General features: G+C 38.6%; 47 protein-coding genes, 1 riboswitch and 1 other annotated feature (1 of these 49 cut by a window edge). Of the genes, 19 read left to right on the plus strand and 28 right to left on the minus strand.

All coding sequences use genetic code 11. From position 1 onward, the window contains the following. Positions 1 to 58, plus strand: partial view of a DeoR family transcriptional regulator gene (locus MF646_RS12080; protein WP_250096752.1) — the end only. Its footprint begins 161 nt before the window's first position; only the last 58 of its 219 coding nucleotides appear in the window; its start codon lies off the left edge, out of view; the stop codon is at positions 56 to 58. A gap of 84 nt (positions 59 to 142) precedes the next feature. Here MF646_RS12080 and MF646_RS12085 read toward each other — a convergent pair whose 3' ends face one another. The 5 genes from MF646_RS12085 to MF646_RS12105 form a co-directional block, all read right to left on the minus strand. Further along, positions 143 to 853, minus strand: a complete 711-nt coding sequence (locus MF646_RS12085; RefSeq protein WP_250096753.1) for a pseudouridine synthase — start codon at positions 851 to 853, stop codon at positions 143 to 145. Then, positions 840 to 1529 (minus strand): NAD(P)-binding domain-containing protein, encoded by a 690-nt coding sequence (locus tag MF646_RS12090; RefSeq protein ID WP_250096754.1) that lies wholly within the window; start codon positions 1527 to 1529, stop codon positions 840 to 842. Before MF646_RS12090 ends, MF646_RS12085 begins: the two co-directional genes overlap by 14 nt. Before the next feature lie 75 nt (positions 1530 to 1604). Next, complete coding sequence (gene rodA / locus MF646_RS12095; RefSeq protein WP_250096755.1) at positions 1605 to 2789, minus strand: rod shape-determining protein RodA; 1185 nt, start codon at positions 2787 to 2789, stop codon at positions 1605 to 1607. Between the two features lie 39 nt (positions 2790 to 2828). Continuing rightward, positions 2829 to 3983 carry a putative lipid II flippase FtsW gene (gene ftsW / locus MF646_RS12100; protein ID WP_250096756.1) on the minus strand — a complete coding sequence of 385 codons (1155 nt, stop codon included), beginning with the start codon at positions 3981 to 3983 and terminating at the stop codon, positions 2829 to 2831. Between the two features lie 966 nt (positions 3984 to 4949). Then, on the minus strand, positions 4950 to 6590 hold the full coding sequence (locus tag MF646_RS12105) for a putative polysaccharide biosynthesis protein (protein WP_250096757.1): 1641 nt from the start codon (positions 6588 to 6590) through the stop codon (positions 4950 to 4952). Positions 6591 to 6898: 308 nt separating this feature from the next. Here MF646_RS12105 and MF646_RS12110 point away from each other — a divergent pair, with 308 nt between their 5' ends. Together MF646_RS12110 and MF646_RS12115 are read left to right on the plus strand one after the other, a co-directional pair. After that, positions 6899 to 8170 carry a BaiN/RdsA family NAD(P)/FAD-dependent oxidoreductase gene (locus MF646_RS12110; RefSeq protein WP_250096758.1) on the plus strand — a complete coding sequence of 424 codons (1272 nt, stop codon included), beginning with the start codon at positions 6899 to 6901 and terminating at the stop codon, positions 8168 to 8170. A 302-nt stretch (positions 8171 to 8472) separates the two neighbouring features. After that, a complete protein-coding gene (locus tag MF646_RS12115) occupies positions 8473 to 8652 on the plus strand; it encodes an H-type small acid-soluble spore protein (protein ID WP_250096759.1) in 180 nt (59 codons plus the stop codon). 444 nt (positions 8653 to 9096) lie between these two features. Here the strand turns inward: MF646_RS12115 and MF646_RS12120 are convergent, their stop codons facing one another. From MF646_RS12120 to MF646_RS12130, 3 genes are all read right to left on the minus strand, one after another. After that, positions 9097 to 9561: a hypothetical protein gene (locus MF646_RS12120; protein ID WP_250096760.1), complete on the minus strand. Its 465-nt coding sequence runs from the start codon at positions 9559 to 9561 to the stop codon at positions 9097 to 9099. Between the two features lie 159 nt (positions 9562 to 9720). Further along, the gene (gene leuS, locus MF646_RS12125) at positions 9721 to 12144 is read right to left on the minus strand and encodes a leucine--tRNA ligase (protein ID WP_250096761.1); all 2424 of its coding nucleotides are present in this window, start codon (positions 12142 to 12144) and stop codon (positions 9721 to 9723) included. Positions 12145 to 12268: 124 nt separating this feature from the next. Next, positions 12269 to 12493: a binding site (T-box leader), on the minus strand. 57 nt (positions 12494 to 12550) lie between these two features. Beyond that, positions 12551 to 13756: an MDR family MFS transporter gene (locus tag MF646_RS12130; protein WP_250096762.1), complete on the minus strand. Its 1206-nt coding sequence runs from the start codon at positions 13754 to 13756 to the stop codon at positions 12551 to 12553. Positions 13757 to 13923: 167 nt separating this feature from the next. Between MF646_RS12130 and mnmL the strand changes: the two genes are divergently transcribed. The 3 genes from mnmL to MF646_RS12145 all read left to right on the plus strand — a co-directional run bounded on the left by mnmL (position 13924) and on the right by MF646_RS12145 (position 16104). Further along, positions 13924 to 14874 carry a tRNA modification radical SAM protein MnmL/YtqA gene (mnmL, locus tag MF646_RS12135; RefSeq protein WP_250096763.1) on the plus strand — a complete coding sequence of 317 codons (951 nt, stop codon included), beginning with the start codon at positions 13924 to 13926 and terminating at the stop codon, positions 14872 to 14874. Then, positions 14871 to 15443 carry a tRNA 5-(aminomethyl)-2-thiouridylate-methyltransferase MnmM gene (gene mnmM, locus MF646_RS12140; protein WP_250096764.1) on the plus strand — a complete coding sequence of 191 codons (573 nt, stop codon included), beginning with the start codon at positions 14871 to 14873 and terminating at the stop codon, positions 15441 to 15443. The genes mnmL and mnmM overlap by 4 nt, the downstream gene beginning before the upstream one ends. A gap of 64 nt (positions 15444 to 15507) precedes the next feature. Further along, positions 15508 to 16104: a beta-class carbonic anhydrase gene (locus MF646_RS12145; RefSeq protein ID WP_250096765.1), complete on the plus strand. Its 597-nt coding sequence runs from the start codon at positions 15508 to 15510 to the stop codon at positions 16102 to 16104. A gap of 34 nt (positions 16105 to 16138) precedes the next feature. Here the strand turns inward: MF646_RS12145 and MF646_RS12150 are convergent, their stop codons facing one another. After that, positions 16139 to 17194: a tetraprenyl-beta-curcumene synthase family protein gene (locus MF646_RS12150; protein WP_250096766.1), complete on the minus strand. Its 1056-nt coding sequence runs from the start codon at positions 17192 to 17194 to the stop codon at positions 16139 to 16141. Positions 17195 to 17273: 79 nt separating this feature from the next. Next, the gene (locus tag MF646_RS12155) at positions 17274 to 18056 is read right to left on the minus strand and encodes an alpha/beta hydrolase (protein ID WP_250096767.1); all 783 of its coding nucleotides are present in this window, start codon (positions 18054 to 18056) and stop codon (positions 17274 to 17276) included. Between the two features lie 156 nt (positions 18057 to 18212). On the opposite strand from MF646_RS12155, the gene MF646_RS12160 reads away from it, so the two are divergent. Then, entirely contained in the window at positions 18213 to 18740 is a 528-nt protein-coding gene (locus MF646_RS12160) for a gamma carbonic anhydrase (RefSeq protein ID WP_250096768.1), read from the plus strand. 92 nt (positions 18741 to 18832) lie between these two features. On the opposite strand, the gene MF646_RS12165 is transcribed toward MF646_RS12160, so the two are convergent. The 3 genes from MF646_RS12165 to MF646_RS12175 form a co-directional block, all read right to left on the minus strand. Continuing rightward, positions 18833 to 18988, minus strand: a complete 156-nt coding sequence (locus MF646_RS12165; RefSeq protein ID WP_250096769.1) for a DUF1540 domain-containing protein — start codon at positions 18986 to 18988, stop codon at positions 18833 to 18835. 618 nt (positions 18989 to 19606) lie between these two features. Further along, complete coding sequence (gene metK / locus MF646_RS12170) at positions 19607 to 20812, minus strand: methionine adenosyltransferase (RefSeq protein WP_250096770.1); 1206 nt, start codon at positions 20810 to 20812, stop codon at positions 19607 to 19609. Positions 20813 to 20975: 163 nt separating this feature from the next. After that, a riboswitch (SAM riboswitch) is annotated at positions 20976 to 21087 on the minus strand. Positions 21088 to 21338: 251 nt separating this feature from the next. Continuing rightward, positions 21339 to 21713, minus strand: a complete 375-nt coding sequence (locus tag MF646_RS12175; protein ID WP_250096771.1) for a hypothetical protein — start codon at positions 21711 to 21713, stop codon at positions 21339 to 21341. Between the two features lie 256 nt (positions 21714 to 21969). Between MF646_RS12175 and pckA the strand changes: the two genes are divergently transcribed. Next, positions 21970 to 23550, plus strand: a complete 1581-nt coding sequence (pckA, locus tag MF646_RS12180) for a phosphoenolpyruvate carboxykinase (ATP) (protein ID WP_250096772.1) — start codon at positions 21970 to 21972, stop codon at positions 23548 to 23550. 85 nt (positions 23551 to 23635) lie between these two features. On the opposite strand, the gene MF646_RS12185 is transcribed toward pckA, so the two are convergent. After that, complete coding sequence (locus tag MF646_RS12185) at positions 23636 to 25612, minus strand: electron transport protein (protein ID WP_250096773.1); 1977 nt, start codon at positions 25610 to 25612, stop codon at positions 23636 to 23638. A gap of 111 nt (positions 25613 to 25723) precedes the next feature. After that, complete coding sequence (locus MF646_RS12190; RefSeq protein WP_275980298.1) at positions 25724 to 26875, minus strand: glycosyltransferase family 4 protein; 1152 nt, start codon at positions 26873 to 26875, stop codon at positions 25724 to 25726. A 192-nt stretch (positions 26876 to 27067) separates the two neighbouring features. Between MF646_RS12190 and MF646_RS12195 the strand changes: the two genes are divergently transcribed. Next, positions 27068 to 27598 carry a phosphatase PAP2 family protein gene (locus MF646_RS12195; RefSeq protein ID WP_250096774.1) on the plus strand — a complete coding sequence of 177 codons (531 nt, stop codon included), beginning with the start codon at positions 27068 to 27070 and terminating at the stop codon, positions 27596 to 27598. A gap of 35 nt (positions 27599 to 27633) precedes the next feature. On the opposite strand, the gene MF646_RS12200 is transcribed toward MF646_RS12195, so the two are convergent. Further along, positions 27634 to 28449 (minus strand): alpha/beta fold hydrolase, encoded by an 816-nt coding sequence (locus MF646_RS12200; protein WP_250096775.1) that lies wholly within the window; start codon positions 28447 to 28449, stop codon positions 27634 to 27636. Between the two features lie 73 nt (positions 28450 to 28522). Continuing rightward, positions 28523 to 29305: an alpha/beta hydrolase family protein gene (locus MF646_RS12205; protein WP_250096776.1), complete on the minus strand. Its 783-nt coding sequence runs from the start codon at positions 29303 to 29305 to the stop codon at positions 28523 to 28525. 168 nt (positions 29306 to 29473) lie between these two features. Between MF646_RS12205 and MF646_RS12210 the strand changes: the two genes are divergently transcribed. Genes MF646_RS12210 through MF646_RS12220 form a run of 3 tightly spaced genes read left to right on the plus strand, consistent with a single transcriptional unit; the run spans position 29474 to position 32036 of the window. Continuing rightward, positions 29474 to 30469, plus strand: a complete 996-nt coding sequence (locus MF646_RS12210) for an ABC transporter substrate-binding protein (RefSeq protein ID WP_250096777.1) — start codon at positions 29474 to 29476, stop codon at positions 30467 to 30469. Positions 30470 to 30481: 12 nt separating this feature from the next. After that, positions 30482 to 31252: an ABC transporter ATP-binding protein gene (locus MF646_RS12215; protein WP_250096778.1), complete on the plus strand. Its 771-nt coding sequence runs from the start codon at positions 30482 to 30484 to the stop codon at positions 31250 to 31252. Then, positions 31236 to 32036: an ABC transporter permease gene (locus MF646_RS12220; RefSeq protein ID WP_250096779.1), complete on the plus strand. Its 801-nt coding sequence runs from the start codon at positions 31236 to 31238 to the stop codon at positions 32034 to 32036. The genes MF646_RS12215 and MF646_RS12220 overlap by 17 nt, the downstream gene beginning before the upstream one ends. A 474-nt stretch (positions 32037 to 32510) precedes the next feature. Here MF646_RS12220 and ytkD read toward each other — a convergent pair whose 3' ends face one another. The 5 genes from ytkD to MF646_RS12245 form a co-directional block, all read right to left on the minus strand. Further along, on the minus strand, positions 32511 to 32984 hold the full coding sequence (gene ytkD / locus MF646_RS12225; protein WP_250096780.1) for an RNA deprotection pyrophosphohydrolase: 474 nt from the start codon (positions 32982 to 32984) through the stop codon (positions 32511 to 32513). A gap of 163 nt (positions 32985 to 33147) precedes the next feature. After that, positions 33148 to 34359, minus strand: coding sequence for a bacillibactin exporter BcbE (locus MF646_RS12230; protein WP_250096781.1), 1212 nt, complete (start codon positions 34357 to 34359; stop codon positions 33148 to 33150). A 155-nt stretch (positions 34360 to 34514) separates the two neighbouring features. After that, the gene (locus tag MF646_RS12235) at positions 34515 to 35006 is read right to left on the minus strand and encodes a YwpF-like family protein (RefSeq protein ID WP_250096782.1); all 492 of its coding nucleotides are present in this window, start codon (positions 35004 to 35006) and stop codon (positions 34515 to 34517) included. A gap of 396 nt (positions 35007 to 35402) precedes the next feature. Beyond that, positions 35403 to 35555 carry a sporulation histidine kinase inhibitor Sda gene (gene sda, locus MF646_RS12240; RefSeq protein WP_250096783.1) on the minus strand — a complete coding sequence of 51 codons (153 nt, stop codon included), beginning with the start codon at positions 35553 to 35555 and terminating at the stop codon, positions 35403 to 35405. 31 nt (positions 35556 to 35586) lie between these two features. After that, the gene (locus MF646_RS12245) at positions 35587 to 36765 is read right to left on the minus strand and encodes a MalY/PatB family protein (protein WP_250096784.1); all 1179 of its coding nucleotides are present in this window, start codon (positions 36763 to 36765) and stop codon (positions 35587 to 35589) included. A gap of 283 nt (positions 36766 to 37048) precedes the next feature. Between MF646_RS12245 and MF646_RS12250 the strand changes: the two genes are divergently transcribed. Both MF646_RS12250 and MF646_RS12255 read left to right on the plus strand, forming a co-directional pair. Then, entirely contained in the window at positions 37049 to 38602 is a 1554-nt protein-coding gene (locus MF646_RS12250; protein ID WP_250096785.1) for an ABC-F family ATP-binding cassette domain-containing protein, read from the plus strand. Between the two features lie 290 nt (positions 38603 to 38892). Next, complete coding sequence (locus MF646_RS12255) at positions 38893 to 39555, plus strand: deoxynucleoside kinase (protein WP_250096786.1); 663 nt, start codon at positions 38893 to 38895, stop codon at positions 39553 to 39555. A gap of 26 nt (positions 39556 to 39581) precedes the next feature. On the opposite strand, the gene MF646_RS12260 is transcribed toward MF646_RS12255, so the two are convergent. Then, positions 39582 to 39725 carry a hypothetical protein gene (locus tag MF646_RS12260; RefSeq protein WP_250096787.1) on the minus strand — a complete coding sequence of 48 codons (144 nt, stop codon included), beginning with the start codon at positions 39723 to 39725 and terminating at the stop codon, positions 39582 to 39584. A 54-nt stretch (positions 39726 to 39779) separates the two neighbouring features. After that, positions 39780 to 40433 carry a restriction endonuclease gene (locus MF646_RS12265; RefSeq protein WP_250096788.1) on the minus strand — a complete coding sequence of 218 codons (654 nt, stop codon included), beginning with the start codon at positions 40431 to 40433 and terminating at the stop codon, positions 39780 to 39782. A 284-nt stretch (positions 40434 to 40717) separates the two neighbouring features. Between MF646_RS12265 and MF646_RS12270 the strand changes: the two genes are divergently transcribed. Genes MF646_RS12270 through MF646_RS12280 form a run of 3 tightly spaced genes read left to right on the plus strand, consistent with a single transcriptional unit; the run spans position 40718 to position 42815 of the window. Next, on the plus strand, positions 40718 to 41446 hold the full coding sequence (locus MF646_RS12270) for an SDR family NAD(P)-dependent oxidoreductase (protein WP_250096789.1): 729 nt from the start codon (positions 40718 to 40720) through the stop codon (positions 41444 to 41446). Between the two features lie 2 nt (positions 41447 to 41448). Continuing rightward, a complete protein-coding gene (locus tag MF646_RS12275; protein ID WP_250096790.1) occupies positions 41449 to 42468 on the plus strand; it encodes an S-adenosylmethionine:tRNA ribosyltransferase-isomerase in 1020 nt (339 codons plus the stop codon). A 2-nt stretch (positions 42469 to 42470) separates the two neighbouring features. Beyond that, positions 42471 to 42815, plus strand: a complete 345-nt coding sequence (locus tag MF646_RS12280) for a VOC family protein (RefSeq protein WP_250096791.1) — start codon at positions 42471 to 42473, stop codon at positions 42813 to 42815. A gap of 20 nt (positions 42816 to 42835) precedes the next feature. On the opposite strand, the gene MF646_RS12285 is transcribed toward MF646_RS12280, so the two are convergent. Together MF646_RS12285 and MF646_RS12290 are read right to left on the minus strand one after the other, a co-directional pair. Beyond that, a complete protein-coding gene (locus MF646_RS12285; RefSeq protein ID WP_250096792.1) occupies positions 42836 to 43480 on the minus strand; it encodes a response regulator in 645 nt (214 codons plus the stop codon). Between the two features lie 12 nt (positions 43481 to 43492). After that, on the minus strand, positions 43493 to 44950 hold the full coding sequence (locus MF646_RS12290) for a GAF domain-containing sensor histidine kinase (RefSeq protein ID WP_250096793.1): 1458 nt from the start codon (positions 44948 to 44950) through the stop codon (positions 43493 to 43495). A gap of 138 nt (positions 44951 to 45088) precedes the next feature. On the opposite strand from MF646_RS12290, the gene MF646_RS12295 reads away from it, so the two are divergent. Continuing rightward, a complete protein-coding gene (locus MF646_RS12295) occupies positions 45089 to 45718 on the plus strand; it encodes a restriction endonuclease (protein WP_250096794.1) in 630 nt (209 codons plus the stop codon). Positions 45719 to 45881: 163 nt separating this feature from the next. On the opposite strand, the gene MF646_RS12300 is transcribed toward MF646_RS12295, so the two are convergent. Continuing rightward, positions 45882 to 46718 carry a tyrosine-type recombinase/integrase gene (locus MF646_RS12300; RefSeq protein WP_250096795.1) on the minus strand — a complete coding sequence of 279 codons (837 nt, stop codon included), beginning with the start codon at positions 46716 to 46718 and terminating at the stop codon, positions 45882 to 45884. Positions 46719 to 46895: 177 nt separating this feature from the next. On the opposite strand from MF646_RS12300, the gene MF646_RS12305 reads away from it, so the two are divergent. Beyond that, positions 46896 to 47945 carry a lactonase family protein gene (locus MF646_RS12305; RefSeq protein WP_250096802.1) on the plus strand — a complete coding sequence of 350 codons (1050 nt, stop codon included), beginning with the start codon at positions 46896 to 46898 and terminating at the stop codon, positions 47943 to 47945. A 146-nt stretch (positions 47946 to 48091) separates the two neighbouring features. Here the strand turns inward: MF646_RS12305 and MF646_RS12310 are convergent, their stop codons facing one another. Continuing rightward, on the minus strand, positions 48092 to 48724 hold the full coding sequence (locus tag MF646_RS12310; protein WP_338035496.1) for a YitT family protein: 633 nt from the start codon (positions 48722 to 48724) through the stop codon (positions 48092 to 48094). Positions 48725 to 49071: the final 347 nt, after the last annotated feature.

A 49071-nucleotide genomic window follows, 5' to 3' on the forward strand; every position in this document is an offset into this window, starting at 1 on the left:
TGAAAGTCCTACGCGTGGTAAGTGGAGTGCAACCAAAAAGAAGACTCAAGTTTCGTAATAGATATGGTGTAAAGCCATATGCAATAGGTAAGCTAAAAGAAGGTGTCTCTATGGTTTTTAGAAAACCATAGAGACACCTTCTTTATTTTGTCAAAAGCAACTCAATTTCAGATTCTGTTAGTTCTCTATATGTACCTAGTTCTAGATTATGATCAAGCTCAAGTTCTCCAATTTTCAACCGCTTAAGTGAAAGAACTTTTTTCCCTACAGCCTCAAACATTCGTTTCACTTGATGATATTTTCCTTCCGTAATGGTTAGTTTAATTACTGAGGTAGCCCCCTGCTCTAAAATGATTAGTTCTGCCGGTTTCGTTACATAGCCATCTTCTAATGTTACACCATGTTTAAAAAGTGTGATATCTTCGTCCGTCACCTCGCCCCGGACTGCTGCTGTATATGTTTTTGGAACATGCTTTCTAGGTGACATTAGCGCATGTGAAAATTGACCATCATTTGTAATTAAGAGTAACCCTTCCGTATCTTTATCTAACCGCCCAACCGGAAATGGTTCATACATTGCATGTTCATATAGCAATAGATCAATGACCGTTTCATGCTCTTGATCCTCAGTAGCAGAAATAACTCCTTGAGGCTTGTTAAGCATGAGATAAATATACGGTTTATATTTCACCTCTTCCCCAAAAACCGTTACTAAATCCAAATCTGGATTTACATGTATTTTGCCTTCCTTTACTACTTCTCCATTTACATGGACACTGCCTGATTTCATTAGCTTTTTCACATCTTTTCTCGTTCCAAAGCCCATATTGGCAAGTAATTTATCCATTCTCATTTTCTTGTTCTCCTTTCAGCTGCAATCTATCGGCAATTTTTCTAGCAAAACCTCCCAAATCATTGGATTGATAAGCATCAACCACACCATGGACGGTTTGATCAAACGTTTGTTTAATAATTGCCTCAGGGATGTCGTTCGCCTTTAACGAGTTCCCAAGTTCTACACTCATTTTTATCGCTGCCTCTGTCCCTAATTGATTAGCTAGAAGTACCTCTTCCTCTTCGGCAATTTCAATTTGCATCGTAGGAAACCAAGATACAAGCCTCCCCTGTTCCTTCTGATGGTGTGCAGGCAATGCCAATAATCCTTTTTTTTCTTTTTTAGCAACTATCGCATGTCCTGCCAACTTTAGAGGGACCACTTTTTTCTCAACACAAAGTTGCTTTACCTCATCTTCCGTTACCGCAGTAGCCATATGATAGACCGTTACTTCCTTTTGAAGAAAATGATCATATTTCTCAAAAAAATCTTTGTAACCATTTTTTGGCAAACAAAGAAAAATCGCTTTTGCCTCTCTTAAATTAGCTTCACTAGCTTTTTTTACAAAAGGAAATTGCTCAACCAAGTTATCAACAGTTTGCTCATTCCGACCGAACACATACGTAGTTCCTTCTTTCTTCAAAACAGTTAAAAGCATACTAGCTAGACGGCCCGATCCAATAATAACTTTCATCGACTCTACCCCCTATTTGCATTACATCGTTCTTTCTAAAAAAGAAAGAGCTGAAATCAAAATGATTATCAACTCTTACATACTTGACTCTTCTGTTTCAAACATATAATGCCGTGTTCGTATATTCACATTAAGGATAATCCCCATTGCCAGCATATTGGTTAAGAGTGCACTTCCTCCGTAACTGATAAAAGGAAGAGCCAAACCTGTAATAGGCATTAGTCCAATCGTCATTGCAATATTTTGAAACACTTGGAAAACAAGCAATCCAATAACGCCTGAAACCAAATAGGTTCCAAATAAATTATTACATGTTAATGCAATGATGATCATTCGATAAAACAATAGAAAATACGTGACGATTAAAATCGTTGCACCAATAAAACCAAACTCTTCACCAATTACGGTAAAAATAAAATCTGTATGAATCTCAGGGATTCGATCACTTTGCGTCTGAACTCCCTGCATGAATCCACTTCCATGTAATTGACCTGATCCTATCCCTCTCATCGCATTGACAAGTTGATAACCAAATGAACCTTGATGTTCATATGGGTCCAACCAACCATAAATACGATCGAGCTGATGTGATGCAATAATTTTTGAAAACAACTCAAAATTATGATTATGCAACCAAACCAGTGATGTGATTCCTGCTACTACCGACAATCCTAAAAACAAAAGAATTCTCCAGGCAACCCCTGACATTAAAAGCATTGTTCCCATAATGCTTGCAATAACAAGCGCCGTTCCTAGATCTGGTTGTCTTAGTATTAAGAAAAATGGAGGAAGCCCAATTGCAACAACCTGCCCAACGATAATTAAATCTGATTTGAGATCTTTTGTTACTCTATTAGCCGTCACCCGATACAACATATGAGCGAGCGCAATAATTAAGAATATCTTCATAAACTCTGATGGCTGTATTTCAGCAGGCCCTAAATCAAGCCATCGCTGAGAACCATTACGAAATACACCAAGAGGAGAATATGCAACAAGTAACAAAAGAGTAATCCCAATCCCATAAAGGGGAATCGAGAAGTTTTTAAACAAATCATAGTCGATTAACATAACGCCTACCATAACGACGATCCCGACGACAAACCAAATCACTTGGCGCTTCACATAGTAAGTCGGGTCATTACTGAAGTATTGACCAGATCCACTATAAATAGCTAACAAGCTAATACACATGAGCACAAACAACAGAAATAACAATGTGTAATCAATCTGCTGAAAGCCCGTTTTCCTTTCTTCCATTGTAGCCTCCATCTATAAGAAACAGCTCTCTGACTTTATTTAAGAAGCAGAAAGCTGTGTTTCTTCCTTGTTTTCTTTGAGTCTAATTTGACGTATGTTATTACGCGAAATATTCGCTAAGATAGCCAAAGAGACGAGTGTAAAGAACAGTGAGGATCCTCCATTACTTATTAATGGCAGTGGGATTCCTGTAATTGGGAGCATTCCAGTAACCGCCCCTATATTAAAGATAATTTGTACTGCGATTTGAAAAACGATACCAAATGCTAACAAGCTTCCAAAGGGACTTTTGCACTTTGCTCCTATCATAACACCTCGGATTAAAATAAGTGCATGCAATCCTAATACGATTAATACACCTAATAATCCTAATTCTTCAGCGACGATCGCAAGAATAAAATCTGTATGCGCCTCTGGTAAATAATAGAGCTTTTGAACACTTTGACCTAAGCCTGTCCCACTAAGACCGCCGTGTGCCATCGCTATATATGATTGAATCACTTGATGTCCATCACCCATTGGATCAGCAAATGGATCTTGATATGACGTAAGACGCCTCACTCGATAAGGGGCAGACATAGCAAATACTATAAATAGCGTAGCTCCAACTACCCCTAGCCCTATTAAATGCCGCCACTTAGCTCCAGAGAAAAAAACTAGAAAGAAGGTAACAAGAAGAATCGACGTTGCCGTTCCAAGATCCGGCTGCATCATAATTAACCCAAACACAAATCCGACTACAACTAATGGCGGCATGACGCCTTTTACAAATTGGTCAATATACGCTTGTTTCTGTGAATAAACTTGAGCTAAATAAATGATCATACCGATCTTTACAAATTCGGAAGGTTGTATCCTTAATGGGCCTAATTGGATCCAACGCTGAGCCCCTCCAATCGTTACGCCAAACCACGGGAGCAAGACAAGAAATAATGCAAAAATGGAAATCAGTATGATGATTGGAGACATCTTCCGATAAAACCGATAAGGAAAATGCATGACAACTAAAAAAGCTAATACAGCTAATACAAACCAAAGCAACTGTCGTTGTATAAAAGAATACGGATTGGGGACCGTCTGTCCTAACCCTAAAGGATAACTTGCACTAAATACCATCACCAAGCCGAACCCAGCCAAAAGGAACGTAGTGATGATTAACAGCCAATCATTATCTTTTCGAAATGAATACTTCATCGCGCCCCCCTGCTCTAGCAAAATTTCGTTCACCATGAACGCCAGTCCAAAAAGCGGAAAGGAAGACATAACTAACATTCCAGCTTTTCTAGAAGCTAACATGCCTGCAGACTCGGACTTTTAGAACATTCTTTATTATATCAAACCACCCATACAAGCAAAAGAGGCTTTCATTGCCAAACAATGTCGAAATTGTTAGAAGAACTCGGCTTCGGCCAGATACCACCCGGAAAGAAGCATACTTCCTACCTATTTCTCACACTTGACCAAAGCCGGCAATCTCCGGCCGAAGCCTTAGTTCTTCTTACCAACCAAACTCCACCCTCTCTCACCCGGAATAACTGAAAGGAAGAAGACGAACTTACTTCTTCCTTTCAGCTATGGAGGGAAGTTATGCTCCAACCCTCACTTAACATCTTTCCCTCACACCCGGCCGAAGCCTTAGTTCTTACTACCAACCAAACTCCTTCTTCTTACCCGATAAACTGAAAAAGAGAAGATGATGACGAAGTTACTTCTTCCTTTCATAAAAAGGGAGGCTGTAAGCTTCCTCTACACACTCTCTCCACTCTACCAAATTCAGCAACTTCCACCAAAGCCTTAGTTCTTCTTACCAACCAAACTCCACCCTCTCTCACCCGGAATAACTGAAAGGAAGAAGACGAACTTACTTCTTCCTTTCAGCTATGGAGGGAAGTTATGCTCCAACCCTCACTTAACATCTTTCCCTCACACCCGGCCGAAGCCTTAGTTCTTACTACCAACCAAACTCCTTCTTCTTACCCGATAAACTGAAAAAGAGAAGATGATGACGAAGTTACTTCTTCCTTTCATAAAAAGGGAGGCTGTAAGCTTCCTCTACACACTCTCTCCACTCTATCAAATTCAGCAACTTCCACCAAAGCCTGAGTTCTTCTTACCAATCAAACTCCGACTTCTAACCCAGAAGGGAAATTTCCACATATATTACCCCTCTTGCCTTTCTTTCAGTTTCTTCCTATTCAAAAATCGGAACCTTGCTCCAAGTACTTGTCCAGCTAAATTGGAACGATAACTTAAAAATAAATAAATAGCTGCACCAACTAAGACACCGACAATCAAACTAGGAAATGCTCGTAGCTGCGATGTAACTGGAAGCAATTGTTGCATTCCGACATTGACAACCATGACACCTCCTGCCATAACAACCGTAAAAACAATAATTAATATGGCTCGTTTGGCGATTAATTTGTAACTGAATTCAGCATATTTCCCAATAGCCCAGACTGTTATGACAAGCGAGGCTGTATACCCTACATACGTAGCTAATACTCCTCCAAGCGGTCCGAACATAGTTAGAAACCAACTATTTGCTGCCAGTTTTAAGGCAAGACCAACACATAAAGCGATGACCGCTATTTTCTGTTTGTTTATACCTTGAAGAATCGCAGCAGTTACAGCAAACAATGAAAAGAACAATGTAATCGGGGCATAATATTGTAAGATATATCCTCCAATTTCATAATCAGCAAGTCCATAAAGCGCACCAAACGCTGGATATGCTAACACTGACATACCTACTGCAGCAGGTATCGTCAAAAATAAAATCACTTGATAGGTTTGAGTGATTTGCTTCTGCAACAAATCAGTATCATTTATTGTAAAAGATTTTGTAATAGTTGGAATTAATGTAATCGATAGTGCTGTTGCTAGTGCCATTGGAATGAGAATGATTTTATGGGCCGTATTTGAAAACACAGCAAACGCAACTTCTGACTCATCCTGTGTTAAATGTGTACCAATCAATGTATTATTAAACGTAAATAAGTCTATTAGTTGATAAAGCGGAATCGCTAATCCTACAAACGAAAGTGGCAATGCATAGGTAATTAACTCTTTATACATGGACCCGAGCGACAGTTGATGATCCATCGTGCTTTTTTCAATCTGTTCATGGATATATTTTTTTCTTTTAAACCAGTATGTTAACAGGACAGTTAAACCACCAAGCGCCCCTACAAAAGCGCCAAATGTTGCGAACCCAACTGCTAGGCCCGTACTACCTTCCATAATGTTCACAATTGAAAACGTAATGGCTAATATAAAGACGATCCGAACGATTTGTTCAATCACTTGTGATACAGCCGTAGGCCCCATTGATTGGAACCCTTGAAAGTATCCTCGAATAATAGACATAATTGGAACAACAAGTAAAGCAACACTTACCATCCTAATGGTAAAGACAATCTCATCAAATGTATTTCCTTGCTCTGTTGGATTTTCAATAATCCAAGGCACGATGTAAGGTGCTGTGAAAAATAAAACGAGAAAAGCTATTAAGCCGGTTATGAACATAAATAGTAATCCTGATTTAAACAATCTGTGTCCAGTTCTGTAATCACCTAATGAATTATATCTTGAGACGAATTTAGAAACGGCTATTGGTACACCTAATGTGGCTAGACTTAATAAAACGGTATATGGTAAATAGCCATATGAGTATAGGGCTATTCCTGTTTGGCCCACAATAGCAGTAAAAGGGAAAATATAAATAAGACCTAATATTTTAGAAGCAAACGTAGCGGCTGTTAATACCATCGTACCGCGCATTAATTTTGAATCCGACATCATTGATTCCTACTTTCCTAAATCCCTAAATTTAAGATGATCATTTTACTCCTTTTGCATTTTACCACAGTCTTCTATGAGTTGCTCGAGTTAACATTGAATTCCTTTTTTTTATAAATAGTGATACTGTATGAGTCTGTAAAAAAAACAGCAATAGCTCCACACGCTACACACCTCTATGTGAACCCCACTCCTAGAGGGTCAAAACCTTGTAGCGGTTCCGCTCATTGCCTAGAGTCTGTTCAAAAAGGGATAAACCACCCCTTTTTGAGCAGACTCTGTAATCAAAGAAATTGAGGTGAAGAAACATGAAAAAATATGATGTCATTGTTATAGGCGGTGGTCCTTCGGGTTTGATGGCATCCATAGCAGCTTCTGAACATGGCGCAAGTGTACTTCTTTTAGATAAAGGGAATAAACTCGGCCGTAAGCTTGCTATTTCAGGAGGTGGGCGCTGCAATGTAACAAATCGCATGGAAATTCAAGATCTTATTGCGCACATTCCAGGAAATGGTCGTTTTATGCACAGTCCATTCTCTGTCTTTAATAACGAAAGCATTATTGCCTTTTTTGAAGGACTAGGCATTCAATTAAAAGAAGAAGATCGCGGAAGGATGTTTCCAGTTAATGACAAAGCAACAACTGTAGTTGAAACACTTTTAAACCGGGTTCGTGAGTTAGGAGTGGATATTCGTACGAACACAACTGTCAAAACGATTAACTATTCAGATGAATCCGTCTCTGAAGTGGTTTTACAAAATGGTGAGCATATCTCTACCCCTACAGTCATAGTGGCAACTGGTGGGAAATCAGTTCCCCACACAGGCAGTACTGGAGACGGCTACCCTTGGGCTGAGAAAGCAGGACATACCATTACCGACTTATATCCAACAGAAGTACCTATTACTTCAAGCGAAGAGTTTATACGCAAAAAATCTCTGCAAGGTTTGTCATTAAGAGATATTGAGTTAACTGTGTTTAACCCTAAAGGAAAAAAAATTAAAACTCACGATGGTGACATGATCTTTACCCACTTTGGTATTTCTGGCCCTGCTGCACTACGCTGTAGTCAATATGTTGTGAAAGCATTAAAGAAGTTTGAAACAAAAACAATTAAAATGGAAATTGATCTATTTCCTTCTTTATCCGAAGAGGCTTTGTTTCAACAATTATTGGCTAAGGTAAAGGCCGAACCGAAAAAATCAATGAAGAACTTATTAAAAGGCTTTGCACCTGAGCGATTTTTGTTATTCGTTTATGATAAACTTTCTTTTGATACGCAAGCACAAGCATCTACAATTCAACATGAATGCTTTCGATCTCTCGTAACAGTTTGTAAGCATTTTGAACTGGAAGTAAACGGTACACTATCGATAGAAAAAGCATTTGTTACCGGAGGTGGAATTTCCATTAAAGAAATCGAACCGAAAACGATGCACTCTAAAAAGAAAAAAGGCTTATACTTTTGCGGTGAAGTTCTCGATATTCATGGCTATACAGGTGGCTATAATATTACTGTTGCCTTTTCCACAGGCTATACAGCTGGGAAATCCGCAGCAGAACAAGTTGTTCACAAATAATATCCACATTATCCACAGGTCGAATGATTATTCTGACTATTTCTTTCATATTCCGACAAATTCTTTATTTACCCAATATATTCACTTGTGTATATATTGGGTTATCCACATTTTTATTCACATTATATACAAGTAACAAAGGCCTGTATTTGTTAGTTTTTCTGCTGCAGAAGTCCCAATATTCTATCAATTCACACTCCAATTTGTACAGTTTTTAAATAACCCTTCATTTTCCTTCCTTGCCGAATAATCTCATCTTTTTCCACACAATATAAAACGAATCTAAAAGAGGAGTGAATGAAATGGATGTAAAACGAGTCAAACAAATATTGTCTTCTTCCGCTGATATTAATGTTACCTATAACGGGACTTCTGTTTGGATTGACCAATTGCATGAAGATGGTAAGACAGCAACTGTTCATTTACGCGGACCGTTAGAAGAACGTTCTGATGTAGATATTTCAGAATTAGAAGAAGTTTAATAAGAAAAGCCGCGCATGCGGCTTTTCTAGAAGCAATGCGCGAAGCCGTCGCCTCATTTTTAGCCTTTTCTGAGTGATTTTCTCAGAAATGGCGTGCGACGTGCGAAGCCATTGCTCTTCTTAGCGTTCGCTTTCAGAGTCTTTGAAAAGAAAAGCCGCGCATGCGGCTTTTCTTAGAAGCAATGCGCGAAGCCGTCGCCTCATTTTTAGCCTTTTCTGAGTGATTTTCTCAGAAATGGCGTGCGACGTGCGAAGCCATTGCTCTTCTTAGCTTTCGCTTTCAGAGTCTTTGAAAAGAAAAGCCGCGCATGCGGCTTTTCTTAGAAGCAATAGGCGAAGCCGTCGCCTCACTTTTAGCCTTTTCTGAATGGGTTTCTCAGAAAAGGCGTGCGACGTGCGAAGCCATTGCTCTTCTTAGTGTTCACGATAACCCCTTCAAACTTTTTACTGAAGGTTATTCTGTTGCTGCATTGCATCAAATACTTGTTGTTGGGCTTGTTGAACTTGTTGCTTCTCTTGCTGAACATGTTGCTTTTCTTGTTCAACTTGCCCTTGAAGTGTTTGTAGATACTGTTGACCTTGCTCTACTTGTTGATGCAAATTTTGTAAATTGATCTTCTGTTGCTGTACTTCCTGCTGGGCTTGTTGTAGCTTTTGTTGAGCATCTTGAAACTGTTGGTTTTCCATTTGCAAATTTTGCTGTGCTTGTTGCAATGGATCAAGTTGTGGTGATGGTTGTTGTGGCGGTTGCGTTTCCTGCTGAATTTCAAGCTCAGCACTTACGAGTTGTTCGCTTCCCGTTTCGAGATCCTGCTTAGCCTGTTCAAGAAATGCCTTTGTTTCAGTTAGATCTATATTTTGTACGCTCCCTTGTCCAGCCGGCAGTAACAATTGCTTTTTTTCTCCCATATTATAGACCTCCGCTCCTCATAATCAGGTACATAGATACCCAGTAAATATCGTGCTCATTATCGCTGTTTCTATGCTTAGTGAAAGCTTTGAGAAAAAGGCAGAAAAGCCCTAATAGCAACAGCTATTAGGGCTTTTCTTATGGCTAAATTTTGATCATTATCCAACAACAATATTAACTAATTTGCCTGGTACAGCAATAATTTTTCGCACGCTTTTCTCACCAATGGCTGCTTGAACTTTTTCATCATCCTTTGCAATCTCTTCCATTTGCTCTCGAGTTGCATCTGCTGGAATTAGAAGCTTTGCTTTGACTTTCCCATTAATTTGAACGACAACTTCTACTTCGTTCTCAACAAGTAATGACTCGTCGAATGTCGGCCACTGTTCATAACTAATCGTGCTAGTATGTCCTAACTTCTCCCAAAGCTCTTCCGCTAAATGTGGTGCAATTGGAGACAGCATTTTCACAAAGCCTTCCATTAGTTCACGTGGAAGTACTTCTTGTTTATATCCCTCATTGATAAATACCATCATTTGCGAGATCGCTACGTTAAAACGTAACTCCGTCATATCTTCTGTAATCTTCTTAACTGATTGATGATACACTCGTGTAAAATTCTCTGTTGCTGTTGCATCTTGAATCGTACTATTTAATTCACCTGTTGCTTCATCAACAAAGAGACGCCATACACGATCTAAGAAACGACGAGCTCCATCTAGCCCATTTGTTGACCATGCAATCGAACCATCAAGTGGTCCCATGAACATTTCATATAAGCGTAATGTATCAGCACCATGGCTTTCAACAACATCATCTGGATTCACGACGTTGCCTTTTGACTTACTCATTTTTTCATTGTTCTCCCCAAGAATCATCCCTTGATTATAGAGCTTTTGGAAAGGCTCCTTCGTTTGCACGACACCGATATCATAAAGGACTTTATGCCAAAAACGCGCATATAGCAAGTGAAGAACGGCGTGCTCTGCACCACCAATATAGATATCTACCGGAAGCCATCTCTTTAATTTTTCAGGGTCAGCCAAAGCCTCTTTATTGTCTGGATCAATGTAACGAAGATAGTACCAGCAGCTACCAGCCCATTGCGGCATCGTATTTGTTTCACGACGACCTTTCTTTCCTGTTATAGGATCAACAACCTCAAGCCAGTCCTTCGCATTTGCAAGTGGAGATTCTCCCGTTCCAGAAGGTCTGATTTCTTTCATTTTTGGTAACTCAAGCGGCAGTTCATTTTCAGGAACTGTCGTCATCGTTCCATCCTCCCAGTGAATAACTGGAATTGGCTCACCCCAATAACGTTGACGACTAAATAACCAATCACGAAGACGATACGTTACTTGCTTTTTACCAAACTGATTTGCTTCTAGCCACTCAATCATATTGCGGATCGCTGTTTCTTTGTCTAAACCATTTAAGAAGTCAGAGTTTACGTGCTCACCATCACCTGTATAGGCTTCTTCTTCAACGTTTCCTCCAGCAACAACTTCACGAATCGTTAAATCAAATGTCTTTGCAAACTCATAGTCACGTTCATCATGAGCTGGTACCGCCATGATTGCACCTGTTCCATAACTTACAAGCACATAATCAGCGATCCAAATTGGAATGCGCTCACCATTTACAGGGTTAACAGCAAAAGCACCGGTGAATACTCCTGATTTTTCCTTTGAAAGCTCAGTACGCTCTAAATCACTTTTAGCAGCTACTTTTGCTTTATATGTGTCAACTTGCTCTTGTTGCTCAGCTGTTGTAATAACATCAACAAGCTTATGCTCAGGAGCTAATACCATATACGTTGCACCAAATAACGTATCAGGGCGTGTCGTAAAAACTTTTACATCTTCTCCTTCATGTCCATCCACTTTAAACGTGACTTCAGCCCCTTCAGATCGACCAATCCAGTTGCGCTGCATATCCTTAATGCTTTCAGGCCAGTCAAGTTCTTCTAAGTCCTCAAGTAAGCGATCCGCATAAGCAGTTATTTTTAACATCCACTGCTTCATAGGTCGGCGTTCAACGGGGTGGTCACCTCGCTCACTTTTCCCATCAATAACTTCCTCATTCGCAAGGACTGTGCCAAGGGCCGGACACCAGTTAACTGCGACTTCATCAATATACGCTAACCCTTTTTCGTGCAGCTTCGTGAAGATCCATTGTGTCCATTTGTAATAGTTTGGATCAGTTGTGTTGATTTCACGATCCCAATCATAGGAGAAACCTAATGATTTAATTTGTCGGCGAAATGTATTAATATTTTGTTCCGTAAAGATTGCTGGATCATTTCCAGTATCTAATGCATACTGTTCTGCAGGAAGACCAAATGCATCCCAACCCATAGGATGAAGAACATTATACCCTTGCATTCTCTTCATACGAGATAAAATATCAGTCGCTGTATATCCTTCAGGATGCCCAACATGCAGTCCTGCACCAGAAGGATAAGGGAACATATCTAAAGCATAGAATTTTGGCTTATCTGTTTCCTCTGTTGTTTTAAACGTTTTATTTTTTTCCCAATATTGCTGCCACTTCTTTTCAATCTGATCATGTGAAAACGACATCTTTTACTCCTCCTAATTGTATGTTGTTCAAATGGCGATATGGCTCGAGCTATCATGTATGTTAAGGTAATTCATAATGGAATTTCACCGTACATATAGAAAAAACCCCCACCCCTAACTTCTTGTTAGGGACGAGAGTTATTTATACTTCCCGCGGTACCACCCACATTAATGAATATCCAATCCTTCATTCGCTCTTCACAAGTAACGGTCGTGACCCGTCGAAAGCTACTTCATTCACTTTCAAAACTCAAAGGCGAGTTCACCATACTTGTTCGACTGACTTGCACCACCCGTCAGCTCTCTAAAAATCCCAACTATGATTACTACTCCTTTTCTACGTCAACATATGAACTTATTTGTATTGTATGAATTCATACGACTCATGTCAAGCAACCGTTTTGGTTCAACTTGGAATTTGGGCTTCTTGTTGTTTGCCCTCCAATACTCGCTTTAACGGCAAATCGTAAATAAATAAGATCAAAATGGCAAAGACAAACAAAATCAAAAGCACAATGATGAGCATCGACATCGAAAAGAAGTCGACCATTACTCCACCTAAAAGAGGTCCAATCATTCTGCCTCCAGTTGCAACACTATTAATAATCCCTTGATAAAATCCTTCTTTATTTTTCGGAGCTAATTTGCTCGCAATCGTAGGAACAGCTGGCCATACAAACATCTCTCCAATTGTTAATATAATCATTGCAATAAGAAACATAGAAAAGACGCTTGCTTGCAAAAGAACGGTATATGACAAAATAAAGATTAGGACACCAACAATCATTTGTTGCTTTAACGTGTGGACCCATTTTTTAATCAACCACGAAACGATAGGTTGAAAAAAGACAATCATTAAGCCATTTATGGTCCATAAAAAGCTGTAATGCTGTAGACTTATGCCTAGTGATTGCGTGTGGACAGACACGTTTGCTTGCCACTGCGTATACGCAACCCAACAAATAAAAAAAGCAACTGATAACAAAGCAAGCGACTGCATTCTATAGTTGCTACGTAAAGACGTCTTTTGTTCAAATACATTGGACGTACTCGCATGTTGTGCCTTTGCTCCAATGCTTTTAAAACAAATAGCAACAAAAACCGTTAGCAAAGTATACATAAGTGCATTGGCAGAAAAAACAGCTGTCAATTCTACTGTTGCTACAACACCTACTAATGCCGTCCCCAGAGCAACTCCAACATTTTGAGCAATATACATCGCATTAAATGGTTTTCGACCTCCTTCTGGCCACAAGCTTCCTGCTAAAGCATACATGGCAGGAAAGATAACACCAGAACCAAAACCTAAACCAATAAGTAAGAACATATAAAAATAATAACTATGGTAAAATACTAATACCACCGCACTAACCGTTGTGACAATTAGTCCGAATATCATCGTTTGATAAGCACCAATCTTATCAAATAACCGACCACCTATTAAACTCCCCAAAACACCCGCACCAGCGTTCAACATAAGAACAAACCCTGCTGCGGTTAATGACCGACCTAACTCTTGATGAATAATAATTGCATTTAACGGCCATAAAAAAGAGGCACCAGTTACATTAATAGCCATAGCGACTATTAATAACCAAAGTGATTTCGGCATAATAATAGCCCCTCCTTCCTCTTTATCCCTTAGCCATCTTAGGTGATCTCTTTGGGAATTGCAATCTTTTTTATCTACCATTTGCTGTTAGAACAATTTTAAAGCTACAATAGTAAGATACACGAACCTGATAAGTTCTTTCTTGCAAAAAAAAGAAAGGTGATATAATGACATTTCAAAATTACGGAGAAAAGCGATATTATTCATGGAATTACTATTTAAGAAACCAATTTGGTGAAAAAGTGTTTAAAATCCCTCTTGATGCTGGTTTTGACTGTCCGAATCGAGACGGCAATGTCGCACATGGAGGATGCACGTTTTGCAGCGAACGTGGTTCAGGGGATTTTGCAGGTGATCGTAAAGATGACTTAGTCACTCAATTTAACACAATTAAACATAAAATGCATAAAAAATGGAAAAGCGGAAAATACATTGGCTACTTTCAAGCCTACACAAACACCTATGCACCAGTTGAAACATTACGAGAATACTTTGAGGAAATTCTAAAGCAAGAAGGAGTTGTAGGTCTTTCCATTGCAACGAGACCTGATTGCTTACCAGATGATGTTGTTGATTATCTAGCAGAATTAAACGAACGAACGTTTTTATGGGTTGAACTCGGCTTACAAACGGTTCATGAGAAAACGGCATTATTAATAAATCGAGCCCATGATTATGAATGCTACATCAAAGGAGTAGAGAAATTACGAAAGCACGGAATCAATGTTTGTGCGCATATCATTAATGGGCTCCCACAGGAAGACCGCAACATGATGATGGAGACAGCTCAAGAAGTAGCAAAGCTTGATGTACAAGGAATCAAAATTCATCTTCTTCATTTATTGAAAAAAACCCCGATGGTAAAGCAATATGAAAAAGGCTTGCTTCAATTTATGAGTCAAGACGATTATATTAACCTTGTTGTAGATCAACTAGAAATTCTTCCTCCTTCCATGGTCATTCATCGCTTAACAGGAGATGGTCCTGGTGACATTATGATTGGACCTATGTGGAGTATGAATAAATGGAGTGTTCTTAATGGAATTGAAGCAGAGCTTGTGCGGCGAAATAGTTGGCAAGGTAAATTTTATCAAGCAGAGAGGGTGTCATTAGAATGAACGTACTTGGAGTGTTACCTTTTGCACGATTTTTGTTAGAAAATGCTTTATCGCCTGGGGATATCGCTGTTGACTGTACAGTTGGCAATGGGCATGATACCGTCTTTCTAGCTAATCTCGTTGGGGAAAACGGGCATGTGTACGGATTTGATATCCAAGCAGAGGCGATCGCTTCCACTACGGAAAAATTAACAGAGCATCAATTACTTGAGAGAGTTACATTGAATCAGCAAGGACATGAAGAGGTACGGTCTGTCATACCTGAAAACAAACAAATGAAACTAAAAGGGGCTATCTTTAACCTCGGTTATCTCCCAGGTGGTGATAAGTCAATTATTACCCAACCGACATCGACCATTGCTGCACTTAGTGCATTGCTCGATATGATGCCAAAAGGAGGTATGATCGTTCTAGTGATCTATCATGGCCACGAAGGAGGAAAAACAGAAAAAGACTCACTCCTTTCTTTTCTTGAGCAATACGATCAACGCCTAGCTCATGTCCTGAAATATGAATTTATTAATCAATCAAACAATCCACCATTTGTTGTTGCCGTGGAAAAGAGGTAGTAGTTGACAATTTGTAGCAATAGTTTGAAAATATAAATAAACAGAATTTTGAGGAGAGTCGTTTATGACACTACTAGACTCAGTGTTAGATCATAACAAACAGTTTGTTATGGAAAAGCAGTATGAGAGGTTCCAAACAACAAAATTCCCTGATAAGAAGATCGTAATCTTAACCTGCATGGATACACGTCTATTGGAACTTCTGCCTTTTGCTATGAATATAAAAAATGGGGATGCAAAACTTATAAGAAATGCTGGGGCAGTTATCTCTCATCCGTTTGGGAGTATTATGAGAAGCATTTTAGTCGCTATTTACGAATTAGGTGCAAATGAAGTCATGGTTGTAGGACATCACGGCTGCGGGATGACTGGATTACAACCATCTAGTATTCTTCAGAAGTCTCAAGAAAGAGGAGTCAGCTTGGAAACAATAGATATGTTAGAGTTTTCAGGTGTAGATGTGAAAGGCTTTTTAACCGGCTTTGAAAAGGTTGAAGAAAATGTTGAAAACAGTGTGCAAATGATTAAACGTCACCCTCTGCTTCCAAAAGATGTTTCCGTCCACGGTCTTGTCATTTGCCCCGAAACAGGTCAACTGGATTTAATAATTAACGGATACGAAGATACGAATATGAGTATGATTCAAAATCAAAAGGTCTGATCCTACTATTAAGGAATCAGACCTTTTTCATGTATTAGCGGTCTCTACGATAAATCCAGCTATTTAATAAAAATAACATCGCTGGGAGTCCACCCATTTGAACCATCTTTTTTGATTTCTTTTTTAACTCTTTGTCTTTTTGGACTTTTTCATCAGCTATATAAATAGCGATAACCCCTCGAATAATCATTCGATGGAATTTTGGATCAGGCAATTTCGACATAAACTGTTCTGCCTTTTCTACAAAAAAACGAAAACGTTCAATCATCTCTTCTTCATTTTTATAATAAAATAAGAAGTTCAATTCATCGTCGGCAATGTCTTCTTCTTGATCAATAAAATAATCAAGAAGTAAGTGAACACCTTGCATCCATGGATAATACCCCTCTTTTATTACTTCTGCTGTTTCTGTTGTTAAGTCAGCTTTTGTAGCATAAGTAGCCAGTGTATAAATTCCTAATGTCGAGCCAGCACAAGCTGAAAACTCAAACCAGGTCATTGTAGGAACTTTGTGGCTGTGCTCTGCAAACCATTTTTCTAAACGTGGAATGCGTTCTTCTTTAACAACATGTTTATGTACTTGTAAATCGCCGTAATAACCACTTAACTCCAACATGGCGGCTTGCACTTTATCAAAAGAAGGAAACGTTGAAAGAATATTTTGGCATGTTTTTACTATTTCATGTAAATAGCCCCCATCCTCTTGTTCCTTACGGTATTGATAATAATTTTTTAAGCTTGCCCCTGGTGTTAATGCATCGAGCAAAGCTTGATGCAGCGATCGGAAATCGTTTGGGTCAAAGGATGGACTTTGATCACATAGATTATCCAAATAATCACAAGCAATTTGATAGGCAATGATAAACTGAAGCAAATCATCAAAACGGTCCTTCGCTACGAGGCCATAAACCCCGCCCCCTTCACAATGGAATTTTTTCTTTTTAAGGGCGTCAAGTGCTTGGGCACGAAGCTCAGGATCTGGTATTAATGAAGCCTTCTCTATCCATGGGTCAAAGTATTTATGGACCGTTGGAATGACTTCTTTATAAATGTTCATAAGTAACGGGATAGGTCTTGTTGGTGCGCTCAACCGAATTCCTCCTAGTTATTTTCCATACTTAGAACCTTAGCATATTCTAAGTATACATACAATTAAGTTGTACGGACTTTTAAGGAGTAAGTAAATTAACAAAGCCAATAGCATAACGAAAAACATCTTCTCGTTCTGGCTCATTAAACACTTCATGATAGAAGCCTTCCCATTCCTTATAATGTTTCTCTTGTAATGAAAGGTGATTAAACCATTCTCTAACTTCATATTTATTCACAATGTAATCTTCTCCTGATTGGAGGACAAGTAGAGGAAGATTCGGGAATTTTTCTGGGTAACGATGTGCTAAGCGCATTGCCTTTGCCAATTCCTGATACCATCGAGCGGAAACCTTTGTAACTCGAAGTTCATCTTTTAAATAGGCTTCTCTTACCTCTTCATTACGTGTCGTTAACTCAGTACGGATCCCTGAATTTTGACTAAATGAAGGTGCAACTCGGTGAAGAATTTTTGTCGCAAATTCCTTTGTTTTTGGAGGAGGTTCACTTAGACCTAAACAAGGCGATGACAATATAGCTGCGCTTATCATGGCTGTACTTCGCTCCATTAACGTGCGAATTACAACAAGTCCTCCCATGCTATGCCCAAATAAAAAGACCGGTAATCCTTTCGATCTTGCTTCAGTTAACCATTCTTCCACTGAATCAATATATTGATTAAACGATTGAATATGGCCTCTTTTTCCTCTTGTTTTTCCTTGGCCTGGAAGATCGCCCATTACCACATCAAATCCATGATCATTCCACTTTTTCGCTAGCCACAAATACCGGCCATGATGCTCTCCTGCACCATGAACCATGACGACCACTCCTCTTGGGTCAGCCACTTCCCATTTCCACATAATGTATTCCCCCTAACGATATAATTTGAAAAAGACCATGGCGTTATGAAAAGTTATGTAAATGACAATTCTATCCTTTTTCAGTAACCCTGGCATTACGTTTTACGTTAAAATAAGTATAGCGATTTTTTCACTAAACGAAAAGGATGTGGACGAATGATTTATCGTTATCAAGACAAATTTCCGACAATTTCAGACAGTGCCTTTATTGCAGATGGAGTGACAATTACTGGAGATGTTACAATTGGGGATGAATCAAGTATTTGGTTTCAAACTGTTATTAGAGGTGATGTATCTCCTACAAGAATAGGGAACAGAGTCAATATTCAGGATCAGTCAATGCTGCATCAAAGTCCAAAATATCCATTAATCATTGAAGATGATGTTACTGTAGGTCATCAAGTCATGCTACATAGTTGCACAATTCGTAAAAATGCATTAATTGGCATGGGCTCCATTGTATTAGATGGTGCTGAGATTGGTGAAGGGACCTTTATCGGTGCTGGGAGCCTCGTCCCTCCTGGAAGGAAAATCCCAGCTAATTGTATGGCATTTGGCAGACCTGCAAAAGTCATTCGGGATCTAACTAAAGAAGATACGGTTGATATGGCTCGCATCCGTCGTGAATATGTAGAAAAAGGGCAGCATTATAAACAAGTTATTCAAAAAGATAAAAACAAATAACAGGATTTTCTTTTTTAATGAATAAGATTGATTATTATTATCAATAATATAGAAAGAAAAGAGCGATGGCCTTCGCTCTTTTCAAGCCAAAATTAATGTTGTGGTTCAAACGTTTTACAATCTGTTTCTTCTTGCTTCTCTGCTTCTTTTCCTGTATGACTTACTACATAAATTCTGTCAGCCTCACATTGGTTTCCATGAGCCCAGTATACACAGTTGTTTACTTCACATAAAACATCTTGTGCCATTTCACTCACCCCCTCTTAGTTTCATTTTGACCAATAAAGCCGGGAACCATACGGACAGGCTTAATAATTATCGGATCTGTATTGGGATCAGAAGGGGGGTTCCTTTTTGAAATAAGGGATGGTTTCCTTGTTTTCAAAAACTTTCCGGTCTTTCTCTCTCTTATGAAGGACTTTTCCCTCTAATTTCTTCTGCGTTTCGGCTTTTATCTCTCTAATGAATGACTTTTCCCTCCAATTTCTTCTGCGTTACGGTCTTCATCTCTCTTATGAAGGATTTTCCCCTCCTATCTCACATGCATTTCGGTCTTCATCTCTCTTATGAAGGATTTTCCCCTCCTATCTCACATGCATTTCGGTCTTCATCTCTCTTATGAAGGATTTTCCCCTCCTATCTCACATGCGTTTCGGTCTTCATCTCTCTTATGAAGGACTGTTCTTCCTCCTAATCTCACATGCGTTTCGGTCTTTCTCTCTCTTATGAAGGACTGTTCTTCCTCCTAATCTCACATGCGTTTCGGTCTTCATCTCTCACCTTCTATCCTTATAAATCGGCAATAAAAAATGCACACGATTCTTTTAGAAAAATCGTGTGCATTAGTACGTCTCTATTTAATTTTTTTATAGTCCAGCTTGCTCCTTTAAAGCAGACGCTTTATTTGTTTGTTCCCATGGTAATTCGACATCTGTACGCCCAAAGTGTCCGTATGCTGCTGTTTGCTTGTAAATTGGACGACGTAAGTCAAGCATTTTAATAATACCTGCAGGACGTAGGTCAAAGTTTTCACGCACAAGCGCTACTAGTGACTCTTCGGATACTTTTCCAGTACCAAATGTATCAATCGAGATCGAGACAGGCTGTGCAACACCAATGGCATAAGCTAACTGGACTTCACATTTATCAGCAAGGCCAGCCGCAACAATATTTTTCGCTACGTAACGAGCTGCATATGCTCCTGAGCGGTCAACTTTCGTCGCATCTTTACCAGAGAATGCCCCACCACCATGACGTGCATATCCACCGTATGTATCAACGATGATCTTACGCCCTGTTAAACCAGCATCTCCTTGAGGTCCCCCAATAACGAAACGGCCTGTTGGATTAATGAAGTATTTCGTTTTCTCATCAATTAATTCTTGTGGGACAACTGGATTAATGACATATTCTTTTAAATTACGTTGAATTTGCTCTAAAGTTACTTCTGGATGATGTTGAGTTGAAATAACGATCGTATCAATACGAACAGGTTTTCCATCCTCATCATATTCTACAGTTACTTGTGTTTTCCCATCCGGACGAAGATAAGGAAGAATCTCCTCTTTCCGTACCTCAGTTAAGCGTCTAGCAATTTTATGACTTAGTGAAATTGGAAGAGGCATTAACTCTTTTGTCTCGTTGTTAGCATAACCAAACATAAGTCCTTGGTCACCAGCACCAATTGCTTCAATTTCTTCATCCGTCATTTGACCTTCACGAGCTTCTAGTGCCTTGTCAACACCTTGAGCAATATCTGCTGACTGCTCATCAATTGATGTAAGGACTGCACACGTTTCATAGTCAAAACCATATTTTGCACGAGTATAACCAATTCCTTTAATTGTTTCACGAACGATCTTTGGAATGTCAACATACGTACTTGTCGTAATCTCTCCCGCAACTAATACTAAGCCCGTTGTAACAGATGTTTCGCAAGCTACACGAGCATTCGGGTCATTGGTTAAAATCGCATCCAGAATTGCGTCTGAAATTTGATCACAAATTTTATCAGGATGCCCTTCTGTTACTGATTCCGACGTAAACAAACGTCTGCTTTTCAATTCTGTCATTATCAAATTCCTCCTTTAAACACTGCTACTACGCCATTAGCTTGTGTTTTTCTTTGAGACGGCACTCATGCCCCACCGAATGGGAAATACCTACCTGTCAGACCGTATAAACGATAAAAACCCTTCTCCTATAGAGGAAAAGGGTTGAATGTTTACCTTTAGCCTCTTATCGTCCAAGGCATAGCCTTGCAGGTTAGCACCTTTTCACTCATGGCTTTAAAGTGTTGGTTGCTGGGCTTCTTCGGGCCTGTCCCTCCGCCTACTCAGGATAAGAGTATCCGTTCGACGCATATCATATCGCACATGTTGATTAGTGTCAACATATCCGACTCCTATCAAAGATATAATCAATTTTTCATTCAGATTTATTCTTATTGTGCACGATTCATTTAAAACTATGCTATAACGAGTAATCATAATAATTCTTGCTAATAACGATATAAGATTTGATAGCAGTCAAAGAGGCACTGAAAGGTGAAACCAACATCTTTTCAGTGCCTTCAAGAAAAACCCCGCCTTTTAATTTTTAGTATGGTGTATCATCTCGCCTCTCTTGATGGTTTGCGTTTTGTCTTTCCCTTTGTTGTTGCTTTTGCTCCCTTTCCTTCTCCAATTCTTGTTCTTTTCGAAGTTCTTCTCGAAGTTGCATTTTCATTAATTCATTTGCATTATCCCGAGGTTTCACTTGGCTATAAACCCCACTAGCTGTTAAGCCGATTATCAGTGCCATCAGTACTTGTTCTCCCCACTCTCTAGGGATAAACCAAAGTATACCAGCTATTCCGATCGCTAATAGAGCACGATATTGCTTTTCAATACCAAAGGCATTTCCTATTACCGTTACAAGCGCCGCTACTACGGCGGAAACAGTAGCTAGATCCAACATGGAAACTTGCTGCAAATAGAACGCCTCCTTCATTTCTCTTTATCACATTCTATGCATGAAACAAAAATTTAGGAACAATTGAAGCATTTTGTTCCAATGCTGACCATAGAAGCAAAAAAAACTCCTGCGGAAACACATTTTCTATTAAATATAGCACAAATGAAAAAATGAATTAATAGTATAGACTATTAGACTCAATATGTTATACTAATTAACAAGATTTAGTATTTTATGCTAATAATCAAAAAATTAAAGAAAGGGTTTTGCGACAATGAATACAATCAGCCTTCATTCCGAATTAATTAATTTAGTGAACTCAGATATAGTTCACCTTAATCTTCCTATCTCCTCATTAATTGAAAAGTCGTTAATGCGCGGTGAAGGGAAGCTCACATCTACAGGTGCACTTAGTGTTGAAACTGGCGCTTACACTGGTCGTTCCCCTAAAGACAAATTCATTGTCAACGAACCAAGTGTAGAACACAGCATTGAATGGGGAACGGTTAATCAGCCAATTGACAAAGATACGTTTACCTCCCTATATTTTAAAGTAATTGAACATTTAAAAAGCAAAGATGAAATTTTTGTTTCTGATGGCTATGCAGGTGCTGACAACCGGTATCAAATTCCATTAAAAGTCATTAACGAATTTGCATGGCACCAAGTTTTTGCACGTCAATTATTTATTCGCCCTACTATAGATCAACAGGAACCTTCGCAAAAAGAGTTCACAATAATATCAGCTCCCTCTTTTAAAGCCGATCCTATAACTGATGGAACAAACTCAGAAGCATTTGTCATCATTTCTTTTGAAGAGCGTGTTGTTTTAATTGGCGGAACGGAATATGCAGGTGAAATGAAAAAATCCATCTTCTCCGTTATGAATTTCATACTTCCTGAGCAAGATGTACTTTCGATGCATTGCTCTGCAAATACAGGCAGAGAGGGAGACGTCGCCTTATTCTTCGGTCTTTCCGGAACAGGCAAGACAACGTTATCAGCTGATCCACTTCGTTCATTAATAGGAGATGATGAGCATGGCTGGTCAAGTAATGGCGTATTTAATATCGAGGGGGGTTGTTACGCTAAATGTGTAAACCTTTCTAAAGAAAAGGAGCCACAAATCTGGAACGCTATTCGATTTGGAACAGTTCTTGAAAACGTAGCTGTTGATGATGAAACAGGCAATGCAAACTACGATGATACATCGTTAACCGAAAATACCCGAGCGGCATATCCGATTGATGCAATACCTAATGCTTTAGTTCCAAGTGTTGCAGGACATCCAAAAACAATCATTTTCCTAACAGCAGATGCTTTTGGTGTTTTGCCTCCAATTAGTAAGTTAACAAAGGAACAGGCAATGTATCATTTCTTATCTGGATACACTAGTAAACTTGCTGGAACAGAACGTGGTGTAACTTCTCCAGAAGCTACTTTTTCCACTTGCTTTGGGGCACCTTTTCTTCCATTGCCAGCGGTTCGTTACGCTGAAATGTTAGGAGAAAAGATTGACCTGCATGATGTTAATGTCTACCTTGTTAATACTGGCTGGTCCGGTGGAGAATACGGAATCGGAAAACGGATGAATCTTAAATATACTCGCGCCATGGTTCAGGCTGCCTTATCTGGCGAATTACGTTCTGCAGAGACAATTACAGATTCTATTTTTGGATTACACATTCCTATTCATTGTCCTGGAGTACCTGACTCGGTTCTCAAACCTCGTGATACATGGGAAGATAAAGAAGCCTACGATCAGAAGGCAAAAGAATTAGCCACTAATTTCAAGAAGAACTTTGAAAAGTTCAATTCTATTAGCAGCAGAATTAAGAAAGCTGGTCCTAAATAGGATAAGAAACCAGGGGTGTCTCAAAAGGTCAAACATAGACCTTCTGAGACACCCCCTTGTCCAATTTTCCTTCTGTAAAAAAGCCTCATTTATTCGGGCTTGTTTCTGAAAGTAGATAATCAATTAACGCCTCTTGCTCTTCTTTAGTAAAACCAGACGTTCTATCTACCCAATACTCATGACCAATCCCTTCCACATGTACATCCTTTAATTGTGGTACAGACTGATTTGCTTTTATAACTTTTTGGCGTAACTCCTTGTCGACCATTGCTTTTAAACTGTTGTATGGATCCGGCAGTTTTCCTTTCATAATTGTACCCGGCACGCCAATTTCACTTTCTTCATCCACCCCAACAGCAACCCCGCCATCGTGTAAATAAGGTGCTGAGTAAGCTAACCCAATTAAGCTTTTTACTTTATAACCACCGTTAGTCCCTATGTTAAATGCTAACCTTCTTTGCTCAGGATCGATATGATCTGTAGGTACTTTAAGTACGGTAGGATTTTTAGGAAGGGGTGTAGGAGTATTTGGTGCGTACATATACGACTCTCCTAGTTCTTTCCCAACGTTTTTCAAAGATCTAGCTCTTGTAGGCTCTGTTTTTATTACGTCTACGGGAATAATTTTATGATTTGTAAACGTTCTTCCAGCATGACAACTTATACAACCAGCTCTTGTAAACACCTCTCCTCCAGCTGCTTTTGTCTCTTCGCTTACCTTTCGCATATACGTAGGTGGTGCTAGCGTATTCTGGTAAGCAGAAAGAGCATTATTTTCTTTCCCTACTTCTGTACCAATTGTGCTAACAATGGTTGCATTAGGTGTAACCATTGAAAGTTTAGGAAACGTAGGAAGTATTACTCCTTCGTTTACCCCTGGAATATCCGGAGTATCGTCAACAGACCGAAAAAAGTCTGACGGCTTTTCATTAGATGAAACATCATAGCGATACTTTTTACTTGCTGCATTTTGTAAAATTGTCGCCATATAAACTTCCTTATCAATACCAAATAAAATATCGCTATGTTCTGAGAAGGACAACGAGTCTGAATTAAACGAATGTACTTCGTTATTAAACGTACTTAGGCCTTTGAAAGGTCCGAACAACGAAAAGCCATTCCACCCATATGGATGTGCACCAAATGTAAACGCATCTGGTGTCTGGGTTGGATTTGCAACAAAGTCTGGTGTCGTATCAAAATTCCCTTTCGGCCACTTATTAAATGTCTCATCGACCGCATTCTCCAATGCAATAGGGTCTGGTAGGGCTTCTTCCTCCCCTTTTGAATTTTTGATTGTTCGGTTTGTATCACGTATATAATCCCTTATCGATTCAATATCTGCTGTTGGGAAAAAAGCAGCTGAATTGGTCGCTAACGCAGTAATAAGACCACTGTCAAAATCTAAATTGGGAACCCCTTCCATCACTTTCCCTGTTTCTAGATCTACTGTGGCATGACAAGCTGCGCAGCTTAGCCCAGCTCTCACTCTCCCATCAGAGTATGAAATTGGAATTCCCAAAGGTGTTAGAGCTCCTTTTGCAACATCTAAGCCTGTGTCAATTTTATCTCCTTTCTTCCACGATTTGTCCCCAATCGTCACATCTTCAGAGAGCTCTACACGAAGATTCGTTGTTGCTTCTCCTTTTAGTGCGATGATGGCCTTCATAATATTTGGTATCCCCATTGGGCCATCAATAAAACCAAGGATATCTGTTAAAAATATTTCATTTCCGAACGTTTCTGTATAAAACAATTCTTTGCCTAATTTGATCAACTCATCATCAACATGAACTGCACCATGTTCAGGTGATAATTTTTTTTGTCGCTGATCTTTCGAAAGGGACATAACTTCTTCTGGACTAATAAATGCACCCATTACATCATAAGTAACTTTTTCACCAAATTCAGTCTTATAGTCATTTAAGATCTTATCTTCACTTGGAACATAGCCATATTCAAATTCAACAAAAGATAGGATAACTGCAAAAATTGCTACAAATGAACTGACCAAAAAAAGTACTCTCCAACTCTTCACTTCATTCGTGCTCCTTTTTTCCATATTCGTATTTACCTTTTGCGTTTTAGTCAGATTCATACTCTAAATGCAAAGACTCTTAATAGATTTGCGTACAACAGGAGCTAGCATAACGGTGAAAGAATTTTATACATCTTAAGCTGAAAAACGCTTTACATTACGCTTCACCACATCATAATAGCTTCTTATAAGACGTGAAAATATTTCATCCCATGATTGCGTCAAGGCGAATTGCCGTGCATTGTTTGCAAAACGGTACCGCTTATCGTTATCATCTAATAACAGTGCCGTGTACGCTGAAAAACCTTTCACATTTCTAGCCTCACATAAAAAACCATTCTCACCATGGTTAATTAAATGCTGCACTCCTCCTGCATTGGCTCCAACAACTGGTAAGCCAGAAGCCATCGCTTCTAACACAACATTTCCAAAAGTCTCGGTAGATGAAGGAAATAAAAAAAGATCACTAGAAGCATAAATCTTCGCGAGCTCTTCTCCTTCTAAAAAACCTGTGAATGTTATTTGCTCATTGTTATGTTCTGATAATAATTTAAGTTGTGGCCCATCTCCAACAATTAAAAAATGGGTATCTTGTCTTAGATGTAGAGGAAGAGTCTCATACGTATTTAAGGCAATATCGATTTCCTTTTCAGGTGCAATTCGACCTACATACAAGAGAATCTTTCTTTGTTTAATTTGATATTTTCGTCTGATTTCATCAGTTTTCTTGATCGGGGTATAATAGGAATGATCAATTCCTCTTCCCCATATTTCCAACTCATCATGAAATGAGATATTAGTAAGCTTTTCTTTTGTGCTTTGTGAGGGAACATAGATTTTTTCAACAGAGCGGTGAAACCAAAACATATATTTCCAAAACCATTTTTGAAGAAATGGCACATGATAATATTTTAAGTAATCATCAAAATGAGTGTGATACGAAGCAACCACAGGAATATGATGTTTTTTTCCATAATGGAGACCATATAACCCTAAGTTTAGCGGGGTAGCGATATGAATAAGGGATGGTTTAAATTCCTCTAAGGATTGTTTCATTTGAACGGGATTAGGAAGAGCTATTCTACACTCTGGGTATAAAAGGAACGGAAGACTGGCAAACCGTTGAATGTGAGGAACTTCAGGAACTGTTGTTTTGCTTTCAGGTGCAAACACCTTATATTCAATCTTGCTCCTTTCTAAGTAGTTTGCTAACCTTTGTAAGGTTTTAGCAACACCATTAATTTCAGGTGTATACGTATCAGTGAAAATCGCAATGCGTATATCCATGCTCTCTCCCCCTGTAGTAAAAGATTCTCGTTACTTCCACTTTACTCCATGAAGAAGAATAATTTTACAAAGATACTGTAAAGTTATCATGAATTTCCAAGCAAAAAACTCAACATTTTTCTAACAATCACTTAAAAAAATGCTATTATAATAAAATATGTTAACTAGATCTTTTCTAATGGAGTTGTTCATATGAATCGAATAGTCGACTGGCTATCTACAAACGATGATAAAGTATTTCTAGTCGTGAATAAACAATGGCGGTGCAAACCTCTCGACCTTATCTTACCGAGAATCACTCATCTTGGTGGTGCAACTTTTACATTATCTATGCTACTTACAATGATTTTCATTTTTTCGAACGATGTACGTTATTGGGCCATTGATGGATTAATTTCATTAACAATAAGCTTCATTGCTGTCCAAATAATTAAAAAATCCTTTGGCCGAAAGCGTCCATATTTAAAATTACCAGATGTAAACACCGTTGCGAATCCACTTAAAGATTTCTCATTCCCATCAGGTCATACAACAGCTGCCTTTTCTATTGCAGTTGTTTTCGCTCTTCACTCTCCCATCCTTACCTTTACTGTCGTGCCATTGGCAATGATTGTAGCTATATCACGAATGTATATAGGACTGCATTATCCCACAGACTGTCTTATAGGTGCATTCCTTGGAACAATTAGCTCTATACTTGCTGTTTATTTTATCTATGTTTAAGAAAGACGGTAGGTCCGTCTTTCTCCTTCCTACTCTTAAGACGTATAGGACAGGATATGACAGTAAAGCTCCTCTGTTCTTTCCTCAGTAACTAAATGCCCTGTTTTTTCATAAGTGATTAAATCTGCATTTGGTAAGTCTTTGACTAACCGTTTCCCAACAGACAATGGAACGACTTGATCCTCTTCTCCCCATATTAATAAAGTAGGGATGTTTATTTCACTTAGTTGCTTACTCGACAAATCTCCCTCACGATACCGTAAAAGTCGCATTAAAGAAATATAAAAACCTTTCTCACTTAAAGGCCTTGCAAATTCTTGCATCATTTCTTCATTTATGAATGTTCGGTTATAAAAGACATTCTCTAAACTTTTCTTTACATCTTTTCTTCGAATGTAATATTCTACAAAAAATCGAAAAAAGGGAATATATGAACAATAAATTAACGGTTTTTTAGCACGTTTTAAATAACCAGAACTACATATTAAAATTAACTTTGATATTTTGGAAGGGACTTTCTTTGCCGTGTATAAAGCAATTTGCCCCCCCATTGAATGACCAACAATCGTAACACGTTCAAGATTGAAGTACTTTATGCATTCAGCAATTACGATCGCATAGTTTTCAAAAGAATAGATAAACGTTTTTGATTTTTCACTTCGCCCAAACCCAGGTAAGTCTAAGGCAACAATTGAAAAATTCTCCTTTAAAAGCGGGATAAGACGATGAAAAGTATAGGTTGATGAAGCAAAGCCATGAATGAGGAGAATTGGCGGCTTTTCATTTACTAAATACTCACAATAAACTTTGACGCCTGCAATGAAAATCGTTTCCCTTTTCACTTTGTCCATTGTCTACAACAACTCCAATAGTGTTTTAAAGGTATTATTTGTAAGAATCACTTTAATCATTCTTAGATTTCAGTTAATTGCAAAAGCTTTTTTTCATCCACATTGCTGCCTCAGATAGGATCTGTCGTTGGCTCGATGCTGGAAAATGATGATGAAAAACAGGATAATACCATGTCTCTATGTTCACATCCGAAGAATGACAAGCATATTCAAGACGATACGCATGTTCAATTGACACATGCTCATCTTTTTCACCATGAATCACTAACACGTTCCCTCTAATGTTTTTTATTTCTCCAAGTGGTGTCCGCCACTCATACCTGTCTGGATATTTACTCGGTGTACCACCGATGACCCGTTTCATCATTCTCCGTAAATCGATTCTTTCCTCATACGTGAGTACCATATCAGAAACACCATTCCAACATACAACCGATGTCGTCTCTGGTCGTTTGATCGCAGTTAACAACGCCATCACTCCCCCTCTAGAAAACCCAAGTATATGCAGAGAGCTAGAGTCAACCTGGATCATGTTTTTCATTAAATCAAAAGCCGCAAAGGCATCCTCTCGATCTTCCCCACAAAAGTCCTCTTGCCCTTCCCCTCCTTTATTTCCACGATAAAATGGCGCAACTACTACCATTCCTTCTGCCGCCCATTGAATGACTCGTTGAATCCGAACCATCCCCACTGTTTTGATCCCTCCGCGTAAGTATAATAACCCTGGGAATCGCTCACCCCATGTTGGTATTGCTAAATAGCCCTTTACTTTCAATCCGGAACTAAGATAAGTAATTTCAAATAATTTAATTTTAGGGTGCGGAGACGGGATACGTACCTTATCAATTAGGTTCATGTATGAATTCCTTTCTACTTCAGTATTGACTCGAGAAAAACGTCGAAGTGACAAATTGTTGTTATTGTAAAGAAATGTGACAAAAAAAATAAAATTGGGCAAACACACATTTTCCAGTACTCACATAGACTATCACAATTAGTATTTCATTTTAAGGAGATGACTGTCATGAAAGTCATAAAAAAAGCTGCTCTATTGCTCTTATCTCTTGTACTTTTCATTTCAATTTCTGCTTGTTCTTTCGGGGGAAGCAAAGATACAATCCGTGTTTCAGAGGTGACTAGATCCATCTTCTATGCCCCACTGTATGTGGCAATATCCCAAGGTTTTTTTGAGGATGAGGGAATAAACCTTGAACTGACGACAACTTGGGGCGGAGACAACACGATGACTTCTTTGTTATCCGGTGGAGCCGATATCGCTCTAGTAGGGGCTGAGACTTCCATTTACGTCTATGCTCAAGGTGCAACTGACCCAGCGATAAACTTCGCTCAACTAACACAGGCTGATGGAACGTTCCTTGTATCGCGTGAAAAACTAGATTCTTTTGATTGGGATGACCTAAAAGGAAGCACTTTCCTTGGTCAAAGAACGGGTGGCATGCCTCAAATGGTTGGGGAGCATGTGTTAAGGAAACACGGCATTGATCCTCGTAATGACCTGAACCTTATTCAAAACATTGACTTTGGTAACATTCCAAGTGCGTTCGCCTCTGGAACTGGTGATTTCGTTCAATTGTTTGAGCCACAAGCAACCTTATTTGAAAATGAAGGAATCGGTCACATTGTGGCATCATTTGGAACTGAATCAGGAAGTGTTCCCTATACTGTTTTTATGGCGAAACAAAGCTACATGGGATCTGAAGTTGATAAGCTCGAAGCATTCACTCGCGCACTTTACAAAGCACAACAGTGGGTAGGTGAACAACCAGTAGAAGTGGTTGCCGAAGCGATTGTAGACTTTTTTGAAGATACAGATGTAGAGCTTGTTGCTCAAGTTGTAGATCGTTACCGCTCACAAGGATCTTACGCTACTTCCCCACTCGTCCAACCACAGGCTTGGGACAATTTACAGCTAATTATGGATGAAGCGGGTGAGCTTCCACAACAAGTTGACTATACCGAATTAGTCGATACAACAATCGCAGAAAGTGTAACAAATTAGGGGGTGGTCTAGGTGGCGACTTTGCAATTGCAAGACGTTTCCTTAGGTTATTTAACAAAGCGCGAGGCGACGTTAGCACTGGAATCAATAACTTTTTCAGTAGAGGATGGAGAGTTTCTTTCTATCCTCGGCCCAAGCGGCTGCGGCAAAACGACTTTGCTTTCCATTATTGCAGGACTTCTCACCCCAACAACTGGTCAAGTCACTTTGGGACATAAACCTATTAATGCTACTAGCAATATTGGTTACATGCTTCAACAAGACTACCTCTTTCCTTGGCGTACGATTGAAGACAATATTACATTAGGGCTAAAAATAAAAGGTGTCTATTCTGATTCAACCAAGATGACCGCATTGAATTGGTTAACTCAGCTCGGCCTTGCCGATAAAAAGGATTTATTTCCTAATCAACTGTCAGGTGGAATGAGGCAACGAGTAGCACTCGTTCGGATGCTCGCAACCAATCCAGCTATGATGCTCTTAGATGAGCCTTTTTCAGCACTTGATTATCAAACGAAACTAAAGCTAGAGGATTTAGTATTTCAAACATTAAAAAAAGAGAAAAAAACGGCCATTTTAGTGACACATGATATTGCCGAAGCCATTGCTATGTCAGACCGAGTTATCTTACTATCACCAAGACCCGGCCGCATTCATCGTATCTTCAACATTCCAAATGACATCGCTTGTGTCTTGCCATTTCAAGCAAGGCAGCATAAGGATTTTAACGATCAATTTCAATTGATATGGAAGGAGATGGAGAGCCTTGCATCAACATCTTGATTCCTTACACAAAAAATACCTTGCCTCCCTGAAAAGGGAAAATAGGCAAGTACTTGTAGTCCAACTTGGAATCCTCATCTCATTTTTTGTTTTTTGGGAAGTTGCAGCAAGACAACGTTGGATAGACCCTTTGCTGTTTAGTATGCCATCACGAATTTGGAACTTACTTGTATCTAGAGTCAGTGATGGCTCATTGTTTACTCATGCTTCTGTAACGATGTTTGAAACATTATTTGGTTTTATGCTTGGCACAGGGATTGGTACATTACTCGCCGCCATCTTATGGTGGTCTAGATTCATATCAAAAGTACTCGACCCTTATTTAGTCGTTTTAAATTCTATGCCCAAAGTCGCATTAGGGCCGATTTTAATAGTAGGGCTCGGCCCTGGTTTTACGTCGATCATCGCAATGGGAGCACTCGTCTCCGTCGTCATTACAACGATGGTCGTCTTTACAGCCTTTCGTGAAGTCGATTCAAATTATCTAAAGGTAATGAATACATTTGGCGCATCCAAAAAACAAACGTTTCGATACGTTATTTTTCCAGCTTCTCTTCCCACCATTATCTCAACATTAAAAGTAAACGTAGGCCTAGCTTGGGTCGGTGTTATCGTTGGAGAATTTTTAGTATCTAAACAGGGACTAGGTTATTTAATTATTTACGGCTTCCAAGTATTCAACTTTACACTCGTCCTCATGAGCCTCCTCACCATCGCTATCCTCGCAACCATTATGTACAAAATCGTCGAAGCCCTCGAACAAAAATTACTGAAACAATATTAGAGGATATGCAAAAAGGTGGGTTTCCTTTTTGCATATCCTCTAAGCAATGAGCAGAGCCGCCGTCATCTTTTAAGCCTTTTGAGCGCTCTTCTCAAAAGGCGCACGGCGAGTGAAGCCATTGCCATTATGTTCACTCTCTTTTGGCAAAAAAGCGATTTTCCTTTGCATATCCTCTAAAAGGCGGGTTTCCTTTTTGCATATCCTCTAAGCAATGTGCGGAACCGCCGTTATCTCTTAAGCCTTTTGAGCGATCTTCTCAAAAGGCGCACGGCGAGTGAAGCCATTGCCACTGGATTCGCTCTCTTTTCGCAAAAAGGCGATTTTCCTTTTTGCTGCTGCTCTAAGCAATGTGCGGAGCCACCGTAATCTTTTAAGCCTTTTGAGCGCCCTTCTCAAAAGGCGCACGACGAGTGAAGCCATTGCCACTATGTTTGCTCTCTTTTCGCAAAAAAGCGATTATCCTTTGCATATCCTCTAAATTAATTGCAGTTTGTTTATTTGCTCCATTGTATACGTAAGAACTTGATCTTTCATTATAAAGCTAAACTCTGATTGTGAAGAAAGCTCTGCTGGTAACTCTTCTAATAATACTGGACCATTCGTTTCGTAGTAGTAGGTTTTCTTTGCGACGTTTGAAATTGTAGCAAAAAATATCGTTTTATACATAATGCTTTGCCCACATTTAACCTCATACTGTCCAATAAAATGTAAAGCTTCTATCTCTGCGCCCGTCTCTTCTCGAACTTCTCTTTTTGCTGCGTCAACAAGGGTTTCCCCTTTTTCTACTTTGCCCCCTGGAAATTCAAGGCCCCTCATTTTATGCCTCGTTAATAACCAACTACCATTGTAACGACAGACTACCCATATATGCTTTGCATTCTTCACAAAACCTGGCTCCTCAAACGTAAGTCTGACTTGACAATCATTTTGATCCTGAAATTGATACATACACTCGCCTCATTTTGTCATTCTTACCCTAAGTATACAGATGTAAAAAGCGAAGGGAAACTATGAAAAAGACAAAAACAATTTTTGTCGATAAATGAAACGCACTAATTTCGAACCTTTTAAGGCAGCAGAAAAAGGAAATTGAACTTTTTCTGCTGCCTTTTTATCCCCATGTCGGTTTGACAGGATCTTCTGGTTTAATCATTAACAAAACAATAAGCACTGTTACAACACATAAGACTGTGTTAGACAAGAACATCAAGGAATGGGACGTTTTCATCAATACAGCGAAAACCGGCGGCCCAAGAGCCACACCAGCGAAACGCATGCTACTATAAAGTGATGAAATTGTTCCTCTTTGTTTCATTTCAATCCCTTCTGTTACTAATGCGTCCAGACATGGTAGAGCAATTCCGATTCCTACACCACTTGCGAAAAGACACGTTAATAATAAATAAATGTCTTTGGAGAAAGAGACCGTGAAAATAGCAAGAGTCAATATGACGAGACCTGCAACGGTATACCATTTCATTTTTTGTTTATCTTGCCCAATCACCTTTCCCGTTGCAAATGAAGAGAAACATAACGCTGCTAACGGAATAGCTAAGATAATCCCTTTTTTAATGCCATCTATTTGAAACTCCTCTTCAAGCATTGTAGATAAATAAAAAAGAACACCAAAAATAACAAACATCAATATGCCCCCAATGGCAAATACAGCGTAGAGCCACCGTCCTTCACGCTTAAAAATGACTTTTGTTGTCTTGACAAAAGCCTTAAATCCGACAGCTTTTCCACTCATTGGAGGGACTTTTACTAGAAATAACATGGATAATATCGATATAAAACATAATACAGGAATGGAAAGAAGAGGCATGTACCAAACAATTAGCGCTAATGCAGCACCCAATATCGGACTTAACACTTTTCCTAATGTATTGGCTGTCTCAATCATTCCTAAGCCTTTACTTACATCTTTTTGATTTGTATACATATCACCAACTAATGGCAACACAATCGGCATTGCTCCAGCTGCTCCAATGCCTTGCAAGAAACGACCAAAAATCAACATACCGTATGGATTTTCCATTTGCCAACCTGCAAAACCTGAAATAAATCCCCCTACCCCTGCAATAATTAGACTAGGAATGATGACCTTTTTCCTTCCAATGTGATCTGATATATATCCTGCAATTGGGATACAAAGGATTGCCACAATGGAGTAGACCGTGATGAGCATACTTACTTGGAATGAACTAATTCCAAGCTCTTTCTCGATTTGAGGTAACACTGGAATAAGCATTGAATTCCCCAATGTCATAACGAGTGGTATAGACGAAATCGAGAAAATAGCCCATTTATCTTTTTCTTGCATCGCGAGGCTCCCCCGTTCCTAACTCAAAATAATTACCTTGTTAGTATTAGGAAGAGTGCATGTTCTATACACGTTAAACTTTACATAAGCAAGGAAGAAAAAGACTGTAACAAAGGAACAAAAAAACACCCATTCAATTGAATAGATGCTTTTCATTATTGTAAGTTATAGTCTCCACTTTCTTTAATGGAGCGATAAATAGTATTTAATGCACTTTGAGGGTGCGCAGCTAAATTTTCCATTTTGTTATGGAATTCTGCTAGCAATTGTTCTTCTGAGTAACCTTCGTTAACTAAATCTTTTAAGACATCTTCAATAATTACATCTCTTTTTAACGCAAGTTTTGCCTCTAATAATACACTAATATTATTTGACAATTCAGTAATCGTTTGAACATTTGTAATCATAGCAGCTGGGTGATTGTCCTTACTTGTAATGATCACATCTACAAGAATATGGCCTTTTTTTTCCTTTACTTTTTTAAAATAATCAGTATATTCCTTACTAATCACGGCTTCAATATACCATGTTTGATTCTTGTTTTCCATATTCACAATTAGTCCGTCTTGAATGGGAATTAATTTTTGATCAACACATTCACCGTTACCTTCAAGCAAGCTAAGCGAATAAAGTTTGAATGTTTTCAAAAGCATTTCCCTCCTTTTACTCTAATTAAATCATAAATCTTTCAAATTCCAAAATGAGGGGGACTTTCTTTTCAAGGAGCACCGAAAAAGCTTTGCTTCCTACTTCAGTGCCCTTTAAAAATCCCCCTTGACGCTTATTTATGAACTTTTCATCCTTTGAAAGCACAGCTCATATTGTTTTTCTAGAATCCACTTAATGAGTTCCACCTCTTCACTAGTAAGGTCTCTCCTCAGCTTACATTTACAATCGTCGATAAGTTCTTGGTAAAGATTTTCTTGTAACATATAGTAAATGTCTCCTTTGTCGATTTTTCTCAACTGCTCGATGGTGTCACTCTGACAATTTATGCGTACAAACCCGAAATATGTTAGCTTTTCCCTATTTACAACAAAGCTTCACACAAAAATTTTCGACTTTTTGCTTATAATCATTCTTTTTTTTCGCCCTTTGATTTCTTCACGCAACAATTCAATAAAATCTTCTTCTAACTCCAAACGAATCGCACGTTCATACGCTTCTAATAAAACTCGATATTCTAACCTTTCCATCCCTTTCACCGCACTTATAAAAAATTGTTATTTAAAACCCGCGCTTATCATAGGCTTCCTTCATTTGATCTAGACCTTGTTTTAACGTTTCTCTTGGACAAGCTAAATTGATTCGTTCAAAATCTTTTCCTTCATCACCAAAAATTGGACCATGATTTAAAGCAACATTCGCTTCTTCAACGAGCCATTTTTTCCGCTCCAAAGCTGATAATGGTAGATTTGAGCATTCTAACCACAGTAAGTATGTACCTTCTGAATCCATTACTCGTAATTTAGGCATATTCAAAGAGATATACTTTCGGACAAAATCATAGTTATCTTGCACATAGTCCATTAACTGTTCTAACCACTTTTCCCCATGTGTATATGCCGCTTCAGTTGCCACTTCTGCAAATGAATTAACAGAATTTGCAAATGAGTTAGCTAAGTGGTTAGCTAATTTGCGACGTAATTCTTCATTCTCAACTACTACATACGAAGTTTGTATCCCAGCTAAATTAAAAGTTTTACTTGGGGCTAAACAAGTGAACGTACGCTCTGAAGCATCTTTACTAATCGATGCAAATGGAATATGCTTTTGGCCTTTAAATAGTAAGTCAGCATGGATTTCATCTGAGACAACAAGCAAATTATGCTTTTCACATATCGCGGCGAGCTTTTCTAATTCATCACGCTTCCAAACACGCCCAACTGGATTATGAGGATGACAAAGAACAAGCATTTTGGTATTATCCGTAATCACTGACTCTAATTGATTGAAATCGATATCATAGTGATCTCCGTCAAACGAGAGTGGATTTTTGATTAACTCACGATTATTTTTTTTCACAACATCATAAAACGGGTAGTAAACGGGGGTTTGGATAATAACACCTTCACCAGGTTCAGTGAATGCTTGAATAATGTAACTAATCGTTGGCACAATGCCTGATGTATATATAAGTGAGTCCGCTTCAACCGACCAACTATATCTTCTCTTTAACCAACCTTGAACGGCTTGATCGACCGTTTTTGAATGAGCAGGATATCCAAAAATACCATGTTCAACTGTAGCATGTAATGCATCTAATACTTCTTTTGGTGCACGAAAATCCATATCTGCTACCCACATCGGCAAAAGGTCTTCCTTACCAAAACGTTGCTTAGTCATATCCCACTTCATTGAGTTCGTACCACGACGTTCAACTATTTCATCGAATTGCTTACTCATAACTTACACTTCCTCCCTATTGAAACACATACCTCCATTAAATATTTTTTCTGTCTTTAGGTCAATATTTACTATTCAACGAAGAATAATTAATTCCTTTTTAAATTTATATTTTTTCAAATTTTTATTTAATATTTTGTAGTTCAACAATGATAAAAAAGAGTGGTTATTTTGGAAAATACATTCAGTGATAAAGTCTAATTCCAAACAGACATTCACCCTCTCTTATGATAAGATGGAAAAAGCAAAAAAGTACGTATTTATTAAAGGATAGGTGTTTGGAATGAGTGTGTTAACCGTTAAAAACTTAAGCCATGGATTTGGCGATCGTGCGATTTTTCATGACGTGTCCTTCCGTTTACTTAAAGGAGAGCACATTGGTTTAATTGGAGCCAATGGTGAAGGAAAATCGACGTTTATGAATATTATTACCGGTAAGCTAATGCCTGATGCAGGAAAAGTAGAGTGGTCGAAAAAGGTTCGTGTCGGCTATTTAGACCAGCATTCTGTTTTAGAGCGCGGGATGACGATGCGCGATGTGTTAAAAAGCGCGTTTCAATATATGTTTGACATGGAAACGGAAATGAATGAAATGTATGACAAAATGGGAGAAGCTACTCCTGAACAACTTGAGAAGATGCTTGAAGAAGTTGGAATTATTCAAGATACATTAACAAACAATGATTTCTATACAATTGATGCGAAGGTAGAAGAAATTGCTAGAGGACTTGGTCTTGATGATGTTGGATTAGACCGTGATGTTACAGACCTTAGTGGAGGTCAGCGAACAAAGGTATTACTTGCGAAACTTCTACTCGAGAAACCTGATATCCTGCTATTGGATGAGCCTACAAACTATTTAGATGAACAGCATATTGAATGGTTAAAGCGCTACTTACAAGAGTACGAAAATGCGTTTATCTTGATTTCACATGACATTCCATTTTTAAACAGCGTGATCAACTTGATTTATCATATGGAAAATCAAGAGCTTAATCGATATGTAGGGGATTACGAGCATTTTAAAGAAGTACATGAAATGAAGAAACAGCAGCTTGAGGCAGCTTATAAGAGACAACAGCAAGAAGTTGCTCAATTAAAAGACTTTGTTGCTAGGAACAAAGCACGTGTGTCGACACGTAATATGGCGATGTCTCGTCAAAAGAAACTAGATAAGATGGATATGATTGAACTTACTCAAGAAAAGCCAAAGCCACAGTTTAACTTCAAAGAAGCAAGAACGACAAGCAAGCTGATCTTTGAAACGAAGGATCTTGTCATCGGCTATGATGAGCCGCTTTCACGTCCTCTTAACCTTCGAATGGAACGTGGACAAAAGGTTGCTCTTGTTGGTGCAAACGGAATAGGAAAAACAACGTTACTAAAGAGCATCCTAGGATTAATTAAACCAGTAGATGGCACAGTTGAGCGTGGAGATTATCAAGAGATCGGTTATTTTGAACAAGAAGCAAAAGATCCTGATAAAACATGTATTGACGAGGTATGGCAGGATTTCCCTTCATTCACACAAGCTGAGGTACGTGCAGCCCTTGCTAAGTGTGGATTAACGACAAAGCATATAGAGAGTAAGATTGTCGTTTTAAGTGGTGGCGAAAAAGCCAAGGTCCGTCTTTGTAAATTAATTAATCGTGAAACAAATATCCTTGTTCTCGATGAGCCGACAAATCACTTAGACGTTGACGCAAAAGAAGAGTTAAAACGAGCGCTGCAAGCATACAAAGGAAGCATTTTGCTAATTAGTCACGAACCAGAGTTCTATCAAGACGTTGCTACAGACGTCTGGAACTGCGAATCATGGACAACAAAATTAGTATAGTATAAGAGTATAAGGGTCAGACCCCTCTTTAGTGCAGTAAAGAGGGGTCTGACCCCTCCTTGTCCCGTATGGAATTACGAGGAAGAGTAATGGAGCAGAAAATGGATCCTCAGTACCTTAACCAATTATCTAAGGACTATGAAACACACAATGTCAAACTGAGCTTCTCTCTACCCTAATACACCTATTATTGACATTAACGGTGATGAGGTAAACTTTATCAAAAAGGCGCAAGACTTAGATGGCATACTTATAAAAAGATCAAGCACTGCAAAAAGGAGCGACTTGTTTTGAACCTACGCGCTAAATATAACATTCCTGAAAACGCCATAATAACAATTGCAGGTACCGTTGGTGTTGGAAAATCAACAATGACAACATCACTTGCAAAAGCTCTTGGCTTCAACACTTCTTTTGAAAATGTTGATCAAAATCCATACTTAGACAAATTTTATGCTGATTTTGAACGGTGGAGTTTTCATTTACAAATTTATTTTCTTGCCGAACGATTTAAAGAACAAAAGAGGATGTTTGAGCAAGGTGGCGGTTTTATTCAAGACCGTTCCATTTATGAGGATACAGGCATTTTTGCTAAAATGCATTCAGATAAAGGTACAATGACAGACGTTGATTACGAAACGTATACGAGCCTTTTTAATGCGATGGTAATGACACCATATTTTCCTCATCCGGACGTGCTTATTTACCTTGAAGGTGACTTGAATAATATTGTTAGCCGTATTCAAGAACGCGGCCGCGAAATGGAACAAAAGACTCCACTTTCCTATTGGGAAGAAATGCATGTACGTTACGAGGAGTGGATTAACAACTTCACGTCTTGTCCAGTGTTACGTTTAAATATTAAAGAGTATGATTTATTAAACGATGAACAAGCTGTTGAATCAATTATAGAGCGAATTTCAAATGTGATAAATCCAAAAGTGACGATTTAATCTAAGAGAAGAGGATAACCGAGCTGTTAAGCTACCCGGTCATCCTCTTCTTTGTCTTCTTTTTTTTCTAAAAAATAATAAATACGTGGTAAATGCGAAAATCGTAAATATTCTTGGAGCAATGACCCTCCAACAAATGCGATCATTTGCCAATCAACGCCTTTTAACATAAGCACATCCCCCCATATCGAAATTTATGCCGATAAGAAGTTGTCTTATGATTTCTACATACTTTGTCTTGTTTTCGTTAGTTTATAAAAGTATTCTCCTGCCTTAATCAGTCCCCGCTGATGATCTAAGTCATCTATGCTATCTTCTGCATTATAATCTATTTCTTCATATGGGAGTTCAATAACATCTTGTGCTTCGGTTAGTCTTCCTTTTTTAAACAACCGGATAACTTCAATCAAATCTTCTCGTGCAAGGATCCTAACTTTTGTTGCTGCAGCAAGCTTTCTGCAAGGCTCGGAAACATCAATTGCAGATGTTATAACAATAGCTTGATTGGCATCATAATAGGCTTTTGCTGCATAAATTTCCTGAATAGCCTCTAAACCAATCTTCTCAGTAATACGCTTAGCTTGGACAACGGTTTGAGCCTCTAATCGATCCCGAAAAAGCAAATCCGCTCCAAAGTCCCGACTTTTCTTCGTTAAAAACGTCTCATCATACCCAAGAGCTACAAATAAGACATATAAATAATCTTCAAAATCATGACCAGACATTCGGTCAATATCTGTAATTGAAATCTTACTTACATCAAAGCGTTTCTTTTTTCGAAAATGCAAAAGAACCGCTATAACAATGATTGCAACGGTGAGCAATAAGAGAACACTAAATCCCGCCACACTGAGCCATGTTGGCACACTTTCATTCATACTCGTCCCAACTCCCTTCGTTCCTTATCTTAAGCGTTGGAAACCCAAAAAGCAAACACTTGTTTGTTAAAGGGTCAGACCCTTCTGCACACCTTTAACGCGGTGAATATATACAGAGGGGTCTGACCCCCCCTACTCCTAAAGAGCACTGAAAAAGGTCAAAACCGCACCTTTTTCAGTGCCCTACTCCAAAAGTTGTAGATTTTATCAGTCTTCTTCTCGATGTTGGTTGTTGCTTGTTTTCATAAAATGAGAGTAATCAAAGAACGAAGGGAGTTAAACAAATGTTTGATCAAATAAAACAAGTCATTATGATAACAGGTGCCACACGCGGCCTAGGCTATACTCTTGCTCAACACTTTGCCAAGCAAGGGGCTAATTTAGCAATTTGTGCTAGAGGGGAAAACGAAATTAAAACGGTTCAAAACGAATTGGAGAAATACGGGGCTGAAGTCGTTGCACTTTCTGCAGATGTTTCTAATCCTAATGATGTTGAGCGATTTATCTCAGTAACAGAAAATTATTTTGGTCACATCGATACACTAATTAACAACGCATCGATCTTTGGGCCTGGCCCCCTTTATTTAGCCGATTATCCTGATCTAGCTCTTAAAAATGTGCTTGAAATTAATATTATGAACCCTTTCCTAATGACGAAACGTGTTTTACCTGGAATGCTTGCACGTCATAAAGGCAGTATTATTAACCTCACATCTGAAGTAGGCAAAACAGGATATGCCGAATGGGGAGCTTATTCTATCTCTAAATTTGCTGTAGAAGGTATGACTCAAATCTGGGCAGATGAATTAATTGATACAGGTGTTCGAATCAACCTTGTCGATCCAGGAGAAATGGATACTGCTATGCACAAAATTGCCGTACCAAATTGTGAATATGAGCTTGCTCAACCTAGTGACGTCATAGATGTATTTGATTACTTGGCATCAAGCGAATCTCAATTTGTTACCGGTCAACGGTTCGAAGCACAATCTTTTACAAGAAAGGGGGTATGAACATGACTTTAGCATCCTATCCATTCGTTGTTCCAGATCACCTACATGCGTTTTTGCCAGCTGAGATCCGTTCTAATAAAAGAGAAGCAGTAAAGCTGTTAGTTCAAAATCGCCAAGCAGGCAACGTACATCATGATACTTTCGAAAACCTTAGCAGTTATTTGAAAGAAGGTGATGTCCTAATTTTAAATAATAGTCGAACAATTCCAGCCGTCATTTTTACGACAGATCATATGGAAGTACGCCTTGCAAGGAAACGTTCTTCTGAAATTTGGGATGTTCTTTATCTTCATGAAATAGAAATTGGTGATACTCTAACCTTTACAAGTAACGTAAAAGCAACCGTTTTAGACAAGTGTAGTAAGACCCCCCTTATCTCTTTACGCTTTTCAATCGCAGGAAATGAATTTTATAATTATCTCTATACACACGGGACACCGATTCATTACGAATATTTACAGGATCACTGGCCACTGCAAGCCTTTCAAACGGTGTATAGCTCTGTACCAGGTTCGATCGAAATGCCTTCAGCTGGTCGCGCCCTCTCCTGGAAGATGCTTGCTGACCTACAAAAGAAAGGGGTCGAAATTGGCTTTGTTTATCTCCATACTGGTCTAAGCTATTTCGAAAACGACCATTGGCCAGATCCCATTTTCCAGCCAGAGCCATTTCATGTCCCGAAAGAAACAGTTGAACTCATTCATTTAGCCAAAAACAGAAATTCAAGGATTATCGCCGTTGGTACAACGGTTGTGAGAGCACTAGAAAGCGCCGTTGATACACAGCATATTCTTCAACCTACTACAGGAGAAACAACTCTTCATATCAAATTAAATTCCTCACTTTATGTTGTGGATGGTTTGTTAACAGGCTTCCACGAACCTGAAGCGAGTCACCTTGACATGCTTTCTGCTTTTATTGACCAAAAGAATTTACTGGCTGCTTACGAAGAGGCAATTAGACAAGGTTATTTGTGGCATGAGTTTGGTGATATGAACCTCCTTTTGCCAATGGAGAACTAAACATGGACATTCATCATATTGGTATCGTTGTTCCAGATATTAACGCTGCTAGAACGTTGTTAGCATCTGACTGGGAGGTAGAAGCAGAATTTTCGTTTATGGATGAAAACTTACTATTCTTAAATAAAGATTCTTTTATCATTGAACTCATTGAAGGGGATCCAACTACCTTTCCTTTTCACGTTGCCTACCAAGTCCCTAATTTAGAAAACCATATGCAAAACTGGATTCCACCACCTTCTTTTGAAGCGTGTGGACCATACGAATTAAAAAATGGATGGAAAACGATCTTCTATTCTAACGATTATTATTATGTTGAGTTTATTGAAAAAAAAGAACGGACTTAGAGGACCCCTCTTCTTCCGTTCTATCTTTTTTTTACGTTATGTTTCAGTGCAAAAACTGCCGCTTGCGTTCGATCGGCTAACTCGAGCTTGGCTAATATGTTAGACATATGTGTTTTGACCGTTTTTTCTGAAATGTAGAGCTCTTGTGCGATTTCTTTATTACTTCGCCCTTTTGTCACTTCTACTAAAACATCACGTTCCCGTCCCGTTAACCTCTGTAGACGCGCTTGTTCACTAGTGAAGTTTGGTGAAACACGAGTTAATACATGCTTAGTTACTTTTTCATGTAGTCTGCTTTCACCACAATACACAGCGCGAATAGTTTCTGCTAACTGCTCTGGTTCAATATCTTTTAATTGATAGCCGGAAGCTCCTGCTTCTAATGCTGGAATGACGTGATCTTGATCTGTAAAACTAGTTAACACTAGAACAATTGCACTCTCATCTAGCTCTTTTAGCTTCTTCGTACATTCCATTCCATCCATTTTCGGCATATCTAAATCCATAATCACCACATCTGGACGCTCTTTTTCAAATAATTCAATTGCCTCCATGCCGTTAGAAGCTTCTGCTACTACCTTTAAATCTTCCATTGACTCAAGGAAATAAACTAAGCCTCTTCTAACAACATGATGATCATCAACAATCATAATTCGTATAGTCATCTGATGATCCCCCTACTGATTTGAAATGACTACTGTAAGTGTCGTTCCTATATTCTCTTTACTCTCCCATGTGAACGTTCCTTTTAAGGCTTCAACTCGTTCTCTCATCCCATGAATGCCTATTGATCTACTGTGAATATACTCAGTTTCCTTCGTCCCACAACCATGATCTCTTATTTTCATCATTAACTCTTCTTTCGATGCCTCAATTTCTACAAAAGCTTCTAAAACACCACTATGCTTTTTGACATTGTTTAGTGCTTCCTGAGCAATTCGCCATAAACACTCTTCACTTGATTTAGATAGAGTAAGTATACCTTTCACATTTACGTGTACAGTTACCCCAAGTAAGCTTGCATAATGTTTAATAGCAGACGTCATTCCTTCTTGTAACTCTTCTGATCTTAACTGATAGATTAGTTGCTTTAATTCCTTCAACGCTTCTTGAGATAACACTTGTATTTGCCCAAGTGTTTCTTTTGTCTCTACTTCCTTTGTCCGTAATTGAGCTCCCTTTGCTGTTAGTGACAAGGAAAACAGCATTTGGTTTACTGAATCATGTAAATCTCGTGCTAACCGGTTACGTTCATCTAATCGTGCAAGTTCTTTTCTTTGTTCGTTCAATCGCTCCTTCTCAAAATACAAACAAAGATAATGAGTAAGCTGTTCTATAAGATAGTGATCGACCTCATCGAACACTTCATGAAAAATGGTTACCTTCAATCTTGTCTCACCAAAAATAGCTTTTTGAACGACCTTTTGTCTACGATTGCATTCTCCTACTTCAGTAAACTGTCCATTAAGACTTATAGAAATTCCCTTCCAGTTAAAAAGGCGTAAAATCATTGCAGCTAATTCAAAAGGTTCTTTATCTCCCTTTTGTATCATTGATAAACAAGTACCAAGTGTTGTTAGCAAATTTGACCGACGTTGCTCCTGTTCAAATAATTTAAAACGCTTTACAGTTGCTCCTACTTGATACGCTACAGTCTCAAGCAGATCTAATTCTTCTTCGGAAAAATGAGTCTTGCTTGGAGAAGCTACATTCATTAAGCCAAATGACTCTTCTCCAGCAAAAATAGGAATCGTAGCATGATGGCTAATTCCATTTGTCGCACCAAAATTTCCAACCTTCACACGCTCAAGACGTCTACATTCCATAATATTCACAGCCTTTTTTAGGTGGCCTGCTAAATATTTATCTTTGCACCAACAGCCACCATCACAAAGCGGTAAGTTTTCCTTGTACATTAGTCCCTCAGGTAAGCCATAAGAAGCAAACAGGGAGTGCTTCCCTTCTTCATGTATAAGAAAAATCCAACCACATTCCAGTTTTACTGCTTGAAGTAACCGTTCTAATACCGATTGCAGCATGTTTTTAAGGTCATTGCCTTCATTTAATGTCATTGAAATAATACGTAACGTTTCCCTAACATTCTTGGCCTGAACGAAATGGTTTTGTTGGTCCATCATCAACCCTCACTTAGACTTGTTCCTTTTATCGTACCGTACATTAAGAAAACAGAGAAGAGAAAATCGTCAACCATGACATATTAATCAAATCATTGGGTAGACTAGTGATGAAAAACGTCTAAAGGATGTGAATTCATGAAAAATCCTAAACGTAAAAAGCATAATTCACTTTTGCCTATCTATCTTTTTCTAACTACATATATTCTAGTTCATTTATATAATTACAGTTTTACGATATTTGGATTTGTACTAGCCGCAATCCTTTCCACATTAGGAATCACAAATCTTTTAAAAACATCGAAATGGATTTCTCGCCATCTATCTTCTGAGTTATTAAATATCGATGAGATACCTGATCGGGAATTTCAACAACTATTAGTCCCACTTTTTCAAAAGCAAGGCTACTCAGTCAGTAGAACGAAAGTGAACCGCAAAGCACAACCAGATCTAATTCTTCGAAAAAAAGGACTAAAAGCAATCGTCGTTGCTAAACGTCAAACGAATCAAGTAAGTGCAAATTTTGTTCACGATGTTCTTGCTTTAAAACCAAATTATCAAGCAAGACGAGTGATCATCGTAACAAATAGTCAGTTTACAAAATCAGCTAAACGTATTGCACGTGCAAATAAAATAACTCTCATCGATCGTGATTCACTAGATGCTATGCTTGATGCGTACTTAGAACAAAAAAAATCACACCGTTTTATCCAACGTGTCCGAACACTACTTATAAAAGATGAAGTAAAAAGAGAAGCACAAGAGTAATCTTCAATATAAGAAAATCGCTAGAAATAAAGCTCTAGCGATTTTCTTACTCGTTTCAATTCCAACTGGAAAATTTATTTACGGGGTATTTTTGCTTCACTACAACAACGCCTAGTCCTAATTCTGATTTTCAGAGTTAGGACTAGGCGTTGTCTATATCCGATTAACTGACGATATCATCAATTACGGCTAAATATTGTCGTGTTACATTTATATCTGAGTGCCCGGATAGTTGTGCAACAATAGAAAGATCGACGCCTTTACGAACTAAATCATAACAAAACGTATGGCGAAGCTTATGAGGATATACACCATACTCCTCTTTTAACATGTGCTGTACTGTACGCGCTGCAATTCGTTTCTGATAATTTGAAACAAAAAGTGCTTCATGCTCGTCATTTCTAGACGTAAGGTAATCGTGTAGCTTATGAACGAGCTCTTTTGATAAAGGAATAATTCGTTCATTTTCTTGTTCTAGATTTTTTACAACCATTTGACCTGTTTGGCTCTTATGATTTAATTTAATGTCGTCACGATTCAACATACACAGTTCAGAAACTCGTACCCCTGTATAAAGCAAGGCAAAAACAATCGCTTTGTTACGCTTACTTGAATCAGCTTTGGCTTTCTTAAGAAGGGTATTTATTTCTTCTTCCGTTAGAAAGTCTGGGGCAACATAATCGATTTTTGTTTTTGACCTTTTTATATTTTCAGTCATTTCTGGACGATTTTGCGACTTGGCAAAAGTATTTATTGTATTAAAAATTTTATTTATTGTTGAAACACTTCGTTTTTCTGTTTCTAAGAAGTCAATATACGATTGCACATCTTGCTGTGTAAGTTCATGTAGTTCCTTGTCCTGGGCCTCTAACCAACTAGAAAATGTATGGATCACACCACAATACGTTTTAATTGTATTTTCTGACCTTCCTTTTTGAGAGAGATAGACAGCAAAAGAATCTATGACGTCTTTTGTGGTTCCAGCGCATTTTTTATCCAAAATGAATTCCCCCTAACTACCACAACTATAAAAGGGATTTCAAAGTTTGTCAAGTTCTGCGCAAACAATTGGTTTAAATTGTTATATTTTATTAATTTTTTCATTTGAAAATGACACATAAATGCACTTCCCTTTTTCCTATGATATAGTTAAAAGGAGTTCTTACTAAGGAGGAATATTGTCGTGAGTAAAAAGTTAACAGCCTATATTGGGACTTATACAAAAGGGGATAGCAAAGGGATTTACCGTTTATCCATGGACGATACATCAGGTACGATAGATGATGTTCAAGTTGCTGCGGAACTAGAAAATCCAACATTTCTTACAGTTACTAGTGATCAAAAGTATTTGTATTCGGTTACGAAAGTGGAAGATCAAGGCGGTGTTGGAGCCTATTCGATTGAACCAGATGGACAATTATCGTTATTAAATTATAATGTAGCTGATGGGAGCCCTCCATGTCACGTTAGTTTAAATGATTCTAATAATTTTCTCTTCTCAGCCAATTACCATCAAGGTACAGGAATTGCGTATAAGCTAACCGATAACGGAGAGATTGCAGCAGTCACATCAACAGTTACACACGCGGGGAGTGGGCCACACGAAAGACAAGAAAAGCCTCATGCTCACTATGCTGGATTAACTCCTGACGAACATTATCTTTGTGTGGTAGATTTAGGGACAGATGAGATGGTTGTTTACTCTTTCGATAATGGTACATTGACGAAACACAGTGAACAAACTTTTAAACCAGGCACAGGTCCAAGACATATTCAATTTCATCCAAATGGAAAATTTGCTTACGTAAATGGTGAACTTAGTTCAGAAGTAATCGCTTTAAGCTATGACTTTGAAACTGGCTCATTTAATGAACTTCAATACATATCTTCTCTCCCAGCTGGTATTGGAGAAGAAAGCATCGGGGGAGCTATTAAGCTATCTGCTGATGGAAAGTTTTTGTATGCATCGAATCGTGGTCATGACAGTATTGCAGTCTTTCAAATTGACGCAGATACAGGTCATCTTACGTTAGTTGACCATACATCAACGGAAGGTTCTTTTCCAAGAGATTTTACAATAGATCCTACTGGAAAGTTCCTTTTAGCTGCTAATCAAGACACCAGCAATATCGTTCAGTTTACGATTGATTCTTCAACTGGTAAACTCACCCCTACTGGTGTTACTGTTTCCGTACCTAACCCTGTATGTGTTGTTTTTACTAACTAAACCTAAAAATATTGATATATTCAAAAAGGAGTGTCTCAAAAGTTCTTTGAGACACCCTTTTTTATGTTTTACCTAGTCAAATTAAATTTGGATATTCTTATAAAAAGGAGGATGCTTTTCACTAGTTACCTAACTTTCATTTATTTTTACGCTCTTTTAGAGACTGCGTTTGAACCGAGGTCGGGTGATAATATAAGTTTCTTTTTAATCAGAGCCTGGTGAATTCTCCCTACCAATGTTATTCCAAATGCGCTAGAAGCTGCTAATAGAAGTGAAAATAGGGTTTCTTTGGCGCCAATTAGGAAAAAGCTTAAAGGAAAAACAGAACTATCCACTAAAAAGACTGCTAAACCAAAAGAAAATCCGTATTTTAAGTTAATCATTTTTCCCAACATGGAACCGCCACCTAAACTTGAATTGGCCATTCCCATCAGACCTAATCCAATTCCCATCCATAGCCCGCCAATTAGAGCACCGATTACAATATTCTCAACACCGAAGCGCATCAATGGCTCTTGAAGAATTCCGACAAGGATAGATGCAGAAACCATGCTGACAACCGACTTATAAAATAGATCACGATACCAAATAAAGGCTGATAAGAATAAAGGGAAATTAAACAAAAACATTCCTACTCCAATATTTAAATCGAATAAGTAATAACTCATGGTTGCCATTCCTGTAATCCCCCCCGCCATAATGGTGTTGGGAACAGCAAAAAGTATGGTTGCGAGGGAGAAGTTAATAATGCCTATAGAAATAAGAATAAAGCGTTGTATGGTAAATCCCCCTTTTCAAAAAACTGAATATTAATACTATAATACATTTTCTATTAGTTTGCATCTGAGGTATTTTGGCTTTCGCGTATGTCCGTCTCTCCTATTTCCATGCGGAGCGTGCCCTGCCTGGCAACGTCCTGGCTCGTCCTTTCTCTTCTATGGGGATGTTTGGCCATGGTGTTTTTTCTTCGACGTTGCTTACGAAAAAAAGAAGTTCGTCTCACAGGGGGACATGATGTTTTTCAGAGAAGTATAATCATGTAGTAACCATCGGCCTACTCGAAGAAGATGTTGCTCCTTCGGACCAAAAGCTCTTCTGCGCCTTCAGCATTCTGTTTATGCATATA

Source organism: Halalkalibacter alkaliphilus, from assembly GCF_023555415.1.
In the GTDB taxonomy this organism is placed as follows: domain Bacteria; phylum Bacillota; class Bacilli; order Bacillales; family Bacillaceae_D; genus Halalkalibacter; species Halalkalibacter alkaliphilus.

Bases quoted from the DNA above. Each gene is read 5' to 3' on its own strand.
- MF646_RS12085 (WP_250096753.1), bottom strand. From the start codon at position 853: ATGAGAATGGATAAATTACTTGCCAATATGGGCTTTGGAACGAGAAAA.
- MF646_RS12090 (WP_250096754.1), bottom strand. From the start codon at position 1,529: ATGAAAGTTATTATTGGATCGGGCCGTCTAGCTAGTATGCTTTTAACT.
- rodA (WP_250096755.1), bottom strand. From the start codon at position 2,789: ATGGAAGAAAGGAAAACGGGCTTTCAGCAGATTGATTACACATTGTTA.
- ftsW (WP_250096756.1), bottom strand. From the start codon at position 3,983: ATGAAGTATTCATTTCGAAAAGATAATGATTGGCTGTTAATCATCACT.
- MF646_RS12105 (WP_250096757.1), bottom strand. From the start codon at position 6,590: ATGTCGGATTCAAAATTAATGCGCGGTACGATGGTATTAACAGCCGCT.
- MF646_RS12110 (WP_250096758.1), top strand. From the start codon at position 6,899: ATGAAAAAATATGATGTCATTGTTATAGGCGGTGGTCCTTCGGGTTTG.
- MF646_RS12115 (WP_250096759.1), top strand. From the start codon at position 8,473: ATGGATGTAAAACGAGTCAAACAAATATTGTCTTCTTCCGCTGATATT.
- MF646_RS12120 (WP_250096760.1), bottom strand. From the start codon at position 9,561: ATGGGAGAAAAAAAGCAATTGTTACTGCCGGCTGGACAAGGGAGCGTA.
- leuS (WP_250096761.1), bottom strand. From the start codon at position 12,144: ATGTCGTTTTCACATGATCAGATTGAAAAGAAGTGGCAGCAATATTGG.
- MF646_RS12130 (WP_250096762.1), bottom strand. From the start codon at position 13,756: ATGCCGAAATCACTTTGGTTATTAATAGTCGCTATGGCTATTAATGTA.
- mnmL (WP_250096763.1), top strand. From the start codon at position 13,924: ATGACATTTCAAAATTACGGAGAAAAGCGATATTATTCATGGAATTAC.
- mnmM (WP_250096764.1), top strand. From the start codon at position 14,871: ATGAACGTACTTGGAGTGTTACCTTTTGCACGATTTTTGTTAGAAAAT.
- MF646_RS12145 (WP_250096765.1), top strand. From the start codon at position 15,508: ATGACACTACTAGACTCAGTGTTAGATCATAACAAACAGTTTGTTATG.
- MF646_RS12155 (WP_250096767.1), bottom strand. From the start codon at position 18,056: ATGTGGAAATGGGAAGTGGCTGACCCAAGAGGAGTGGTCGTCATGGTT.
- MF646_RS12160 (WP_250096768.1), top strand. From the start codon at position 18,213: ATGATTTATCGTTATCAAGACAAATTTCCGACAATTTCAGACAGTGCC.
- MF646_RS12165 (WP_250096769.1), bottom strand. From the start codon at position 18,988: ATGGCACAAGATGTTTTATGTGAAGTAAACAACTGTGTATACTGGGCT.
- metK (WP_250096770.1), bottom strand. From the start codon at position 20,812: ATGACAGAATTGAAAAGCAGACGTTTGTTTACGTCGGAATCAGTAACA.
- pckA (WP_250096772.1), top strand. From the start codon at position 21,970: ATGAATACAATCAGCCTTCATTCCGAATTAATTAATTTAGTGAACTCA.
- MF646_RS12185 (WP_250096773.1), bottom strand. From the start codon at position 25,612: ATGGAAAAAAGGAGCACGAATGAAGTGAAGAGTTGGAGAGTACTTTTT.
- MF646_RS12190 (WP_275980298.1), bottom strand. From the start codon at position 26,875: ATGGATATACGCATTGCGATTTTCACTGATACGTATACACCTGAAATT.
- MF646_RS12195 (WP_250096774.1), top strand. From the start codon at position 27,068: ATGAATCGAATAGTCGACTGGCTATCTACAAACGATGATAAAGTATTT.
- MF646_RS12200 (WP_250096775.1), bottom strand. From the start codon at position 28,449: ATGGACAAAGTGAAAAGGGAAACGATTTTCATTGCAGGCGTCAAAGTT.
- MF646_RS12205 (WP_250096776.1), bottom strand. From the start codon at position 29,305: ATGAACCTAATTGATAAGGTACGTATCCCGTCTCCGCACCCTAAAATT.
- MF646_RS12210 (WP_250096777.1), top strand. From the start codon at position 29,474: ATGAAAGTCATAAAAAAAGCTGCTCTATTGCTCTTATCTCTTGTACTT.
- ytkD (WP_250096780.1), bottom strand. From the start codon at position 32,984: ATGTATCAATTTCAGGATCAAAATGATTGTCAAGTCAGACTTACGTTT.
- MF646_RS12230 (WP_250096781.1), bottom strand. From the start codon at position 34,359: ATGCAAGAAAAAGATAAATGGGCTATTTTCTCGATTTCGTCTATACCA.
- sda (WP_250096783.1), bottom strand. From the start codon at position 35,555: ATGGAAAGGTTAGAATATCGAGTTTTATTAGAAGCGTATGAACGTGCG.
- MF646_RS12245 (WP_250096784.1), bottom strand. From the start codon at position 36,765: ATGAGTAAGCAATTCGATGAAATAGTTGAACGTCGTGGTACGAACTCA.
- MF646_RS12250 (WP_250096785.1), top strand. From the start codon at position 37,049: ATGAGTGTGTTAACCGTTAAAAACTTAAGCCATGGATTTGGCGATCGT.
- MF646_RS12260 (WP_250096787.1), bottom strand. From the start codon at position 39,725: ATGTTAAAAGGCGTTGATTGGCAAATGATCGCATTTGTTGGAGGGTCA.
- MF646_RS12265 (WP_250096788.1), bottom strand. From the start codon at position 40,433: ATGAATGAAAGTGTGCCAACATGGCTCAGTGTGGCGGGATTTAGTGTT.
- MF646_RS12270 (WP_250096789.1), top strand. From the start codon at position 40,718: ATGTTTGATCAAATAAAACAAGTCATTATGATAACAGGTGCCACACGC.
- MF646_RS12275 (WP_250096790.1), top strand. From the start codon at position 41,449: ATGACTTTAGCATCCTATCCATTCGTTGTTCCAGATCACCTACATGCG.
- MF646_RS12280 (WP_250096791.1), top strand. From the start codon at position 42,471: ATGGACATTCATCATATTGGTATCGTTGTTCCAGATATTAACGCTGCT.
- MF646_RS12285 (WP_250096792.1), bottom strand. From the start codon at position 43,480: ATGACTATACGAATTATGATTGTTGATGATCATCATGTTGTTAGAAGA.
- MF646_RS12290 (WP_250096793.1), bottom strand. From the start codon at position 44,950: ATGGACCAACAAAACCATTTCGTTCAGGCCAAGAATGTTAGGGAAACG.
- MF646_RS12295 (WP_250096794.1), top strand. From the start codon at position 45,089: ATGAAAAATCCTAAACGTAAAAAGCATAATTCACTTTTGCCTATCTAT.